Genomic DNA, 57,417 nt, shown 5'->3' on the forward strand with positions numbered 1-57,417 from the left:
TAGTCATAAACATACCCGTTTGCCTATCCCTTATCTTAAGGGGGGAACGGTGTCCTGTCTTTCATGGGGCTCGTTCACTCGTGATGAGCGGATTACCAACGCAAGGGGGCTGATCGAGAGAGGGTCAATGTCGAGGCGTTCTCCTGGGGTACCACGTAGCGACAAAGTCAGTTCCGTCCAATGGCGATCATCTAAAGCGGTGCAGTCACCATCAGAATCAACATCACAGCCTGTTCCCCAGAGATGTTCGGCGATGCTGTAGAAGGCGGGCAATGGTCCCGCTGGTGTGATTTGAATGGAGTAGTGGGAGCGCATGAGTTGTTGGCTACGACCTACCAGGGAGGATGAAGGTGTCTTGGGGCTTGATGCGAAGGCAATCAGAGCCACTGTGACGCCACAAGGTTTCCGCCCGCGCAGGGTAATTACATCAGCTTTTCGAGCAAAAACGTAGTGGCTTTAATCGCCATATCTCCAAAATCACCCTCAAGGAATAGAACGTTTTCAACAATGTTTATCCCTTCAAGCTCTCCGAGCCCGCTGGAGTTTTGGACGTGAAGCGCGCCAAGTCTGATAGTCAGCTCAGCGCCGTCGTCGTTCCATGCCATCAGCTTGTATTTAGTCTCGTCATCTAGACTGACAACCATCTCGAAATAGCGATGGGCCTGGTCCACAGTGATCGATAAGACGTTGCTTTGTTCGAGCGTTTGAACATCCATGGTGAAATTTATTTTGTTTAAAGCAGCATTCTACTACAAGCGAACACCTGCCTTTGAAAGTGAAGGTCCGGGTTTGGCCGATTTCTGCCTGTCACCAAGGGCAGAAATCGACCGATTGTGTTGAAAAAGTCGGCTTCGGTTTCCACGGCAGAAAAGTGCGCGTCTGAGATTGAAATCCGGGTATTGCGCAGAAGGTTCAGGGCTCAGATTTGACGTAGCGGCGTGCAAAAAAAGTGCTTTCACCGCTCAAAAGCACGGGTAGCCAGGCCGAATCGACTTTTTCAACACAATCGGCCAGAAGCGGACATTCGGGTAGGACGAGGTCCCGACTGAAAACGGCCATTCAATCTGATACCAGCGCCGTCAGGGCGAAATTCCTTTACTTGATTCCCATCCTCGCTCTACTGCTCAAGGGTATCGGACGGCCACTAGCGGGCCACCCTATGAAATGCTGGCGTCAGTGGGTTTTATTGATAACCGGAGGTTTCCAGCTGCCGTCGATGATGCCTTGCTTACCCCAATAGGCACGGATGTCCGCCAGGAGTCATCAGAAGCATTGATTACAACAGGGCGAAGGGCCATCATAGGGCTAGTCGAGGAAGCACTTGAAATCTGCAGGAAGCTCACATGCAAAGTAGTACACCATTTTTTTCGGGTTCCGTCCGGAAGTCCTTTCTGTATCAGATAGGCAGGTCAAAAGCCGTCTCGAATTCTATTCCAGAGGTTATAGACCGACGTTTGCGAAGATTGGACTTTAGCTTTCATGGTGGGGCTTCAACCTTTATTAGTTATCTTATTCGGGCTATCGCCTTACCTTTACTTAGGCTTAACAGATAACTCAAGGCAATGGCAAAAGGTATTCATATGCAGATCTGTTTTGTAGTGGGACGTAACGGCATAGGAAAAAGTCAGTATTTGATTGAACAAGCTCGGAAAAATGAAACCTCTGGTGCAATTTTGGTTTGCAACACAATCCATGACAAATCGCAAAGACTAAAACTTACCAAACGATTTTCTGCCAAAAACCCCGCATCTCGCCCCAATACCATAATTAAGTCTATACTCAAAAAAATGTTATCGGAAGGTTCACATCGACTGAACCAAATGGCAAGAGTTCTCAACTATTGTGGCTACGCGCCCTACCTCCGCGTGCGAGTCACAGCGACTAGCAGCTACTTGACCGCTTTATCTTCCCCTTACAAGCAAGACCACCGCTTGGATATTTTAAAGGTCGCATCAGGAATATTTCGCCAAGATCATTCAGTAGAGTTTCATATACAATTTGACGAGGACTTTAAAGTTTCCGACCTCTCCATGTTAGAAGTTTTGCTAAATGAGGAATCCGAACTCAGAAAGAACAGAATTATTAACCCGATAGAGATAAGCCTGATCAACCAAGATAGGATGTACATCCCGCTTCAGCATGCTAGTTCCGGTCAGTTGAGCCTAATAACCTCATTCATGTTCATTCTCAGTGAAGTTAAAGATGCAAAGCACGTCTTTATTGACGAGCCGGAGAACAGCCTGCACCCTCTATGGCAACGAGAATATGTGTCAATGTTATTGGGGTTGCTGGGGTATCATGAAGTCGAGGTCACGATCGCCACTCACTCGCCCTTGATCGTCACCGGTGCGCAACTTAACACCGATATCGGATGCGTGTTTTACCATCCCGAAAATGATAGCTTTAGTAACTCTGATGCCATCAACATTGAGGAAACGCTCTGGGAGCAATTTGAAACCGTTCCTCCGGAAAGCCGATACTTGAGCGAGAAACTTTCGTCGGTACTTGGGAAACTAGCATCACGCAAAGCGACGTTGGAAGATACGTTATCTTTCCTGAAAAATGCGGAAAGCTCTTCATTTGATCCCCGTCAACACGACGTGTTTGAAGCCGCACGAAAGTTAGCCTTTCAAATCCAGGAAAATAATAATTGATATACGATGCGCACACTCCCGCACTCTCCACATTTCTTCTCTCAAAAGAAGAGCAAGATGCGATTGAGTACGTACTCACTCTCAAGGACTCTTGGACGCTAGAGCAGGATGAAATGAAACCAGTTTTAGCGGTAATAAAATCTCTTCGGGGAAGAATAAAATCTTTCCACTTGGATCGACAGCATAATCTCTGCTGCTACTGTCGTACAAACTTATGGGGTGGCAGTAACTTTATGGTAGATCGAGAACATATCGTACCGAAAAGTCACTGCAAAGCACTTACCTATGTCATTTCGAATTTATCCGTTGCTTGCAAAAGATGCAATATGGAAATAAAGAAGGATAAGGTCGCCATATTAAAAGATGCTAAAACCATCCATGCCCACCACGCAGACAAAGATGCATATCGTATTATCCATCCAAATTATGAGCGTTACGAAGATTTTATATTAAGACTTCAAGAGCAGGAAGGCACAGCCATGCTTGTCCAGTTTTCTCTTTTGAATGATGATCCTAAGGCATTATATACTTACGAATTTTTCAAACTAAATAATCTTGAAGTCGACACTATTGATCAGGCTCAAGGCATAGCTCCGCCAGCACCTCCAGATAAATTGATGCTGGATGCATTGATGGCGAAGTTGAACAACCAGCCTGAGGTAGTTAAGGCTTTACTTGCAATGCTACCCGATTCACAAATCGATAAGCCTGGGGGAACGCTAGCCACGCTTAAGAACACCTCAGGCACTATGCTAACCGCCCCGTCCGAAGAGCCGAAACAGGATTATGACCCGCTGAGTCTGATTGATCCTTTTCTACACGAGCTTATAACGTCGATGCGACTACCTGCTCCAGACCCCAAGCCCATGTTGGCCTTACCGCCACCCAGCAGTCCGGACAGCAACACAGATGCTCAAGGCTGAGCATCCACGTGTTGATGAGGTGCGCGATGCGCCCAACAAGCCTGGCCAGAGAGAACCCGTGTACGGGCATCTTAAATCGCCCCGGGTTTCTTAGAGATCTACCAACCTCTTTGCGAACCCACTCATGCTGGGCCGCACCAATCTGCTTTTGGCGGGCGTCGCATCTGAGGCAATGGTAGCTTCTGGTCGATTTTTGCCTGTCGCCACCGTCAGCTTTGGGTTGTGGATTCAACCGGTGGACGCAACACATTGGCTAAATCTCTGAGCTGGCGTCTCATAGTTTAGTGTCTTTCGTGGACGTTGATTCAGCATCCGGGCTACATCGTTGAGCTGCTCCTGCGAGTAGATTGAGATGTCGATACCTTCCGGAAAATACTGTCTCAGGAGGCCATTGGTATTCTCATTGGTCCCTCGTTGCCAAGGGTTTTGAGGGTCGCAGAAGTACACCTGGATATCTGGCCAGCGTAAACTGAGCATGTGCCGCCATCTCTTTCCCTCTGTCCCAAGTCAATGTTTTATAGAGTTCGTGAGGGAGCAGACGCGCATTTTCGATCAGCGCGCCTACGACTGAGACCGTGTCTTTGCTGGCGACTTTAACCAGCATAACGTAGCGCGTTTGCCGTTCAACTAGCGTTGCGATCTGGCTGTTCTTGCTACCAAACAGCAGATCACCTTCCCAATGCCCAGGGACTGCCCGGTCTGCGATCGACGCGGGACGCTCACTGATCGAAACGGTGTCGATTATCTTGCCGTGATTATCCGTTTTTTGCGTGTGATGCCTCGATCTACGCATAGCTCGGGAGCGCCTCAGGTGCGCCAAAAGCTCCTTCTTGAGAGCCTCGCGGGCCTGAATATAGAGAGTTCGATAGATTGTTTCGTGTGACACGTGATTGCTCATGTCGTCCGGATATTCGCGCTTCAGCCAACCCGCTATTTGTTCAGGAGACCACTGCAATCTCAGCTTGCTGGCGACGATTTGCGCAATAAACGGGTTCATCGCGAGCTTGTACAGCTTCGGGCGACAAGCACGATCCCACGCAGCCTGATTCGCAATATTGGCCCTGTAGGACTTTAAATCGCCATTTCGCTTGATCTCACGGCTAATGGTAGATGGTGCCCGTCCAAGCGTGCCCGCTATACTTCGAATGGAACGACCAGCAACCAACGACCGCGATATTTCTTCACGCTCCGAGTTGCTGAGTGCCAAGCGGGAACGACGTCGCTGAGCAGGTCGAATGCCGCCAGTTTCCGCCAAAATCTGCTGGATCGAAGAGTGATTGCGATCGAACAGCCGGGCAATGGTTTGGAGGGAGTCTCCCGCACGCCAACAGTCCCACATCAGGGCCTTCTGCGTGTTGGTGTAGTAGATCCGAGGCCGTTGCTTCATAAGAAACACTCCTCTTACTGGGTTACCTTTAGACCGTTGCGTCCACCGGTTGAATCCACAACCCTGAGCCGCCATTCAGCTAGAAGCCCCAAAGCCGTCATTCAGCCAGGCCGCAAGTGCAAGGCTGAGTGCGGAAGGTCGCTGGACTTTCGTTTTGCCCAACCGCAACCCATTGATTCGGTGGCGACGCCCGTCCTGTGCGTCATTGCAGTTTCGTCGGGAGCGTCACTGATCTTTCGTTTTTTCCGATATTGCGTCAATGAACTTTCGTTCGTGACGCAATTCTGCATTGCAGTGCCAGTGATGCACACCAGCTTGGCCAGGCCCGAGATGCCCACCGCCCTGGGCCGCCAGCTCGGCACCGGCATGGCCGTAGGCCTGTCCACCCGGGGTAGTACCTGGTGCTGCCACCAGCCTCCACAGGCCAGGCATGGCGCCGGCCCGTCTGCAGGCTCTGGATCCGCAAGGGACTCCCCGGCCCCTCCATCCTCCAGAAAAACCGCGCAGCGGCGCTCCTGCGGGCCGCCATGGGAGGTCCCGGCCGGCAGGCCCATCCAGAAAGAACGAAAGGCCAGTGACGCACGAACGAAAGCGACGCGGAATGACATCGAGTACGCTAGCAAGCAACATTGCCATCCTATTGGTGGGAGGGCAGAACCTAGCCACATCAGAAAGGGTCGCACAAATGGCCGACTACACCACGGACCTGGAAGCGGTGATCGCTTCGTACTCTCCAGAAAGGCAGATGATTACCTTCGGCCCGTCGATGCTGATCTTGCCCCGCGACGGTGAACGCGGGAACTTCCAGACCGCAGTGCAGATGAGCTACTTCTTCCACGAGTGGATTCACTACCTCCACAACGTGTCGACAGTTCACGGCTTGTCCGCGTATTCGAGCTTCATCGGCCTGTGGAACGCTTTCCGGCACACGACGGATGAGTTAGGGCTGGGTCAAGGCAGCTTCGGCACCTCGTCGGCCGAGGAGTTGAAGACACGCACCTACATGGGTGTCATCATGAGCACGCGCCGCGGGGCGGACAAGCCGCTGCACGAGAAGCTGACGGTGGACATGTGCCGCATCGTCTCGTGCAAGCCGGCAGGGAATTTCAACGGCGAGCCGGATCATCTAGATGTGTCCTTAGAGGAAACCAACAAGCAGGGCGATGTCGTGAAACACCAAAAAGTGATCGGCCCCACTGAGATTATTGAGTCTGTCGCCTACCTCCTCGAAAGTCATTTTCTGGTTCGCGGATTTAATCATCCACCGTCACCTGCACTAGTCTTCCCTTACCACACGCTCACCTTGCTGGCACGACACATTGCGCCGGATCTTGACGACAAGACTGTCTTGTTGTGCGGGTTGGCCAGCCTTCAGAGTACGTTCCCGACCGACGCTGTGATCCAACTCCTCACGGCGTGCAACGAGCTCAGGAAGAAAAATAGGGACGCCATCGCATGGCTGACTACCGAGACCATCCAACAGCTGAGGAACAACGAATCGGCATTGAGGGCTGGGCTGAAGGAGATGCGCGACATGTTCCCCCTTCCAGGGGGCGTTGAGAGGGCTGTGAAGGAGACCATCAGTTTCATGGAGAAAAACCTGGAAGTGCGGTTGACCAATCCGTTCTTCGAGGTCGACTTCGTCGAGCAGATCAGAGAGGCCGGGCACAGCAACTTCGATCAGATCATGAACCGCCTTATGGAGACCCACGGCATTTGCAGTTGCCGCCAAGAGCGGGGCGGGTTCGATGATGAGATCGGAAGGGATGATCTTTTCAACTTCGCCGTCGCTGCCAATGACGACAGATTGATCGACGCGCGGTTAGCCATGCTCGCTTCGTTAGACTTCCTAGGCCGTCACCTGAAGCTCGACGGCAGCTTTAAGGCGACGGCCGATATACCGAATCACAAGTGCCCGTTCTACAGCGCATGTCGAGAGTCAACCCGACGTGACCATGCTGAGGACTGTGCAACCCAGCCTTGGAAGTCCGTCCATACGAGGGCTGCAGGCATCTGCAATTACGCACAAGGCGTGCTGCACTTTCAGCCCGGTGAGCTCAAGTTGAGGCCTGGCGACTGATTTTCGGCCGCGTCCCATTTCGACCGGTTCGTTGAGCGATGCGTGCCTGATAGGTGCTCGCTAGACTGAGCACGCCCGGGATACCACCGGCCCTGGGCGGCCCCGGCCGGCAGGCCCATTCCGGAAAAAACGAAAGGTCAGTGACTCACAAACGAAAGTTCAGTGACGTTCAGCACCAAGGAGTCCAATGGGCCAGCGTTTCCTGCGGCAGCGACTTTGAAGACATGGGTATAGATCATCGTCGTACTCACGTCCGAGTGCCCCAGCAACTCCTGCACCGTGCGAATGTCGGTGCCCGACTGCAACAAGTGCGTGGCGAAGCTGTGGTGTAAGGTGTGCACCGAAACAGGTTTGCAAATGCCCGCCTGTGCCACGGCCTTCTTCAGGGCCAGCGTCGCCGCATTGATAGCCTCGGCCGTCATCGGGCCGTTGCCGAACTGTTCTAGCAGTTCAGATGGAATCACCGGCAATACCGGCGGTGGGGTCTTCGTCTTGCGGGGCATAGTAACTCCTTGAGTGCATGTTATGCCTTAAACACGAAATCTCTGACAGGCCCGTCCTCGGCTACGACGAATTGTTTGCAAAGGTGGAGACCTTGGTGGACCTCTTAAGATGAGCTTTCCACTCATCGGTATCAGACCTGGCTCGCATGGATTGCGGTGCTTCTAGCATGCGGTCTAACGTGCCGGTCACCTTGACGTTGAGCGTCCGCTTTTACTCGCAGCCACCGGCAGCTCCTGGCCGATTCTGTTGAAAAAGTATCTCTCCTGCTTGGCCTGAGGCAAAATCTGCTCATCGGCCAGCGGGAGAGTGCGCAGCATGATGGGACAGTTATCGAGTGGGCAGGATCGGCTGTTTTACTCGTTCAACCTTGAAGACCACATCCCAACAAATCACCTGCTGCGTAGCATTGATCGGTGTCTCGATCTGAGCGACTTGCGCCACTATCTCGCCGATTTCTATAGCCCAATTGGGCGTCCTTCGATTGATCCTGAGCTGATGATCCGCATGCTGGTCGTGGGCTATTGCTATGGCATTCGCTCCGAACGGCGGTTATGCGAAGAGGCTCATTTGAACTTGGCGTATCGCTGGTTCTGCCGGCTGAGCCTTGAGGATGAAGTCCCCAATCACTCGACTTTTTCCAAGAATCGACACGGCCGTTTCAGGGACAGTGATCTGTTTCGACGGCTGTTCAATGAGGTGCTGCGTCGTTGCATGGACGCGGGTCTGGTCAAGGGCGAGGGCTTTACCGTGGACGCCAGCATCATCAAGGCAGATGAGAGTCGGCAGCGCGGCGTACCTGGTGATGAGGAGGTCAACTGGAGCGATCCATCGCTCAGTACGCGTGCCGTACGTGAGTACCTCGAAGCACTCGATGAAGAGGCGCTGGCTGAAGCACTTCCCAAGCGCTTATCGCTGACTGATCCTTTATCCCGTTGGACGGCGGCACAGGGTGGCCCAGCGTTTTTCGCCTACTCCACGAACTACCTGATTGATGTCGAGCATGGCGTGATCATGGATGTAGAACCGACACCGGCTCATCGAACGGCCGAGGTCGAGAGCACCAAAATCATGATTGATCGAGTCGAAGAGTTGTTCGACATCAAACCGTATCGCTTGATCGGCGATACCGCTTACGGCACAGCACCGATGTTGGCATGGATGGTGGAAGAGAAAGATATCGAGCCGCATGTGCCAGTGTGGGATAAAGCAGAGCGCAAGGACGACAGTTTTTCGATCAGCGACTTCCACTGGAACAAAGACGCTGAGGAGTATCGCTGTCCTGCTGGTAAGGCATTACGTAGCGAATGGCGAGCTTTCAAAAACCTGCGCTCACACGTGACGAAAGCCAACACCATCAACTTCCGATCCAGCCAAACCGACTGTGCGACATGTCCGATGAAAGCCAAGTGCTGCCCGAACACTGCGGTTCGTAAGATCGCCCGCAGTGTTCATGAAGCGGCTCGGCGAATCGCGAAGACGCCGGAATATGTCCGCTCTCGTCACGAACGTAAGAAGGTAGAAATGTTGTTCGCCCACCTCAAGCGCATCTTGAAACTGGATCGCTTGCGACTACGAGGGATGAGTGGCGCTACCGACGAATTCACGTTAGCGGCTGCCGTACAGAATCTGCGCCGACTGGCCAAACTTACATCTCAAGGGCCGCCCGCCACAGGATAGGTACGCCTGTTTCAAGCAAAAACCCTCAAATTAACCCACTGACAAAGCAGCAACGGTCAACGAAGTACCGAAACACCACTTAACCGTGGTGAATAGGTTTTTTGATGATGCCAAGCTCAGCGTCACGCTTCATGAAAAATCGACTTTTTCAACAGAATCGGCCGGTTTCTGCCCGTTACGACTGATCGAAATCGGCCCACGGTTGCCTGTGATCACAGGTGAGTTCGAGTCAATGATCGTGTGTTGGGCGGTTCATTTTCGAGGCACGAAGCTATAACCTGCGAGCCTCTCATCACAGGCTCTCCAGGCTAGATATGAACATCAACCTATTCACCGAATCCATGCTGGGGCACTGGGAAACTCGCTCTGGCATATGGCAATGCGAGTATCAGTTCGGGCGATTGCTGATTTACGTTGAGCACCGCAAAGGTGAGCTGCCGCATGAGCGCCTTGTCGCTGCTCAACGGATCGTTCAGGCCGTTTGGGATGATCTACCTGAGGCGTTGGCTTTTGCCGAGCAGCGCTGCAAAACGCGGGTGCCTGATTTCTGGCGGCTCTATGAGCGCAATGCCCAACAGGGTTCGCCGCTGTGCGTATTCTCGATTCGTTTCTGCCTCGACAGCCCTCATCCGTCCTATGGCGTTTCAAAGAGTCCAGAGTTCGATTGGAATCGCCTGGTGACCGAAGCGGATGAGAGGGGGGAGGAGCACGCTATTAGTCTGGCGCAGTATGAGCCGGCGGATTCGTTCTGGCTCAATATCCAGCGTTTGGGGCCACGGGATTTCAGATGCGATGATTGACGCATAGCGGGGTCTGTACACTCCATTCTTTCTATTTGGCTGTCCTGATTCTGGCCCGCGCAGAGTGGACCACTCACGCTACTGGTGAATGGCTGCCAGTGGCGGGTGGTAGTTGCGGTGCCAATACATCATTTTTGTGGCGAAAGCAGCCACTTGAGCGAGGTCCAAGGCAGGCTTTGAATACCGTATCCGTGAGGCAATAAAGACACCCATGGCACCTTCCAAAGGCGATCTCATAAGACGTGATCCACGTTGATCCTACGATGGCCGTGTATTTTGATTGGATGAATGCTCGTGACGCTGCGCCTGGAGATATCGCAGTCGTCAAAAGTGAGAGAGGAACATGCAGCCAAGGCCGCTTGAAAAGCTGATTGCAGAGCGGTATCGGGTGTAAACCCCACCATGGAAAGGCACTGCTACGCTTCGGCTATCAAGGAGATGCGCACTCATGGTCCAGATCGAAATGCTGCAAAAAATGATGGTCGCCCAGGTGCAAGCTCAACTTGCACTTGGGGCGGCAGTTGAGGAATTGGCGCTTTGGGTTGAGGCTAATGGTGGACGCCAGGCAGCGCTGAACGCGCGCGATTCACTCCGGGTGCTGGATGAGTCGTCAGCGATGATCGGCGAGTGTCTGGCGGGCGTTGTCAAAACTACGTGAGTCATGCGTGGTTCGAATTTTCGCGCAGCCACGTCCTCATGTCGCTTTCGACCCGAAGCAGCCTTTCATCAACGGCTGGAAGCGGCGACCAGGCTCCTGAGATAGGCAGTCAAATCACGAAACGGCTTTCGCCATCTCAGAGGTAGCCGCCCAGCCCAGTCCTTCATACACCGGTTTGCCGGCCTTGGTCGCGTGTAATACAGCAAAACTTATTCCGCGTTGGGCAAACTCGGCTTCAGCCAACTTCATCAGGGTTGTAGCCAAGCCCCGGCGCCGGTATGCGGGTTCGACGAAAACGTTTAGCACATAGCCGCGCTGGTCTAAGGTCGGATGGGACGGATGAGGTGGCCAGTCGATATTCATCATACCTATCGCCGCCACAGGCTTCCCTGTGTCCATCAGCGCAAAACCGTAGTAGCGGCCATCGAATAGACGCTGGTGCAACCAGGGCCGGAAGTGTTCAGTCATCACACGCAACTTAGAGGGGTCTCCTCCCGCCTCAAGGAACATCGTTTCACGGTGCACACAAATGATCTCACGGTCATTTGGCCCTAGCCGTCGGGCCGTCAAGCCTGAAAAATCGATGTTGCCGGGAATCTCTTTCATCGTATGCACCTGGACGGAGCAGCCGATGCTAGGGCGATCAAGAGCAGAATGTTAGACACAGATTGAATAAAAGCGCGCCATACAGCGACCGCGGCGCACGCATTCGCTTTTCAACGGATACGCTACGACTTCAACGCTGGTCATGGCATATACACCCTAGAGTGCAGCTAAGCACTCCGAAGCTGATGACCGGGACGACATTGTTGGACGATTGTTTTTGACCACTTCTGGCCGATTGCTGTCTGTGGTGATCGGTGCGCCATCTCAGATATCAATAAATGGCCTAGAGGCTTGTCTGCCAGACGGTGAAACCCGAGAATGCAGATTGAGCTGATTTGGAGCAACAACCAGCATGCTTTACCCAAAGAGATTGAGTCCGCAGTTTTCCGGCGCGCTGAGAACATTCAGCTTCTGGATCGCGAACGGCACAGTAGGGCTTCCGCTACTTGAGGGTGTTGACTACCGGGTATGCATGACGGAGGAGCCGAGCATGCTTGAGACCGCTTACGCAATTTTTGTCAATGTGCTCGAACTTGACGAACGCGGGGCTCCGACAAACGCTAAGTACGCAGAATTTCGAGCCGCGCAATACATTCGCGAATACTGTGATCCCTCCTACCAAGCCTCGCCTGCGTTCGAAGCATGGGAACAGGAACTCTATGGTCCGCCTGACAGGTTCGATCCAAAGCCATGGCCGCCTGGCGCTGCCTAGGTCATTCGGGCTGCAGAAACCTCTTACGCATCTTGGGGATTGCATTGACTCGTCCACCATTCGACTTGAACAGTCTCAGAAAATAATTTCGCATTTTGCGTCATGGTCCTGACCCTCTTTTTTCGGTGAGAGGCGGCCCTATGTAAAATCAAGGGGTTACGAAGTGGCATTGAAAAAGGGTTAGGATGAAGTCGGAGCTGATTTGTCTTTTCAGACAGAGAGTTATCAACGAAATGCTCTAGTTCACTGCCGTGTAGGCAGCTCAGAAAAATGGCGGTGACAGCAGCACGCTGGTCGCCACGTTCACTGCCGTGTAGGCAGCTCAGAAAATGACCGTGCGATATAACGACACGGCATCATAGTTCACTGCCGTGTAGGCAGCTCAGAAATCTACGGAATCTTTCTGGTTCTGGCGGGGATTGTTCACTGCCGTGTAGGCAGCTCAGAAACGGCTGCGCGGTCAGGCGCTTGTGTTGCGGCAGTTCACTGCCGTGTAGGCAGCTCAGAAAGGCGACAAGAACCAAGCAGTCGTGTGGCACGCGTTCACTGCCGTGTAGGCAGCTCAGAAATTCCACAGTGCGCTCAAGCGCTCATGCTCGATGTTCACTGCCGTGTAGGCAGCTCAGAAATGGAACGACTCGGCGCCTGATGGTTTCGAGCTGTTCACTGCCGTGTAGGCAGCTCAGAAATGATGGAAATGCATGAGCGCATGCAGGCCCAGGTTCACTGCCGTGTAGGCAGCTCAGAAATGGAGCTCGACCAGCTTGTCGGTCAGTGCGTAGTTCACTGCCGTGTAGGCAGCTCAGAAAGCGGTAACAATGCCTCGATGTACAACACTTTCGTTCACTGCCGTGTAGGCAGCTCAGAAAGCCTGAACCCTGGGCTGTGGGATAGAGCCCACGTTCACTGCCGTGTAGGCAGCTCAGAAATGCACAAGGCCTGGAAGTTTCGCAATCCACGGGTTCACTGCCGTGTAGGCAGCTCAGAAAATCTTGTTGCCGCCGAAATTGCAACCCCGGATGTTCACTGCCGTGTAGGCAGCTCAGAAACAACTGGAAGTGCTGATCGCCGAACGCCTCGGGTTCACTGCCGTGTAGGCAGCTCAGAAAAGGAGCGCGCGGCAGAATTGCTCACTGCGTACGTTCACTGCCGTGTAGGCAGCTCAGAAAACCGCACAGAACGCCGCGACCGAACTAGCCGAGTTCACTGCCGTGTAGGCAGCTCAGAAAGCCGAGCTGAGCTTTGTCTGCCTGTCGCTGGAGTTCACTGCCGTGTAGGCAGCTCAGAAAGATCTGCGGGGCGCCGATCTGCGGGGCGCCAAGTTCACTGCCGTGTAGGCAGCTCAGAAATTCCGGGACATTCCTGGCGAATGCCGCGGCAGGTTCACTGCCGTGTAGGCAGCTCAGAAAGCCGACAGCGCCGCGTACTGCGGTTGTGCCAGGTTCACTGCCGTGTAGGCAGCTCAGAAAACTACCGCCACCAGCAGTCTGAAGGACGCCAAGTTCACTGCCGTGTAGGCAGCTCAGAAAACTCACTACGTGCAAGAGGCACAAGCAGAAAAGTTCACTGCCGTGTAGGCAGCTCAGAAATGGGATTACTGGGAGCCGGTCGGCGGCCTGATGTTCACTGCCGTGTAGGCAGCTCAGAAACCTCGAATCGGCAATCCAATGCAAGATGGGCTGTTCACTGCCGTGTAGGCAGCTCAGAAAAGGAGTTGCAAGAGCGCGCCGGTTTTGCCGTCGTTCACTGCCGTGTAGGCAGCTCAGAAAATGAAGGTTTTGCGCTGCTGGAGCGACATACCGTTCACTGCCGTGTAGGCAGCTCAGAAAAGAAGGGTTGAAACAAATACAGATAGATTGCAGTTCACTGCCGTGTAGGCAGCTCAGAAAAATATGAAGCCACTGAGAAAGTGGTCAAGCCGGTTCACTGCCGTGTAGGCAGCTCAGAAAATCACATCGCCTTGCTTGAAGCATTGGGCCAGGTTCACTGCCGTGTAGGCAGCTCAGAAATGCCAGCAATCGGCGAACTGAATCACGCATGGGTTCACTGCCGTGTAGGCAGCTCAGAAAATATGACCATGAATCGCACGAACATCCGACACGTTCACTGCCGTACAGGCAGCTCAGAAAAATGGTAACCCGGTCGGTGCTGGTGTGCCTGTGTTCACTGCCGTATAGGCAGCAGTTCTGTGGTACTCAAATCCCTCATTGCTCGTAAGCGAGGGTCTGAAGTAAGACCAGGAAGTATTTGGTTACCACGGCATCGGTTGGCACATTGCCACCCTTTCAGTTATAACCGTTCTCAACGATTAAACTGACGTAATCGGTCGCAGGCCCATGGAAGAAATCCGCTCCTCTGATCTCAAGACGATCCTTCATTCCAAACGCGCCAATATCTACTACCTGCAGCATTGCCGGGTGCTGGTTAATGGAGGTCGGGTCGAGTATGTGACCGACGCGGGCAAGCAGTCGCTTTACTGGAATATCCCGATTGCTAACACCACGACCGTGTTGCTGGGTACCGGAACGTCGGTGACTCAGGCTGCGATGCGTGAGTTGGCCAGGGCCGGTGTTCTGGTTGGTTTTTGCGGGGGTGGGGGCACACCATTGTTCAGTGCGAACGAGATCGATATCGAGGTGGCCTGGTTCTCGCCGCAAAGTGAATACCGTCCCACCGAGTACCTGCAACGCTGGGTCTCATTCTGGTTCGATGAGGTGCGTCGTCTTGAGGCGGCCAAGGCGTTTCAACGGCTGCGTTTGCAATTCATTCAGCGGCACTGGAGCAATCACCCAGCCTTCAGCAAAGCCGGTTTTCAGGTCGAACCGGCGGCACTGACCAGCGCGTTGACGCAATCCTTGGCGACCTTGAACGCTGCACCTGATCATACCTATCTGCTGACCGAAGAGGCGCGATTGACCAAACGCCTGTTCAAGCTGGCTTCCGACGCCATTAACTATGGCGACTTCACGCGGGCCAAGCGCGGCAGCGGTGGAGATCCGGCGAATCGCTTTCTCGATCATGGTAACTACCTCGCCTATGGCCTGGCCGCCACGGCGACCTGGGTGTTAGGTCTACCGCATGGTCTGGCGGTTTTGCACGGTAAGACGCGACGCGGTGGCCTGGTCTTCGATGTGGCTGACCTGGTGAAGGATGGCCTGATCTTGCCGCAGGCCTTTATCAGTGCCATGAACGGGGATGATGAACAGGCCTTCCGCCAAGCCTGTATCGAAAACCTGACCCGCAGCGAAGCGCTGGATTTCATGATCGACAGCCTTAAGGATGTTGCTGAGCAACTGGGGACACCCCTCGCTTGAATATCCTGTTGATTTGCCAGTGCGATAAACGAGCTTTGGTCGAAACCCGACGCATCCTGGATCAGTTCGCCGAACGCCGCGGCGAACGCACTTGGCAAACCCCCATAACTCAAGCGGGCCTGGACACCTTGCGGCAGTTGCTTAAAAAGACGGCCCGGCGCAATACCGCCGTGGCGTGCCACTGGATCCGAGGGCTCGATCACAGCGAGTTGCTTTGGGTTGTGGGTGACGCCAGCCGCTTCAATGAGCAAGGCGCGGTACCCACCAACACCACCCGACGCAACGTGCTGCGCAAGGACGATGAAAACGATTGGCACACAGCCGAAGACATCCGGCTGTTGGCCCAAATGGCTGCCTTGCTGCACGACTTGGGCAAGGCCAGCGTGGCGTTCCAGACCCGCTTGCGCCAACGTGTGGTAGAGAAGAATCTCTACCGCCATGAATGGGTTTCCCTGCGTTTGTTTCTCGCTTTTGTCGGTCAGGATGCCGACGAGGTTTGGCTCCAGCGCCTTGCCCAGCCGAGCGAGCAGGACGATGCCACCTGGTTGGCCAATGACCGTTATGTCCGCGACGGCCTTGATGCTCAGGTAACGCCGCCTTTTCGTCATTTACCTCCGCTGGCGGCTGCTATTGCCTGGTTGGTGGTTACCCATCATCGCTTGCCAGTCTTGCCCGTGCATGACCTTGACGATCGTCAGTTGCCGCTGGGGAGGCGCTCCGACAAGTTCAACCCAGAGAGGCTTGGCAACCTGCTCGAGGGCGTCACCCATGACTGGAATGAGATCAAGCGTCCAGCCACTGATGCCGAGATCGGTCCCTATTGGCAGGTCGCTGATGCCTTGCCGGTTACGCTGCCCAAATGGCGTGCCCAGGCCGCGAAAGTAGCGAAGCACTTACTCGCCTTATGCGGAAAAACGGGGAAGGGCGATTGGTTATCCAACCCCTATGTCATGCACCTGGCTCGTATGAGTCTGATGTTAGCTGATCACCATTACTCGGCCTTGCCGAAAAAGTCTGAACAGCGCGTCCTCGGAGACCCTGGTTACCGGATCTATGCCAATACCGACAAAGACGGAAGCCTCAAACAGACACTGGACGAACACCTGCTCGGTGTGGCGCGCTTCACTGCGACTATCGTTCACGGCTTGCCAGATTTTGAACGACACCTGCCACGCCTTGCGCGTCATCGTGGCCTACGCAAACGCAGCGACTCCGAGCGTTTTCGTTGGCAGGACAAGGCTGCCGACGCCGCCGTTGGCCTGCGCGAGGCTGCTCGGGAGCAGGGCGCCTTTATCGTCAATATGGCCTCGACCGGCTGCGGCAAGACCTTGGCCAATGCTCGTATCATGTATGCCTTGGCCAACCCGCAGCACGGCATGCGCTGCACATTTGCCCTGGGCCTGCGCACCCTGACTCAGCAAACCGGCAAGAGCTACCGCCAGGATCTGCATCTGAAGGAAGACGAACTGGCCATACGCGTCGGTGGCGCTGCCAGCCGGAAGCTTTTTGAGTTCTTTCAGTCCAAGGCTGAGGCCACAGGCTCTGCCTCGACACAAGCGTTGATCGACGAGGACAGTCATGTGCTCTATGAGGGCCAGATGGCCGATCATGGCCTGCTCGCCAAGGCCATGGATAACCCCGATATCCGCTCGCTGCTGGCCGCACCGATGTTGGTTTGCACCATTGATCACCTGGTGCCGGCGACCGAAGCACAACGTGCCGGACGGCAAATTGCACCCATGCTGCGCCTGCTCAGTAGTGACTTGGTGCTGGATGAGTTGGACGATTTCGACCTGGACGACCTGCCTGCGTTGACTCGCCTGGTGCATTGGGCCGGCTTGCTCGGCACACGGGTGTTGCTGTCGTCGGCAACGCTGCCCCCGGCGCTATTGGACGGTATGTTCCAGGCGTATCGGGCAGGGCGTGCCCACTTCCAACGTAATCGTGGTGTCCCGGGTGCGCAGGACGCGGCACCCGACATCGCTTGTCTGTGGGTGGATGAGTTCACAACCCAGGTGGCGACCTGTCAGGACGCCTCGCACTTCACCGAGCAACACGGCCAGTTCGTCCAGGCGCGGGTAAAGGCACTCGACCAGCAGCCGGCACGCCGCTGCGGTGAACTGCTGCCCCTGAACATCACAGGCAAGGACAACAAAGCCATTCGAGGTGAGTTTGCAGCTCAGGTGCAAGCGGCCATGCTGACTGCTCATGCAAGACACGGCGAGAGCTGCCCCAAGAGTGGCAAACGCATCAGTTTCGGGTTGGTGCGCATGGCCAATATCGAGCCCCTGTTTGAGGTGGCCCAGGCGTTGTTCCAGGCCGGCGTCGACGGCGACCATCGCATCCATCTGTGTGTCTATCACTCGCGTTTTCCGCTGCTGATTCGTTCCGCCATTGAGGCCCAACTGGATCAGGCCCTGAATCGCCGCACAGCCGAGGCCGTCTATGAACTGCCGGAGATTCGCCGAGCTATCGACGAACACCCTGAGGCCAACCACCTGTTCGTCGTGCTGGGTTCTCCAGTGACCGAAGTGGGTCGTGATCACGACTATGACTGGGCCATCGTCGAGCCCTCATCCATGCGTTCGCTGATCCAACTGGCGGGAAGGGTGCAACGGCATCGCAATAAGGTCTGCCAGTCGCCGAACATCTTTATCTTCGACACCAACCTGCGGCACTTTGAAAAGCCGTTTGATAAGCAGGGCCAGAGAGCCGCGGCGTTCATCAAGCCGGGCTTTGAAAAGGCCGCGGGTAACCTTAGCGATCCATTCCGGCTGAGCAGTCATCGTCTCGGTGTGTTGCTGAACGAGGACGAGTACCAGACCCTGACGGCCCGACCTCGCATCCAGCCCCGCCCGCAACAGGACTGGGTGGCTAAGAAGAGTCTGGTCGACTTGGAACATGCGCGACTTGCCGCCGAAATGCTGCCCAAAGTGCGAGACGGTCTTCAGCCCGAGTCTCGAATGGCCAAGCCGCTGGACCTGCGACTGGACGCGGCCTGTGCCTGGCAGTTTCCACAGGCGGCACTGACCTGGATCTTGCCCCAGCAGCAACCGTTTCGCGCCAACAGCGCCGAGGAAGTTGAACTGGTGTTCCTGCCTGATGACGATGAGGAGCAGTTGGTGCTGCACCGCATTCATGAAGAGGCCACGCGAGCTGCACCGGCTGTCTACACGCTGGCTCAGGGGGAGCTGACGCATATCGACCTCGACAGCCAACTCGGCCCGGGTATCAAGCCCTGGGGGCAGCACGATTTGATGACCTTGCTGAACGAACAGGCCGAAGCACAGAACTTGTCCCTGAAGACTTGCGCCGAGAAATTCACGGTCGTCAGCGTGTACGAGAACGTCCGCGGGTGGCGGTTTCACCCGGTGCTGGGGTTTTCGCAAAAAAAATAACGGGGCAGAAATCTGCCCCGTTATCAGGTGTGGTGCTACCTATTCGGTAGTTAAATCAAAGGCATGCAGTTGGTGCTACAGCCAGTGCTATTTTCTGAGCTACCGTATCGGCAGTAAGAATTTGCTACCGCCAGCGCTATGGGCTATCACTGCTCACATATATGTATTACCTTGATGCATATGGCCACATGGCATCGCTGCAACGATGCCATGTGAAGCAACCCGCTGGTTGGCCCAGCTCTGCATAGGAGGGAACATGGTGATTGGCATTCACTCGCTCTTATTAGAACGTTGAGGGCTAGGCCCTCACGATCCCAATCTCGTAGAGCATCCCCGCAGTGACAGCTTGTTGCTGTGGGGATTCTACATACTTTACGTCCACAACGTCGACTTCAAAAGGTTTGAGCGATAATGGAAGAGGGATCTATACAAGTTCCACGTATCACACGATTTCGCATTGTCATTGCCGCCTTTATCGACGAGCGCAAAGAAGCCAAGCTCAAAGACGCCGAGGGCGATGCGGCGCAAGCCGCCAAGTATGACTACGGCACCTGGTTAGCCGATGCTGCGCGGCGGGTGACGCAGATTCAGGCGGTCACCCATGTGCTCAAGGCTACTCACCCCGATGCTCGTGGTAGCAGCCTGCACGTTCCTCCTGATTCATTGCCGCAGCATGCCGAGATTGGAACTCATGTACTAGGCGATCAATACGCCGATGACATTGTCGGCAACGCCGCTGCGTTGGACGTTTACAAGTTCCTTAAGCGGGAGGTCGATGGCAAGCGTCTGCTCGACTGGTTCCTGGTCAATGATTCGGATCTGCTGGCGGCCTTAGACCACGACGAGGCGACTGCCTTGGAGTGGGCTACGGCGTTCAAGAGCCTGATCCGACCAGCGATTAACCTGGCGTCCCATGGCCTGGCCAAGCAGGTGTATTGGTGTGCGGGTGATGAGCCGACCGACGATGCCGGCTTCCATCTGTTGCAGCCCTTGTTCGCCAGCAGTTTGGCCCACGCTGTGCATCAAGACATCATTACGGCGCGCTTCGGCGAGACCAACAAGCTGGCCCGTCAGGCCAAGCGTAAGGAAGAACCTCACGACGGAGTCTATCGGGACTACCGTAGTCTGGTTCTACGCAAACTCGGCGGGACCAAACCGCAAAATATCAGCCAGCTCAATAGCGACCGGGGCGGTGTGAGTTATCTGCTGGCGTCGCTGCCCCCGATTTGGGATCAGGACAGGCCACGCAACTTTCTGCTGATCGACTCGGCTTTGAAGCGATTCCGCCATTTTGCCGGTGTGAGAGAGCAACTCCAGTCGCTCTGCACGTTGCTGGAGAGCGATCGGGACCGGATCAAGGAAACCCGCGACCAGCGCAAGAAGATTGAGCAAGAGATCGCCCGCTCTCTGGCGGCCTTCGGTCTGTTCAGTCGTGAGCTGTTCGAGCCAGGTTGGAGCCGCAACCCTGACTGCAAACTGCCGCTGTGTGAGCAGTTGTGGTTGGACCCTGACCGTATCGAACTACCCCCGCGCGAAGACCACCTCGAAGAGGACCAGGCTTTTATCGCCGCGTTCAACTGGAAGGATTGGCCAGATCAAGTTGCCCAGGGTTTCGGTCTCTGGCTCAACTCTATTTTGCGCCAACGGCAGTTGCCTGTCGGTGACGTTGAGCAAACGCATTGGGCCAAGCAAGCCATTATCGAGGCGGAATCACCCATGCCGTTCAAATCCTCGAAAACCTTGAAGGGCAATGAGCAGGAGGTCACCCATGGCTGATGCATGCCCGCACTTCGACTACCTGCTGGTCATTCCTCGCCTTCAAGTGCAGAACGCCAATGCGCTCTCCAGCCCGTTGACCCATGGCTTCCCGGCGATGTCGGCGTTCGTGGGCCTGATGTGGGCGTTGGAGCGTAAGGTGCGTGACGCCGGATTGGACCTGCAATTCAATGCTACCGCCGTGGTTGCTCATCGACACGAGGAGCAGATCACCAAAGGTGGATTTGTTCATTCCCTGCGCCTGACCCGCAATCCGATCAACCGAGATGGCAGCACCGCGGCGATCGTGGAGGAGGGCCGTATTCACCTCGATATCAGCCTGGTCTTTGGTGTACGAAGCGCAACGCTGCGCGCCGATGGCAGCTCCGCTGAGGCTGAAAAGATTGCCCATCAGGTCCGCGATATCCTCTCGCAGATGCGCATCGCCGGGGGCAGCGTGATTCCTTCTACGGCGCCGCCGCGCAAACAACGTCCTTACATCGTGTCCTTGATTGATGAGGATGCGCGGGCAGGGTTGTTCGACCAGATCAAGCTTCGCCTGTTGCCGGGTTTCGTCCTGGTAGATCGCACCGACCTGCTGGAGGAACGGCATCAAGCGCTGCAGTCCCTCGATCCTGAGTCCTCAAAACTGGAGGCCTGGCTGTCGCTTTCGCGAATCAACTGGACTTACACAACCGACGAAGCGGAACAGAAAGGCCAGTGGCAAAACGACCGCAAGGGCCTCGGCTGGATCGTGCCCATCCCTGTGGGCTATGGCGCACTGGGTGAACTGCAAGCGCCAGGTTCTGTGGCTCATGTCCGCGATGAGCGAACACATTTTCGATTCGTTGAAAGCCTGTACAGCATCGGCGAGTGGATCAGCCCACACCGGTTGCACAGCGCCGAACAACTGCTGTGGTACGCCGACTCGGCACCCGAAGAGGGGCGATACCGTTGCCGTAATGACTACCGCTCGACCCCAATTGACGACTTCAGCTGACGCTCAGCCCATTGTCCTAAAAGGTATTTGATCATGGCCAAAGACACTAAAGATGCTCTCAAGACCGCCTCGGTACTCGCTTTCGAACGCAAGCTTGATCCTTCTGATGCTCTGTTCCATGCCGGTGACTGGCAGTCACGCACGAACTGGGTACCGGTGGCGGTCCGTGAGAAGTCCGTGCGCGGGACCATTTCCAACCGTATGAAAACCAAGGATCTGGATCCGGCCAAGCTGGATGCACAGATGGAGAACCCGAACCTGCAAACGGTTGATGTCGCCACTTTGCCCCACGACTCCGACACATTGCGTGTCAGCTTCACCCTCCGAGTATTGGCCGGCACTGGCCAGCCTTCGGCGTGCAACGACGGTGACTATCGGCAGAAGCTGCTCGACACCGTGAAGAGCTACGTCGATGGCCATGGCTTTAATGAGCTAGCGCGCCGCTACGCGCACAACCTGGCTAACGGCCGTTTCCTGTGGCGCAACCGTATTGGTGCGGAACAGGTCCAAGTGGACGTTGCACATTTGGTCGATGGCAAGGCCGCGACGCAGTGGAGTTTCGATGGGTTGGCCCTGTCCCTGCGTAACTTCGACAGCTCCGCTGAAAACGCCGGAGCCCTGAAGGAACTGACGCAACTGATCGCCAACGGTCTGGCAGGCAACCAGCATGTGCTGCTGGGCGTAACGGCCTATGTGCGTATGGGTGCCGGTCAGGAAGTCTTCCCCTCCCAGGAGCTGATTCTGGATCGAGGTGACAAGAGCAAAACCCTCTACCACGTGAACGCCGTGGCAGGCCTACACTCGCAAAAAATCGGCAACGCCATTCGTAGCATCGACACCTGGTACCAGGAAGCCGACGTCAATGGCCCGATTGCTGTCGAACCCTACGGTTCAGTGACCACGCAGGGCAAAGCCTACCGCCAGCCGCGCAACACTAAGGACGACTTCTACACCTTGCTCGATGGTTGGGTGCTTAAGGACAACGTGCCGGCGCTGGACCAACAGCATTTTGTGATCGCGACGCTGATCCGCGGTGGTGTCTTCGGCGAGGCGGGCTGATCCATGGACCACTACATCGACCTGAAGCTGCTCCCTGACCCGGAGTTCGCGGCCACGCAGTTGATGAGCGCCCTGATGTCCAAACTGCACCGGGGCCTGCATGACCTGAGGCGCGACGACGTGGGGATCAGCTTTCCCGACATCGAAACCGCGCGTCATCACCTGGGCAGTCGCTTGCGCCTGCATGGCCCTCAGGAAGCTCTGAGTCAGCTGCTGGCCCTGAACTGGCTGACGGGCATGCGTGACCATGTGCAACTCAGCGCAGTGACGGCTGTGCCGGCCCAGGTGAGCTATCGCCATGTCAGCCGCGTGCAGGTGGACAGCAACCCGGAACGCGCCCGCCGACGTCTGATCAAGCGCCACGGGATCAGCGAAGCCGAAGCGCGTGACCGCATCCCCGACAGTGCTGGTAAGCGCTGCAACTTGCCCTTCGCCAATCTACGCAGCAATGGCACCGGAGAGGCGTTTCCACTGTTCATTCGTCATGGGCCGATACTGGATACGGCACAGTTGGGCACCTTCAACAGCTACGGCCTGAGCAGCACCGCCACCATCCCCTGGTTCTGACCCTCTTTTTTTGATGTGGGACGCCCCTTCGTAAAATCAATGACTTACGAAGGGGCGTAAAAAGAGGGGGTAGGGCGGTGTTATGGGCTATTTTCCTTTGCAGACAAGCTCTTACCTACAAAAACGTCTAGCTCACTGCCGTGTAGGCAGCTCAGAAAAGTCCGGCGCGACAGGTAGTTACTGATGAACGGCTCACTGCCGTGTAGGCAGCTCAGAAAACTGATGGACCATTTCATGGACCAGCGTCGATGCTCACTGCCGTGTAGGCAGCTCAGAAAATATCGTTCATTGCGTCGTACCTTTTGAGAGGTGCTCACTGCCGTGTAGGCAGCTCAGAAAAGCAGGCTCAGGCGCTGAATGGCTATATTGCTGCTCACTGCCGTGTAGGCAGCTCAGAAATCAGAACTCGAGGCTCACAAATCATGGATTCGGCTCACTGCCGTGTAGGCAGCTCAGAAAATACACGATTACCCAGGGCATTACACCTGGGAGCTCACTGCCGTGTAGGCAGCTCAGAAAAATCACGCAGGCGGCCGCCTCGCGAGTCTTCAGGCTCACTGCCGTGTAGGCAGCTCAGAAAAGCAGGGCGCGAAGTTTCCTTTGGGCTTGTAGGCTCACTGCCGTGTAGGCAGCTCAGAAAAAGTTGAGCCAAGCACGATACGGGCACCAGTCGCTCACTGCCGTGTAGGCAGCTCAGAAAAGTTTGTTCGTTCATCCAGCCCCGGTCGAACCGCTCACTGCCGTGTAGGCAGCTCAGAAAATGGGCAAAGAGAAGGTGATCGTCGACAACGAGCTCACTGCCGTGTAGGCAGCTCAGAAAGACCAGCCGCTTGACGGCAAGATCCTTACCGGGCTCACTGCCGTGTAGGCAGCTCAGAAAGGCATAGGGGAGGCATTGGCATCAGCCATCTCGCTCACTGCCGTGTAGGCAGCTCAGAAAAATGCCTACAGCGCCTACATGACGGGCGGCATGCTCACTGCCGTGTAGGCAGCTCAGAAATTTGCTCAAACGCGAAATCGCGCTTTTCCTACGCTCACTGCCGTGTAGGCAGCTCAGAAATGGACGAAAAGGGCCTCGACCATGCGCCGGCAGCTCACTGCCGTGTAGGCAGCTCAGAAAAGGCTGCCCAACAGTCTCAGGACAACTACAATGCTCACTGCCGTGTAGGCAGCTCAGAAAACCGGCGTGACCATCGAAGCCTTCCAGTATTACGCTCACTGCCGTGTAGGCAGCTCAGAAAAACACGGCAGCCCAGTTGCAAGCCAATGCCCAGCTCACTGCCGTGTAGGCAGCTCAGAAAATCAAACAATAAGGTGATCTATGTTTAATCTCGCTCACTGCCGTGTAGGCAGCTCAGAAACAATCGAGCGGGGACGCCACCGGATTCAATAAGCTCACTGCCGTGTAGGCAGCTCAGAAAAATACGCTTCAATGCCTTCGAACTTCTTGTTCGCTCACTGCCGTGTAGGCAGCTCAGAAAATGATTTATAGTCCTTAGATGAAGCGCGATTTGCTCACTGCCGTGTAGGCAGCTCAGAAAAACCGGGGAGTGAGTTCCCGGAAGTTGGTGTTGCTCACTGCCGTGTAGGCAGCTCAGAAATGCAACCGAGGGTTAATCCATGGAACTTGAAGGCTCACTGCCGTGTAGGCAGCTCAGAAAATGCGCGAAGCGCCGCCCAGGTACTGCGTGATGCTCACTGCCGTGTAGGCAGCTCAGAAACCTTGAATGGGGCTAAGTCCGTAGAGGCACCGGCTCACTGCCGTGTAGGCAGCTCAGAAATGGGACTACACCGAGTTTTCCCGGTATGGCGCGCTCACTGCCGTGTAGGCAGCTCAGAAAAATCACGCAGGCGACCACCTCGCGAGTCTTCAGCTCACTGCCGTGTAGGCAGCTCAGAAACAGGACCAGCGGCCAGTCGAGTCGTTGAGCAAGCTCACTGCCGTGTAGGCAGCTCAGAAAAATGCAAGGGCGGATAAGATGAGCGATGTGATGCTCACTGCCGTGTAGGCAGCTCAGAAATCGTATCCGCCATAGGCTGCCTTGTGGTTCAGGCTCACTGCCGTGTAGGCAGCTCAGAAAAGTCGTCGGCGTACGAGAACTATAAGAAAGGGGCTCACTGCCGTGCAGGCAGCTTAGAAAACCTCCAGCGGGTCGCTGTCGGCTGCATCGAGGCTCACTGCCGTGTAGGCAGCTCAGAAAGCCAGCGCCAGGCGCTTCGAGATGGACACGGAGCTCACTACCGTGTGGGCAGCTCAGAAAACCGCTACCGGTGCGGCTGCTCGGTTTAGAGGCTCACTGCCGAGGCAGCTCAGAAATATAAGGGCAGCGGGCAAGGGCGGCATCGCAAGCTCACTGCCGTATAGGCAGTTTAGAAAATCACCGAAGTACATGCAGAATGGGAGGTAGTGTTTACTGCCGTATAGGCAGATCAGGAAATCATCTGACACAACCACTAGAGCCAGACCTTCTGCAGGCCCAGGCCGACATTGCCTGGGCGCAACACCTGGTGTTCATCTACCCGATTTGGTGGGGCGGCATCCCGGCACTCTTGAAGGGCTTTCTGGATCGGGTACTACTGCCTGGCTTTGCCTTCAAGTACCGACAGAACTCTCCGTTTCCGGAGCAACTGCTCAAGGGCCGTAGCGCCGAACTGTTGGTGACCCTCGATACGCCACCTTGGTATTACCGCTGGGTCTATCGCATGCCTGGCGTGCATCAAATGCGCAAGACCACCCTGGAGTTCTGTGGCATCAAACCCGTGAAAACCATCACCTTCGGCCCGCTGATCAAGTCCCGGCCTGAGCAGCGGGAACGCTGGTTGGCGCAAGCGCGGGCCATTGCCCGTCGCTAGGGGGCGGAATTTCAGGTAATTTCGGTGCTCTGCACATCATCAATGGACTGTTCATGTACATCGGTAAAGCGGCTCAACTGTCAGGTACGACGGTAAAAACCATCCGTCACTACGAGGCCATTGGCCTGCTACCCGCCGCGCGACGCCAAGGTCGTTATCGCCTCTACGATGAGCAAAGTGTCGAGTTGCTGATGTTCATCAAGTGCGCCCAACAGTTGGGTTTCAAACTCAAGGAATTGCAAGCCTTGATGCCGGCGCAGTGGACCGCGAGCTTTCCCTGGGGCACCGCTCAACAAGCACTGGCGACCAAAAAACAGGCGTTGAAGGTGCAGATTCAGGCCCTTGAAACACAGTGCGTGCAGCTTGAATGGTTCGAGGGCGAGCTGACCCGAAACCGCCAGTTGTGCCCTGTGTGACATGTCCGTTTTCTATCCCGCGAGAGCGGCCTGCTTCCCTACACTCCGAGGCTTCATGAATAACCACCTTGCCCATTTGATTTCTGACTACCAGGCCAGTGTCCAAATGGCTGTGGAGCTCATGCAGCAGTCCGGTATCCCGCTGCCTTCAACCTGCGGGGACTGGGTCAAAACTGACATTCCTGAGCATGGGGAACTTAAGGGTGGCATCCGCTACTTCAAGCATGGCTTCGGTTGCGCAGTCCGCTTCCCCACGGGCGCGGTAGATTTTGATTTTGGGGATGAGGGTGAAATCGACGGGTTCAACGTAGGACGGCTCGCTGGTTTTGCCGACTCGAAATTGACTGAATACGGCTTTGCCACCGAGGACGCACTCAGGGCGTGCTTCAAAGAGGAGGTGGCGGCCGGCACGCTGGTGTACTCGGGGTACATCCTTTACTACCTCGCAGACGCGACTCATGCACCCTCGGTTCAAGCAGGTAGGTGCAGTACACCACCGCTGGAAATCGAGAGCGCCAGATACGACGAGTTTCTCGACCTATGGGAACAAGGGGCGTTTGATCAGCAGCGACTGGGCCAAGCTTTCTACAACCATTTTCGTCTGCATCAACTCGCTGACCAGGCCGTTCTCCAGGGGCTGTATGAGACCGATGCCGAAAAGGCCTGCACCGTGATTTCCCGTATTTTTCGGATCAGGTAACTTTCGATACCCACCACCGACTGAACACATGAGTGATCATCAGGGGAGGGCGGTCGTACAGGAAAAGGCCTGGCGCTGCTGCATGCCTTCTCACCAACAGGCTCCTGCAGTGCAATGACGACACATTTCCAAAGGATTGAGACCATGACTCGCCAACTTGGCCATCGCCTCTGTGACCGGTGCGCAGACACGATCACCAATTACTGCCCCACCATCGAAACGCTGTCAGTCATCGGTGCATTTCACGAGCAGGGTGAGCAGGCTGTGGTCGACGAGATAGTCAGGCGAGAGGGCATCAACCCCACCATCGTTTGGGAGTATTTCCGGCACCGGATGATTCCGATCTGCAAACAAAAAGTCGTCCATTGCTCATTCTGTGGCGGCCAACTGAGAACCTGGAAAGCTCGACAATGCATGCACTGCCTTAAGGATTGGCACTGATGCTCAAGGTTGCCCTGCAACCGAGGACCCGAACCACGAGCGACAACACGGGAAGCCGGGCTTCCCGCTTCTGCGCAGAGCGTTGTCAGCCGCTGACGCTGACCGCTTGCTCGTCCAGCACCGAGTCCATCTTCAGCTGTGCCAGCTCAATCAGATGCACCACACCCATCGCCACCTTGCGGTTCGAACCGGTCTGGTTGTCGGCGTGCTCATAGGCTGTGGCCGCAGCAGATTGCAGAATCGAGTAGACATTGACCAGGGCGTCTTCCTGGCTCCTGGGGTCGTGCCGATGATCATGCAGCACGGTGACAGGGGCTGGTTTCGAACCTGCGTCCGGACCGATGTTGTAGTGAGACAAAGCTCGGTCGGCGATACGAGGATCGATGGTTTCAGCGTTGGGTATTACAGGTGGGTTGGGGGGGACCTTGAACATGGCGAAATCCCGATATGTAGGTGGAGCTGTCACCATTCGCTCGCACACGAATTAGGGGGGCAGCCATACGCAGGTGTGCAAGACCGGGCATATCGGACCCCGGCAGACTCGAAAGTCTCCTGCGCACGGCCACCATTAAGCAGGAATCGCAGGCATAGAACTACCTGCCGACACAGCTTGTTTGAGGGCGCGTGAACACCGATATGACCGGACTTGCACGTCCGTATCATCAACTGCGTGATGACGGGGCAAGACTATCCGCGACATTCGGCTCAAACAAGCGGTCAGGATTTTCTAGGAAATTTCACTCAAGGGAAAGAGAGAACTCTTGCCGGTCGCTGAAATTGCCGGCTCCAGTGAGAGACCGTGAGCGCCACTGACCCTGCGTTTGACCCTGCTGGTTGCGTTGAGGAGGGGGGCTGCATTCAACCCAAAGCAGCCCCTGGCCTGCAGGCTAGATATTGTAATTACCGGGGTGAAGGGTTAAGCAGACTGGCGACTTCACCCTGTCATGCAGGTGGAAAGTCTTCATATGATTTTGGGAGGTATCCCCAAATTCTCAGAACGTCTGCGCGCACCTCAAACTCGAATCCAATCTGTGCGACGACCTTTGATATTTCGTCTGTATGGTCAATGGTTGTAGGTGCAAGCAGCCTTCCTTTTGAGGGGGCTGCTTCCGACAAGCCAATGTCGAACCATTCGACGGACGCAAAGGGGAACGGCAGATGGTAAAACCACTCGACATCCCACTCTGAGATGTGTCCTGTGACGTCCTTGGAACGGTAGGACGGACGCCAACCCTGAAGCTGGCGGAAATGGTCGATCAGCTCATCCCACTTGGTATTGTTCGATGCACTTGCCAAGTTTCTCGCCGTTACGGCTGCAAGGATTTTCTTCCGTATTGCATCATGATGGCCCGCGCCGGACCTCGGTAGTTCACTCACATTCAGTCCTATTGATTTTTTGGTGTTCAAGAATGAATGACCGCTTCTGGCCGGTCGTGGCCTAATACGCGGTCTGTGCGCAGAGGCTTCGGGAGTCAAGGTCGAGCGTCCGCTCTTGGGTCATGCACTACCCATTTCTTCATACGAAGCGTCAATGACCGTGGTGCACTCATCCCAAGCCATTTCAGCGACATGTCGGATGATTTCGGCTAGCGTCTCAACGTCCACGCCAAGGGTGCTGATGCAGGCCAGTCGGCCAGGTGACCAATCGATAACGGTGCACTGTGGGTACTTCCTTAGCAGCGTGGACAGGATTTCCTGAGGCGCCTCTTTGCGGGTGTACATGAAGTCAAAGTACGGGGCCCTGGCGTCCTGAAGCGAGTACACCAGAACCCAAGCACTTGATGGCCCAGGAAACCACAGGGTGACGTGACGATACATCCATTCCGGACCACCGCGCTTGATGAGGCGAAGTACGTCGATGATCGATTGGCAATCGGGTATTCGGATCATGCGATCAGGGTCAAACTTCCAGACAGGCTCAGGCTGAGCGGCTGTTTTGCTGGCCACACGTGCAATCATTTTTGCTTTTCTCTTCATCGCGTTACTTTAGGTTCGTGCGTCTGCTGTGGGCCGGGTACCACAGGTGTCGGTCGGCCAAGGCCGGTCGTTGTGACAAGTTGAAAACGCCCCAGTAGTAGCCGTTCGACGCTTCAACGGCTTGTAGGTGAGCTTCCTGCTTCCTCGTGGCTAGGCCGTTGATTATAGAAAAGCTGCTACCCAGATTGGGACGGATGGTGCAGCAAAGCCTCCCCGGATTGTTGCCTTGTCTACGTTTTCAGCGAAGGTTCTACACTCGTCCTACAGCCAATCCTCATATGGAGAAAGCTGACACCGAAATATCAGCCTTCATTTCCACGCGTGTTAAGCGAAGGAATTTTTGCCGACCTCGAAGAGCTAGCCGAACGTAGAGGCGTTGGTGATCATCACCTGCAGGGTGGCATAACTGGTCTGAGTGTTAATCAGTTGGCTGGTGGCAGACAAGCCGCTAACGGCGGCGGTGTTCACACTGCCAGAGACGGGGCTGCCGGCAGGCCAGGCCCAGCTCAGGTTGATTGTGCCGCCGCTAGCCGGTGTCAGCACAATTTGACCGCCAAGAGCGCTGAACGTGTCAGGAACACCGTTCACATAGCTCTGCTGGCCTGTCGGTGTGATATCGGAGCCGGGGACCGGTGCTGTTGACCAGCTGCCACCCGTCAGAACGCTATAGTTCACTATGGTATCGGTACCGCTGGCATTGATGATCGTGATGGTGAGTGAGCGCTGAAAATCATCCATTTTTTTTTGCCTCTCCTACATTGCATTGCCGCTTCAAGTGAGCAGGTTCGCAGAGCGTAACCCGGTTCCATGCAGACGCAAGATTTTGCTCCGCTATAAATGCTCGGTAATGAAAACCTGTTCGTAGGCTTGGTCGCGATTGGAGTGGCGTTTGTACGAATAGCAATGGGCGCGCGCCGAGCCGATGGGCGACGAGATCATGCTCACTGTTCTCTGCCGGATGTTTAGACTGGTACCTGTAACCACGGGTGGTGGACGCCCCACAGTGGTCGGAGGGTCGTCTCGTGTGTGGATGTCTGTAGCTCACACGTTGGAGAAGAGGAGAAGCGGGGGAAGAGGCGTGGCCGCGATGGTTCGTCATTGCCACGGGAGTTCGTCGCAGACGTAAAAAAGCCCGACAGCGTCGGGCTTGAGTGAGGTGTTGCTGTAGGCCGATTCCAGGTTATGAATCAACCCGTTCGTCCTTGAGTGACAGGAGCAGATACGGCGTCTCTGGGTCTGTTTCCACCAGATTGAGTGTCAGCTCCAGCGAGGACTGTTTCGTACGACGTCCTGTATGCAGCCGCTGGTAGAGCCCGAAATGAATCTGCCGAGCATCCGGTTGTCGGTGATGCGCTTTGCTCACGGCGTGCAACAGATCCAACAGCCGACTCTCGTAGCTTGAACCACACCGGTGCTGATTGCTCTGCACCGCTTTGTCCCAGGCCCGTGGCGTGACGGACAGTGAGTACTTCATCTTGCTGACGCAATCTTGGTTCGGTTGTGGGGACATGAGATTTCTCCAGTTCAGAGAAACCACCGCCCCGGCCGGGAGGTGATTTCCCGGTGACGGTTATTGAGGCTTTATCCAGCCTTGATTATCAGTAGGTGCAGCAGGTGACGCCTGTATCGTGGAGCGCCTTCAACACAGGCTCTCGCCATCTGGGTGAAACCAAAAAGCTTTTCAGCTCCGTGGCTTGTCGACGGGCAAGATTCGCCGATTCGTAGGCCTCTGCGCGCATGTCCTCGTTGGCTTGTGCGAGCAGTGCCTGTATCCGTGCCTCCAGTGCATGCACTTCTTCATCCGTACGACAGGGACGTCGCCAAACGATCTCAGAGGGGCCTACAACACCCGAGAGCACCCGTTGAATATCAGCGCTGCCATAGATCGCAGAGCATGGTCTGGTGTGCTCTGAGAGGGTGTAGTAGACCTCAACCGAACGTGGGTCAAACGAAGCCGCCGCACTCAGTTTCGGATACGCATGCAGTTCCTCGAACCGTGAGGTACAGAGCACAATGGCGTCTTCAATCAGACCCGCATGCCCCACCTCGTACGCGCCGGTGACCTGGTAGTAACCCACACGCGGCGCATCTTCCGGCAAGCGCATGACACCGCTGCAGATGATCGTGAACTGCTGCTGGAACTCGTCCAGGCGCAGAAACGAATCGGGGGCGTAAGGGTTCCGAATGAACGGAAAAGGTAGGCACAACACATTCAATAGCTTTCCCATAAAGCACTCCTGGGGGCGGGACTGAACTCGCCCCATAGGGCGAGAATCCCTATGGATGGATGTAAGGTTTAAGTCGTGGTCAGGCGCCGCGCAGGGCACCCAAAATCAATTGAACCGCGAGACGACGGTCATCCGCGTCGCGTGGCTTGCTCGCGGCAAGCGCCGCAAAAAGTGAGCTATCCGTCTTGCTGGCCTGACGACAGATCAGTGGCCTGAGAGAAGATGTTGAGTGGGCATGGTCGACAAGGACCACGCCCATGAAGTGACGGCCGATTAGCAGCGGACATCGCAGGGAGCCGGTGTTCGATCAGCGTGTCAGCTTCTGCGCTGACGAGGTAAAAGGTGAGCCGTTGAGGCTCTTTGCAGTAGCTATTGGGCATGGTGATTCTCCAGGTTCATGAAGGGGAACGCGGAGAACACTTCGCCCGGCGGGGAAGGGTTCCCCGCGTGGGTGGGTACAGCGAATGTTGTTACGCCAGGTACTTGAGTCCAGAAGTGACCAAGCCGGAAGATGCACCGGCTGCGGCACCTATGATCAACAAGAGGCGTATCGTCAGATTTTTGCCCAAGGTATCCACCTTGGCGTCAAGCTTCACCAGGCTTTTCTGAAGCTCGGAGATGTCGATCTTCAATTCGGCACGAAGCATCGCGAGATCAGTTTTACTCGCAAGGGTTGAGGTCATCTCTTTCTCCATTGCCTCAATGACGGCAGTAGCGTGTTCATCTGGAACGTTGGATGCGACCAACGCTTTGTATAAAACCGTTTCCATTTTCATGGAACCTCCAAAATTAAGGGAGGACCTGGCCCATACGGGCGAGGCCCGTATGGGGGGAAACAGTGATCAACTGCAGTGCTTCCATCGACAGAGGTCGATCGGTCGCGCTACTGGAAGCGTTGCGACCTGGGGTGTGGATCATGCGCAATGGCGCATCGTAGCTTCCCGGATCCAAGCTACATGGACATGGTGCTGACAACGTCAGCGGTATGCCCCGACACAATGACCAGCACCGCAGAGGGCTGTCAAAACCCGAACTGCTACAAGCTTTTTCAGATCGTTGGCGCAGCTACTAGGGCAGGGACCAGGACTACAAATTCGGTTCCACTGCGAGCGTAGGAGTCTTCCTGATCCACTGGTCGATCATTACCGAACGATGCATGCGCAAGTGCGCGGTTGCTGCGTTTTCCTTTTCGCTATGGGCATGCTTTGTGTGGGGGGCGGAACCGGTCAGCTCTTGCACCAGGTTGATACCGTCGAAGACATAACCGGTGATCTGCCCGGCAATCGTCTTCTGGCTGCGTCTGTTGGCGGCGCCATAACTGAAGCTGCCGGACGTGGTGCCCGTGAGCGTGGTCTGGCCATAAGGGTCATAGGTGTACTGCGTGGTGAACGCGCCGGTGCTGTTGGTGAGCGCTTGGGTTGAACCCAACTCATCAACCTGGTAGCTGAAGGTGCTGCCACTGGCCAGGATGCGGTTGAATACTTCATCGAAGCTCTTCCCGGTATGGCTGGATAAATTATAAAAATCTTTATGGGGTACCATCCTGGTCATCCTATGCTCCGCGGATGTTTAGAATGATGAATAGCGAAAATAAAAATACAAGGGTGCTTGTTGCTATTGCATAGAAAAAGCCAAAGCTGATCTTGATGAACGCTGCATCATCTGTCGAGGATTGATAGCCAATATATCCTCCGGCTAATGCAGATATTGCGACTCCTGCTGCGAGAATATAATACGTCTTGTAGTTGGGGGTGAGCATCGGGATGATAGCTACGTAAAATATGCTTATTATAAAGGTGAGTGAAATAATAACTATTACTGCTGAAGTAATGCTTCTTTTGATGGTGTTCATGTTTGTTTTTCTCCTGATAGTAGTCCCTAGGCAAGGTTGTTTAACCTGGCTGTTTCGGTTTTGCAGTTGTTGTATATTATCCCGTTGCGGTGGTTGTTTGCAGAGTTGTTGAGTTGGTCAAAAGCTAAGCGGTAGTAGGGGGCCATAAAGGAGGGGGCAACTTTTTTAGCCTCTCCGTTCTCTAGAGCTTGTTTGGCCGCGTTTATGTCCTCTGGTTGATTAAAATTCCACCCTTCTAAGTTGGCTGCGTTCCCCCAGCTGTATGTGAATTCAACGGATCCATCGGGATTGGTAGAGAATGTAAAGGTATGGGTAAGCGGGTTGGACCAAGATAGAGCAGAGTCGCCAAATACTGAGAGACCGCGGTTTGTCACGTAGGTATCTAAACCACTTGGATCAACAAATGAAATTGGATTTCCTAAAGCATAAGCGAACGTATTAATTCCTCCCGCAAGGCCAATCGGATCTCCTGAGATAAACCGTCCAACGCCTGGTGAGTAATTAAGGTTGGAATTATGATTCATCCAGTAGGGGATGAGGTCTCGCCACGTAAGCGTATTTGGCGTGACCGTCGTATTAGTTGCCTGCACGCTTACACCGCCGCCGACACCAGCACCAATGGTCAATCCACCACCAAAATTCGTTGACGTATAAGGATCATAGAATCCGTCAACCGAAACATGTGGCCCAAGTCCTGCACCTACACGAACGTCCGCGATCCCGAGCATCCAGCACGAAGTGACAGTAGTACAGTGTTAAAAAACTTGCCAACGGAGGCCTGGAAACCCATCGGGCAGGATGGCGTTTCTGTCCTCGATTTCGACCCTGCGAGGTGTGTTCGAAGGGAGCCTGCTGACTCGCGGGTAGGCAGTAGCCTCCTCGTTTCACATGCTCTGAATGTCCTGTCCTTTGCGCTGGCCACAACCCGATCTGGCTGTTTTTGTTTACTTTTAAGTGGCGTCTTCGGCCGCTACCCGTGTGGTCAGCCGTTCTGGACGTCCCCCCAAAATGGTGCGCCCTTCGGGGCCAAAGCTCGAGGTTAAGAGGGTTTGATATGGTGGGAGGGGCGGGAAAAGTATTTTTGAACGGTCGAATGGCGGTTCACCGCAGTAGCGTTTCTTCTGAGGCATTGGTCGCAACCAACCATCGAGTCTGCCCTGCAAAGCCAAGACCCGGATCAATCAGAGTGCGCTCAGCCTGGCGCTTCGATAGTCTGCGGGTACCACGGAGTCAACCGTGCCGTACAAGGACGAAGTCGATGATCAAGCGTATTGGTGAGACAGAGATAAAACCGGTTCACAACGCTTCCTGCCACTGTGGAGAGGTGGTGCTTGAGCTGGAGTTACCGAACGGCGTGGTTGATCCGAAACGATGCAACTGCTCACTCTGCAAGAGGAGAGGCGCCGTCATGGGCACCGTTCCCCTTACGGGCCTGAGGATCCTGAAAGGGGCGGACGTGCTGAAGAGTTATCGCTTCAATACCCAGCAGGCTTGCCACTATTTCTGCTCCGTCTGTGGGGTGTACACCCATCACATCAGGCGAATCGATCCGTCACAGTGCGCCTACAACGTTGGCTGCTTGGACGGTGTTGGCCCTGCCGCCTTGGGCATGGTGCCGGTGAGTGACGGACGTAACCACCCGTTAGACAAGAAGTAAGCAGACCAGAACGGATGAGCAGGATCCTCGAGCGAAAAACAGACTTGTTCGGAGGGGGGGGCTCGTTCACCGACGTTTGATGCACCGTTTCGCGACATGAGAGGCATACCTGGCCGGCATGCGCTGCAACAGTTTGACCACACCCACATACCTACTCGTTACCGTTCAATGAGTACGCGCGCCCTCGGCTTACCATCTGTGGTCGTTAAATAAGTCTTTCCTGATCGCGAGTGGCCAGAAAGAGCGTATTGGCGCGCTCCGTACGCGCAGCGTGGCCGGGAGCAGTCTCCCCCCGGTAATCACTTCGAGGCACGACCCTGCTTGCTTTGTTGACTCTTGGAGTAGACAGCGTGGTGGCAAAATAGTAGCTTTCCAAGGATAAGTGCCCCGCCGCCAACTAACCGTCGAGTGGAGCAAATGGAGTCCGGGTGCGAAGAGGGGATTTCTTGATTGAACAACATCATTGCGTAAGCTCCGAACGCTGGCGAAGAATGTCGTCGGGTGACGCTCTTTCACCTCTGGCTTTGAGCGTCGCTAGCGAGCAATCGCGTAACATAATCAGTTGACGAAGTCATCAAACCATTACATGCATGCTAATCAATGTTTGAGCTGGCTTAATTAAAATGAGGTTAGATACTTGCAAAACGATTCAATGGAAAATTCTACGTCGACTTCTTCAGGCGAACCCGACCAGGCTCGTGCGGCTCTAAGAGGTTGGGCTGCCCCAGTTTTTTGCGCCTTAATAACAACGTTGGGAGTCGTTTTTACAGCCTATTCTACCCACGTTACTCAATCTGAAATTGAGGCTCTTAAAGCAAAGAGCGAAGAGCAAGTCGTCAAGATAAAATCTGATACTGAATATCAAATCAAGCAGGCTGAATTGCGATCACAGGAAAATATACTTCGTTTGACAAATCAGCTTGATACTGAAAAAGATCAACGTGCCAAAATCACCGCTGCTGAATCAGCGACGCTAATTTTACGATCAAAGAGATGCACTGAGATCAAAGAGCTTAGAGATGAGATGAGCAGTAAAATCACACACGTTCGCTATAATGACCCTCTTACTGAGGATGCGCTGTTTAGTCTTCAGGCCGCGGCCAACAAAAGTTCTTCATACCTAACAGAATATGGGTATAAAGCATTGAATTCAGAAATGCCGAAAGATAGATCTCCGGATGCCCTTCAAAGACAGTACGGATATTTTCGAGCAGTCTTAGAGGGATACAATGCGGAGCTTCGTATTGGCTGTATCAAATGACTTAATCTTACATAAATATTTAAGCTCGCGCTAACTTAATCGATTCTCCCTTAGGGGGAACCACCACTGCTCCCTTTGCTCAACCAGTCAATCGCGGAAAGACGCACGTGTCAGCTTAGATGAATTAGACTCGCTGGGATACGGTGTCCGTCGGGGGCTAAAAACGGCCACTGGCGATTGGCTGCTTCTGGCCGATTCTGTTGAAAAAGTCGGATTTTCAGCTCACCTGAACTCAGGCGCGACCACCACCGGAGAACCTACTCACCACATTGAGTGGTTTCTCGGCCCTTCGTTGACCTTTGCTGCTCTGTTAGTGGATTAGTTTGAGGTTTTTTGCTTCGTGCAGGCGCACCTATCCCGTAGCAGGTGGCCCTTGAGATGTAAGTTTGGCCAGACGCCGGAGGTTCTGTACCGCGGCCGCCAGCGTGAACTCATCGGACGCGCCACTCAGGCCACGTAGTCGCAAGCGATCCAATTTCAGGATGCGCTTGAGGTGAGCAAACAACATTTCGACCTTCTTGCGTTCGTGTCGAGAACGCACGTACTGCGCCGTCGTTGCGATGCACCGAGCCACATCACGAGCGGCTTCATGGACGCTGCGGACGATCTTGCGAATCGCAGCGTTCGGGCAGCACTTGGCTTTCATCGGACATGTCGCGCAGTCGGTCTGTCTGGATCGGAAGATGATGGTGTTGGCTTTGGTGACGTGCGAGCGCTCGTTCTTGAAGGCTCGCCATTCGCTGCGTAATACGTTGCCGGCTGGGCAGCGGTATTCCTCAGCCTCTTCATTCCAGTGGAAATCGTTACTCGAAAAGCTGTCGTTCTTGCGCTCGGTTTTGTCCCACACCGGCACATGCGGTTCGATGTCTTTTTCCTCCACCATCCAGGCCAGCATCGGCGCTGTGCCGTAAGCGGTGTCGCCAATGAGGCGCTCCGGTCTGATGTCGAACTGCGCTTCGACCCGATCGATCATCGTCTTGGTGCTCTCGACTTCTGCAGTTCGATGAGCCGGTGTGGGTTCCACATCCATGATCACGCCGTGCTCGGTATCGATCAGATAATTCGTGGAGTAAGCGTAGAAAGCTGGGCCGCCTGGAGCAGCGGTCCAGCGGGCTTGAGGATCTGTCAGCGACAGGCGCTTCGTAAGCGTCCGGCAAACACGCCTACCGAACTCAAAAATTAAGGGCGATGGTGTCCGCCTATTTTTAAGCGGACGCGATAGCCCTTAATGCGCCAACGAAGCTCTTATCCCAAGCCGTTCAAAGCCCAGGTTGTTCAGGAATGCCTGCAGCCCGGGGCGACCATCTCCAGCGTTGCCATCAGCCACGGCATAAACGCCAACGTCATTCGTAAGTGGCTACCGCTTTACCGGGATCAACCACCTGCAACGCTGCCGGCGTTCGTTCCGGTAAAAGTCGCACCGAAAAGACCGGCTGAAGCGTCAGCAATCATTGAGCTAATGCTTGGCGAGCGAACCATCACCGTAAAGTGGCCGTCTTCAGATCCCGAGGGCTGCGCTCGCTTTGTCCGTGGCCTTGCCCCGTGATCCGCATCGACGCGATCTGGCTAGCCACCGAGCCGATGGATATGCGCTCCGGCACCGAGAAAGCGCTCGCCCGTGTTGTGGCTGTTTTCGGTGCGGCGCAGCCGCACTGCGCTTATCTCTTTGCCAACCGCCGAGGCAACCGCATGAAAGTGCTGGTGCACGATGGCCTGGGCGTTTGGCTGGCGGCACGCCGCCTGCACCAAGGAAAGTTTTCCTGGCCGAGCAATCGGCATGGCGACCAGATGGAACTCAACCCCGAGCAGCTACAGGCGCTGGTGGTCGGTCTTCCCTGGCAACGTCTTGGGTCTAACGGAGCCATCCGTACTCATTAAGAGACATGGATGACATATCTCGATCAGCAGATCGGGCAGAGTCATCACCATGATACCTACTCCTCCTCTCGATCAACTCGACACCGAACAACTGCGCAGCTTGGCTGCGCAATTGCTCCAGCATGTCGCACGTCTTGATAAAGAAGTGCTGCACCAAAAGACCCGCAATCAGCAGCTCATCCACGAAATCGCTCAACTCAAACGTCATCGTTTCGCCAAGCGCTCCGAATCATTTAGCCCCGGCCAAGCTAGCTTGCTCGACGATTTGATCGAGACTGACTTAGCTGCAATCGAAGCCGAGTTGGAAGTTCTGACACCAAAGCCAACGCAATCGCCAGCCCTTCAGCAGCCCAAACGCACCGCCCTGCCTGCCGAATTTCCGCGCACGCTGATCCATCACGAACCAGAAAACACCCAATGCCAATGCGGCTGTGCGCTCAAGCGTATCGGCGAAGACATCAGTGAAAAACTCGACTACACGCCGGGCGTATTCAGCGTTGAACGGCATATTCGTGGAAAGTGGGTCTGCGACGACTGCGAAACCTTGATCCAGGCGCCAGTGCCGGCGCAGGTTATCGACAAAGGCATCCCGACTGCCGGGCTGCTGGCCCAGGTGATGATCGCGAAATACGCCGATCATTTACCGCTGTACCGACAGGAGAAAATCTTCGGTCGTGCAGGCCTCGCGATTCCTCTCTCAACCCTGGCCAGTTGGGTCGGTACTTGCGGCGTCCAGTTGCAGCCACTGGTCGATGCCTTGCGCGAAGTGGTGCTTGAGCACAACGTGGTGCACGTTGATGAAACACCGGTGCAGATGCTCGCACCAGGTGAGAAGAAAACCCATCGGGCTTACGTCTGGGGCTATGCCACAACGGCATCCGCCGCGATCAGCGCGGTGGTGTATGACTTCAGCCCAGGCCGTTCGGGCGAGTACGCCCGCAACTTTCTGAAAGGCTGGAAAGGCCAGCTGGTCTGCGACGACTATGGCGGTTACAAAGCCAGCTTTGCACTTGGCGTGACCGAAATTGGCTGTATGGCCCACGCCCGTCGCAAGTTTTACGAATTGCACATCACCAACAAAAGCGTGCTCGCCGAGCAAGCGTTGCAGTACATCGCGGCCTTATATGAGATTGAACGCGAAGTTCACGACCTGGAACCTGATGCCCGATGGCGAATACGTCAGGAAAAGGCCGCACCCGTGATGGACGCTTTTCATGCCTGGATGGTCGTCCAGCGCGAGCGTGTACATGAGGGGTTGGGCATTACCAAAGCCTTGGATTACAGCCTCAAACGCTGGACGGCATTGAGCCGCTATCTGAACGACGGCACGGTGCCAATAGACAACAATCACATCGAAAATCAGATACGACCCTGGGCTCTCGGACGCAAGAACTGGTTGTTTGCCGGCTCGTTGCGCAGTGGAAAACGTGCGGCGGCGCTGATGAGCTTGATCCAATCGGCCAAGCTCAATGGACATGATGCATATGACTATTTGAAAGATGTCCTCACTCGCCTGCCAACGCAGCGGGCGAGTGAAATAGGGGAGTTGTTGCCGCATCGTTGGAAACCGGCTTAGTTACGCAAGACGGGATGCCCGGACGCTTACGGCGCTTCGGTAGCGTTTCGGCCAAGCCTCTTCATTGAGGCCTGCAAGACAGGGGAGCTACTTTTTCAACAGAATCGGCCGAATGTGGCCCGTCAGGGAAAGATGGAGCGGCTCCGTTGCACTAGTATCGCGTCGACTTCAGCGGCCTCGTCAAAGGTCATCAGAGCCAGATGAAGCGGTAGTAAAAAAGCATCAGGATCTATTGCTTGTCGAAGTGCGTCGGCTTGGTGATCGTCCTTGCAGAGGATCATCAAGTCGATGTCAGCAGCGGCCGGTTCGTCCCGGTCGACTGATCCGAAAAGATGCCACTGAGTTCCTTCGGCCTTCGCTCCGAGATCGACCGCAAGCTGGCGTAGGCTAGTGATTACACGCTGGCGAATCATTTCTTAGCCAGGCGCGACATCAACTCTCCGAACATCAAGGCCTCTGCGCCCATCGACTTGGCAGCTGCGTCTGCTTGGCTGGTGATTGATCCGTAGCTCGTTGACTTGAGGGCAATATCAAAGTGACCGTAGTACGTTTTGGCATTGCGTACGTCCTCGGCACTCATATTGTACGCATCGATAATCGCAACGATGAGGCTGGGGTCGAACTTGCGATCGACCTTAAAAGCCGTCTCGTAGACGTAGGTGACGCGGGACACATGTGAGTGCTGATTCATCGCGGTGAAGTAAAAGTCCATATTTTTTTCCCGATAGCAGCCAGGGTCATGGTAATAGGACGCTTGGGCGACTTCGCGCAGCGTTCCGAACGCAGCAGACGCCCCATGAACGTAATTGATAGCCGCGCCGCTCCACCTTGCTTTAGACGGAATATTCACTACGAACTGAGGTTTGTTGGTATCGGCGAAGAGAGGTTCAACGTCCGAAAGCTCTATTATATTTTGCACACCGAGGACTGCGACTATGAATGAATCGCCATCCTTGCTCTTGACGACCAAAAAGTCCTCAGGAGTGCGCTCGACAATCTCGAGCCCTTCCTTGGTAACAAGCTTATCGGCGACCCAATTGGTTGCGCTGTTGCTCATTCGCCAGCCTCCAAAATCATGGATAACTCGGTTGGGAAGCGAGAAGCATCTTCCCGATTGCCTTCGATATGGAAGGCTTCCAAGTCGTTAATGTGTTGCCGAAATTGTTCCAGCGTCGCTTTTTCGTCGCCTACAAGCAGGTGGCGATTGGCATCAAGGATCGCGAGCATTCGTCTATTGTTGGGTAGGATGCACGCCAGCATCTTTCGCTTCCACTGCTCGGCCGCTCCGCTCTCCGGATTGCGGGCGGCGCCAATGTGAGGACCGTAGTGTTTGAAGATCGCGTGATTTTCCGCGAGAAGTGGTTCCACCACTCCGCGAGCACCGGCGCGATCACCGAGTTTCACTGCGCCGAAAAGCCCTTGAAGCTTATTCGCGTGCTCACGCTTCCAGCTCAGCATAGTTTTGTCTGGAAAGGCGCTGGGTGCCTTGTCCACCATCGTATGGCAGTTGGCGCAGAGCATCACCAAATTTTCGAAGGCTCCGCGCTCCTCAAGACTAAGGTCCGGTTTAGCGCGAGGCCCGGCATCGTTGGCCGCAAATACATGAGCCATCTCAGCGATGTGGACAGACTTGCCCGCCGCATCGATGAACAGCTCATTAGCGCATCCGGGGTTCTGGCAGTAGCCCGCCGATGCAGCGAAGAGTCGCCGCTGTGTTTGCGCATCAGGCGATGCTGCGCCTCTAGAGCACGACATTTTTGTACCCCTGGTTTGAAAGTGTTATCAATCACTCTCTTATCGGCTGAAAGCGGGCTGGCCAGAAGTGTGCTTTCGTACACGACAGAAGGCTTTTATGCCAGTCTGGGCATTCGAAAAATATGTGATGAATGAACTCAACGATGCTGAGTGCGCAAGCATCATGCAGAAGCTGTTGACGGAGTAGCACATCCAGCCCTTGGGTACGTCCATGATGTACCTTTGTCACCAGCGCGTTCTTCATCTCGCAGTTCCTGTTGCTTGATAGCTAACTCCGTCAAGCCGATCATCCGTTGATAACGCACTACGTAGACGTTAGCCATGGTGCCCAGTAAGAAGAGACCGATGTTTGCCCCAGCGACAGCTGTCACCCACGTTGATTGTTCGCCTAACTTTTGCAGGCTGACCAAGACAGCTAAACACCCGGGAACGATGCCAATCTTATCGATTGAGCCGACGACCCAACTAATGCGCTTTTCCAAGAATTGAGCTTCCATTTTCAACGCAAGGAGCCCTAGTTCCAATTCGATCCGGGGAAGCTCAATGAGCAATGGTAGGTGGCGGCTATCTACGTCCATCGGCTGTGTCACGTTGGCACGAAGGAAGGCTGCGAAAGGTCCGGAGATTACTTCGCGTAGTGTTTGTCGGTGGAACCAAACGAGCAGTATTGGTTGCAACAGAATGGTTAGATAGCCCAGTCCAAGAGCCCCCACGGCGGCGAGCTTTGCCCAGGCTGGCCCCCCGAGGTTGACCCACGCCACGAATCCAGCGGCCATCAAACAAGAGCTGACCAACCCGATCCAGAAAACGTAACGGGGGATGCGACTACGAGATCTATTCCGCTCTTCAGCACGTCTGGATCGCAGTAATCGTTTTTCGTCTTGTTCGATGTTCGCGAGGATGGATAGGAATTGGGACGTTTCCTGTGTCATCAGATACCTGTCTGGCGGTTAATAGTTGATGTGGAAAAGGAAGCACCCCGAGGTAGCTTCCTAAAATCGACACATACTCAGTGAGTTCTGTCTAGCCAGTTACACCCTTCCTCAATCGTGATGACCGCTGCTACGTAAGCATTATTGCCGATTTCAATAGGTTGAAGCACCTTTCTCAGCGACCGCTTTTGGCCGATTCTGTTGAAAAAATCGACTCAGGCTGGCTGTCCGTGCATTGAACGTTGAAAGTCCCATTTTGGCACGCAGCCACGTAAAATCTGAGTCCTGAATCCTCTGCTCAAAACGCAGATTTCAATCTCAGAAGCGTACTCTTCTGTCGTGAAAACCGAAGTCGACTTTTTCAACAGAGTCGGCCGATATCTGCCTGTGATGATCGATCTGACTGATCGATCACACGATTCATTGTCGCTTAGGCGGCTTGGTGAGTTTAGGGGCAACGCATCGATCTCGGTGCGAACTTGCCGACACCGGACTGTCGCAATAGCAGCACCTAGCATCCAGCGCGGGTCTCGTCCAACCCTGAATGCAAAAAACCGCCTACTCGCCTGAAAAGGCGGGTAGACGGTCAGTTAGCCTCAGTCGAACTGGGGCAGGGTGGGTTCAATGGGCAGGAGGAGGGAGGTGAATCGCCTGTCCGCCGAGGTGATGATCCAGAGCTTTTTCGCCGCTCCAACGTCAACGTCGTATTGCGAGAACAAACTGGCGCCGGTCAGCACCGCCAGTTCGTTTTTCTGTCTGTCCGTCCCGGGTAGATTTCCCCAATCTCCACAGAGGTGACGGTCCAGATAGGGCGCTATGTCCAACAGACCTTGTTGAGCGAGCGCCTCGACACCAAGGGTCATGACGATTTCACCGAGGGCAAAGAGCTCTCCAGGAATCCGCTTTTCAAGCGCCTCGGCTTCATGCCTGAGCATGAGCGTCAGCACCTGCCGCTCTTCTTCCTTTCGGTCTACGACCAGGCGCAGATCCAACAGGATTCGATCTGATCGCTCACCTGTGGAGGGAAAGCATTCGTGGCTGAAGTCAAAGAACAAAGGCTCATCATCCCATGCTTCCTGGATGACGGCTTTGCGAAGGGCCTGAAGTACTGCAGTCAGGCGATAGCCCTGTTCGGCGATGTGCAGTGGCTTTGCTATGTAAACACTCTCATTCCAGGCCCTTATCGTAAAAACGACAGGCAAGTCGAGCAGTGCTTCTTGTTGCGGTGTGAGTACATCGAGTTTCATAGGTCTCTCCAGAAAAACCCAAAACGGAGAGACACTGCGCCCGGACGGGGAGTGTTCCCCGCATGGGCAGAAATTGTGGTGTATCAGAACAACGCGGACAGTGCCCACGTCTTGAAGCGTTTAAAGCACAGGCCGAAACCTGTCGGTAGAGTGGTGAAACGATGAATCAGAACGGCCATTCTTTAACAACATAATCGAAAGTAAATTTTCCGATTGGAACGATTATGAAAGTGAAAATTATGCCAAGCTTCCAACATGTGACGGTCATTTTCTTATCAACGTCAGTCGCTAAGTCCGAAATGGATTTTTTCAGCTCGCTGCCTTGCTTTTCTATTGCAAGCCGAAGCTCGCCTCCTTGTTTTTCCATTGCAAGCCGGAGCTCGCTTCCTTGTTTCTCCATAGCAAGTCGAAGCTCGTTGCTTTGTTTTTCCATGGCAAGAGAGAAGCCGTTGCCCTGTTTTTCCATCGCAAGCCGGAAGTCACTACCCTGCTTTTCTATTGATGCACGAAGCTCGTTACCTTGATCTTTGATCTTTGATCTTTGATCTCAGCACGAAGCTCGCTGCCTTGCTCCTTCATTTCAGCGCGAAGCTCGATCCCCTGGGTAACAATCGCTTGGCTGAGCGTGTTTATCTGCTCGGTATGTGTTTTGACAGTGTCGCTGATCTCTTTGATCGAGCCACGCAGCTCTCGACCTAGATCGGCGTTTTTTTGAATCAGCAGTTTCTCCGCTCGTACCAGATCGGATTTCGTTGCTACGTTTCGCACTTCGGCCTCCCAAGCCTTTACGACGGCTTTGGCTTTTTCCGGTGGTACGCTGATGGCTGACAGCGCGTCATACACAGCCATAGATCTACTCATGGTGTCTCCTACTCAATAAAAACGTGACGAGGAGGCACCACCTGACGGTAGGTCTCCGTCACGGTGGGTTGCTGCATTCGATCGGCGAGGGTGTCGACGACTGTTCGCACTTCCGAATGCTGGGCGAACTAGGGATGATCAATGTGCTATCTGCACACCGTGGCCTCGAAGATCACGACCACTTGGGAAGGTGCTGCCAACGACAGCTAACCAGGTCAAATCATCGATCCAAACTCACAGGGTGAGATAGCCAGCCACTTCTGGTGAAAATGTAGGAAGCGGCCTAGCTCGTTGCGCGCAACTACACGTATGCCGCGCACAGCCATACAGAGAGCAGGGGACTCTGTTCTCAGTACTGGATGTGGTGTTCTTGTATCGCATGAGCTGTCACGGGATGTGTCTCAGGAGACGCCACGTCATTACGACTGCTTCGGTAGCGACACCGCTGTCCATAGCGGCGTCCTGGCACAACCCCAGCTGTTCAATACTGCATAGGGTGTGCGCATGGATTTAGAGCTGCGCGTCTGTTGACTCACATTGCGTCGTAGTAACCGAAATATCAGTTGATGCTGGTGTCGGCGTCGACGACTCGGTCTTTGAGACCGGTTTAGTAACAGGTGTTGGGAAAGCTGAAAGTAGTATCAGTGCCGCACTTATAGCGGTCAGACACATCATGATTATGAAAATCCTTCGTTCTTTGACTCTTTCGCGTTCTTCACGAATCTTAACCACGACGTCATCGGCAAATTTATTGCGAAGCTCACGATGTTGGTCGACGACGGTATTGCTGAGAGTGGCTATGCGCTCGCTCTGTTCTTTAATAGACGTACAGAGCGTACTAATTGAAAGATTTAACTTGTCACCTTGATATGAGATGTTTCGATTCAACAGATTTTCAGTAGATGTCAGATCATATTTTGATGCTGGATCTAGCACTTCGGCCTCCTAAGCCGTTGACAGCGGCTTTGGTCTTTTGGGTGGTTCATTGAAGACGGCTCATACTCGCAACGGCTGAGGAAACCTCAGCCGATCAATGAGCCGTCAGTACACGGTGTCCTTGAAGACAACACCACCTGGAAAAGGTTGTTGTTGACCGTCATCCCGATCTAATAATCGAGCTAAACCCTTTAGCTGAGATAGCCAGCCATTTCCCGGGTGGTTGTAAGGAGATACTTCGCTTGTCGCGTGCAGGTGATGTGTTCTGAGCTGGAGAACCGAGTGAATTTTGGCGCATTCCTCGAGAAAACAGCTGCCTCACAACTGACACATGCTTTTCCCTTTTGATGAAGCGCTTTTTCTGACAGATGCGTCCTCATGGATGCACTACATAATTAGGGGCACCACAAAATCGAGCAGTTGCGCAGCAGACCCGTTCGATGAACCCGCGGAATGTTTTCGCAGGTTCGCACGGGAAAATTGACGCCGGCCGCTCAGCCATCACCGCCTATCGCACCTGGAGCGATAGCGACTACAGGGAGAACAAACAAATGGATTTGAGTCCTGATACCACTGGCGATACCACCTATACGGTCCTGCTCAAGCTCAGCACAGAGCAAATGAAGAACCATGGCTTTCTGTATGAGCTGGCCCGCCGTATGGAGGACTGGGCCGGTGTCGAGATACTGAGCGTCCAGCGTAATGGGCATCGCGAAAACACATAGAGCCCGATGGACTATCGGGCTTGAGAACGAACGGCTTGTAAGTGAGGCCGATAAAAAACCATGGGATGGTGGAGGTACACGTGCACCCTTTGAATCTGGCAATCGCCTTTCAAGTTTTGGACAACATCAAAAATGGCCAGCTGCGTAGCTGCCTGGCCATGGGGTTTGAAGAGAAAGATCTGCAAACCCTGATTGATCCTCGCAGCATGGGGACGTTGGTGAACTCACCCGTTCCCTGGTTCAAGGTCGTCGTGGATGGCAGCATCGTCCACCGTCTGTTGGCCCATGCCAGTAATACGGATGAAGAGGACACGATCCGCCGCGCAATCACCCTGGGCGCGAGCACCCCCATGATCACTGAGCTCTTTGGTTTGCAGGCCAAAGAGATTGCCGTGCGCCGCGATATCCTGGGGATTCCCTGTCGCAAGGGACGTTGGCCTCTGGTCGGCCCTGAGGAAGAGCCCCGCCTGTGGGAGCATTGGGTCCGCCTGACGAAAGAGCAGGGCACCAACTTGCAGAACCCACGATCCGTCCTGGAGGTGACCATGTCGATGACCGAGTGCGAACCCACCTTGAACCTGACCATGGTCTGGAACCTCGTCCAGCGTTGGATCGCCGAAGGGCTGGTGTGAGATTCAGTCACGGTCACGGAAGTCACCGCTCTGGTGAGAGGAGAATGGCTCCCCTCACCAGACCTTCAGCAAGAGCTGCGCAGTCTCACCGCCACCACTACGGTCGGGAAGGCTACGGGGGAACGGTGTCCTGTCTTTCATGGGGCTCGTTCAGAGCGCACCTTGAAAGCCTAAAGCGCTTTTACTTACCTGGGCTGACCTCTTAGAGGATGCCCTTTGTCGCTTTTTCTGGCTTGACGACCACCTCATCAAGCCAGCTCCCAGACCACTCGAATGTTCTTCCTTTCCTTACCATTCGGAATCTCCCAAATAGGATTTGCCCAACATGTCGATTGAGGCATATTCCGTCGCGGTCAAACGGTCGCTGATCAACCATGTCAGCTCAGGTCTGCTGATTATCAGTAAGCACCTCGGCGCCACTGGCATGGACGTGGATAAGCTGAATGTCAAGATTGCATCAATCGGCAAACAGGCAGCTATCGGTGGCGCAATGTTTGGCGGCGGCCTGGCTATATCTGCCATGTTCAAGGCGCCTATTGATGCTGCAAGATAGTACGAGCTCGCCTTCACCAAGTTCAAGACCATGAACCTGGACGCATCCATCAATCAGCAGAGCCCGGCCTTCTCCAGCATGTCGGTCTGAACTGTGCGACACCGGCGGCGCTGGTTTGGTCCACGAGGTAGTTGGCGCAGGCCAGGCCGACCGTACCGGCGAGCACCAGGGCTAGGCTCAGTTGGGCGGCTTCAGCTTGATCATAGTACGTGTTCCCAAGGGTGGGAATGCGCTATGAGAATAGCTTTGGGCGGGCTAAACAGCTGGATGTTTGTCTAGGCTTCAGTCAGCGATGCGCCAGATATGCGTCAAAGTGCGTCGCTTTTCGCGGCCCTGCGAAATTGAGTGCCAGGTACCTGAAGCGAATACTCGAGCCCAACGGCAAGCCAGTCGACCATGAGCCTTTCATCATCGGCTGCAGCCTTCGTCTGATTGGAGTTCACTGTGAAGCTCACCGGCGGCCAAATCGTAGCGAAAGCGCTCAAGGCACATGGCGTGCAGTACGTCGCGGGCATCCCCGGATACGGTTCGTGGGCGATGGTCGATGCGTTGCTAGCACCGGGGACGGAAATTCCGTTTATTCAGGTGATGCAGGAGCAAAGCGCGGTCCATATGGCCGATGGTTACTTTCGAGCCTGCGGCCGGCCAATGGCGGCATTATTGCCGACGGCGATCGGTGTTTCCAAGGCGCTCGGGAGCATGGCCACGGCCTTTGCAGATTCGACGGCCGTACTGGTCATAAGCGGTGGGCAGCTGTCTCATCTGCCACAGTCCCTCTCGGCAGACACTTCCGTTCGGGCCCCCCATAGCGGCCATTCGCTGGGTGCAATCAAGGCTCAGCTACAAGCATCGACCATCGGAAACCTGCCGGCGCTCATGCATCAAGCGTTCAATACCATGCTCAGTGGGCGTCCTGGCCCGGTGAGTGTCGAGGTGCCGATCGCGATTCAGGTGGCGAGTGCACAGGTCCGTTTCGATCCCCCAAACACCCGCATGCCTACCGGTCGAATCGCCGCGCAAAAAGACCAGATCGAGCGCGCCTTGCAATTGTTGGTCAAGGCCCGGCGCCCGGTGATTCTTGCCGGCGGTGGGGTGATCGCGGCCGAGGCCTCTCTGGAACTGACGGCACTGGCTGAACGCCTCTTTGCGCCAGTGGTCACCACCACCAACGGCAAGGGCGCCATCGCTGAGGATCACCAGCTCAGCGCCGGCCCGATCGGCCAATCGGGCAGCCCGTGTGCCAATCAGTTGCTGGCTACGGCAGATGTGGTATTGGCGGTGGGCAGTCGATTGGCCAATACCCTCCAAGAAGGTTGGGAGGGCGGGGCGGTGTCGGCATTGGCCCATGTTCAGTTGATTCAGGTTGACGTGGATGCTCATGAAATCGGTCGCAACCATCGGGTGGAAGTGGGTATCACTGCCGATGCGTGCAATGTGCTGGCGGACCTGGTGGCGGAGCTTTCCCCGCAGCAGTGCCAAGGTTTCTCCCAGGCCCGTACAGCGTACCTGGAAGAATTAGGCGCCCTGCGTGAGGCCTGGGAGGCCCGCTTAGGGCTGGACCGCAACAACGATGCGTCACCTTTTATCGTGCAGCGCCCGCTGGCCGAGTTGCGCCGAGTGCTTGAGCGCGACGCGATCGTGGTGGTCGGCGCCGGCAGTGTCCAGGTCGCCGTGAGGCAAATGTTTGCGGTGTATCTGCCGCGTAGCCACCTGTGCTCCGGCAGCTTCGGCTCCTTGGGCTGGGCGGTGCCTGCGGCCATCGGTGCGAAGCTGGCCATGCCGGCACGTCAGGTGGTTTGCGTAGTGGGGGACGGTGACTTCTTGCAGTCCATGCAGGAGATGGCCGTGTGTGTGATGCACACCATTCCTGTGGTGTTTGTGGTGTTCAACAATAGTGGCTACGTGTCGCTCAGAGACGGCCAGGCCGAGGTCTTCGGCCGTCACCTGGGCAGTGAGTTCAACCTGCCGGATGGTAAACCCTATTCTCCGGATTTCGCCGAAGTGGCCAAGCATTTCGGTCTTGAGGCTTGGCGAGTCGAGCATGCCTCCCAGTTGCAATCGGCCTTGCAAAAAGCTGTGAATAGCAAGGGCCCGGCACTGGTGGAAATCATGACAACAAGAGGCAGCGCAGTGGCGGTCCATCAGGGCGGCCTGCATTTTCCTGCGCCTGTGTACGACGGTGAGTCGGCCGGTGCCGGTAGCACCGCGGGCCGATAAAACTGACTGGTTTTGTATGAGGATAATCATCGTGAGCACAAAAACAATAACGCCGCCCGACCCTGCAGCTTCTCCACCCAAACCGAAGCGTTTTCGCTTGAGTCCAGCAGCGCTGACAATCACCCCTACCTTCATCCTGGTCGCGATCAGCGTCTACGGCTTCATCGGTTGGTCGGCGGTGATTTCGTTCACCGATTCCAAGTTCTTCCCCAAGTATGACTTTGTGGGGCTGGCCCAGTATTACCGGTTGTGGGAGTCTGACCGCTGGAACACCGCGGTGATCAATCTGGTGCTGTTCTCCGTGGGGTTTTCAGTGATTTCGCTGCTGCTGGGCTTGATCATCGCGATCTTCCTGGACCAGAAAGTGCGTGCCGAAGGCGCGTTGCGAATGATCTATCTCTACCCCATGGCCATCTCTCTGATCGTGACCGGTATCGCCTGGAAATGGATTCTCAACCCAGGCACCGGCATCGAGCATCTGCTCAAGGGTTGGGGCTTCGAGAATGCCAGCTTCAACTGGCTGGTCGATCCGAACATGGCAGTTTATACACTGGTCATTGCGGCGGTGTGGCAAACGGCGGGCTTCGTCATGGCGATCTTCCTGGCCGGGTTGCGAGGGGTGGATGCGGAGATCGTCAAGGCGGCTCAGTTGGAAGGAGCGGGGGCCTTCCGGATCTACACCCAGATCATTATTCCGATGCTGCGCAATTCGATGTTTTCCGCGATCGTGATCCTGGTCTATCAGGCCGTGCGCTCGTTCGACCTGGTCGTGGCCTTGACCAATGGCGGGCCTGGCTACTCCAGCGATCTGCCGACCACCTTCATGTACAACTCCACCTTTCTGCGCGGGCAGATGGCACAGGGCTCGGCGAGCGCCGTGATGATCCTGCTGGTTGTTGTCGCCATCGTCGTGCCTTACCTGTATGGGGAGTTCAAGCGTGAACACAATGACAACCATCACTGAAAGTGCCACTGGCATTGATACTCGAGCCTTGCGCCGCAACATGATCACCCTGGTACGGCGCCTGGCCTTGTATGCCACGCTCATCGGCTTCGCGGCGCTCTTCCTGATGCCGTTGGTGGTCATGGTATTCGCCTCGTTCAAGGACATGGGCGCGATTGCGCACACCTCGATCCTGTCGTTCCCCACTCACCCCACGGTCCAACCCTGGGTCGATGCCTGGTCCAGTGCCTGCGTGGGCACCAGTTGCGTCGGTTTGCGCGGGTTCTACTGGAACACCATTCTGATGGTTGTTCCGGCCGTGGTGATCTCCTCTCTGATTGGCGCGGTAAATGGCTATGCCTTGTCGAAATTCCATTTTCGCGGGGCCAATCTGGTGTACGGGCTGATTCTGTTCGGCACCTTCGCCCCTTATCAGGTGATGCTGATCCCGATCGCCAAGATGCTCGCACTGTTCGGTCTGTCCAACGGTATCGGCGGCCTGATTCTGCTGCACACCCTCTATGGCTTGCCGATGACCACGATGTTCTTCCGCAACTATTTCATGACGGTTCCGCAGGATTTGATCAAGGCCGCGCAGGTCGATGGCGCGGGATTCTGGACGACGTTCCTGCTGATCATCCTACCCATGTCCACGCCGATGATCGTGGTCACGGTGATCTGGCAGTTCACCGGGATCTGGAACGACTTTCTGTTCGGGGTCTCCTTCACCAGTGGTTCCAGCACGCCGATCATGGTCGCGCTCAACAATCTGGTCAGTACCAGTGCCGGCGAGCGGCCCTACAACATCCATATGGCGGGTGCGCTGCTGTCGGCGCTGCCGACCTTGGTCGTATACGTCCTGGCGGGCAAATATTTCGTGCGCGGTCTGATGGCCGGCGCGGTCAAGGGGTAAGCACAAATGGCATCTTTGAACATTCGCAATGTAGAAAAATACTACGGTGAGTTGAGGACGCTCAAAGGCGTCAACATCGATGTGGACGATGGCGAGTTCCTGGTGTTGCTGGGGCCTTCGGGCTGCGGCAAATCAACCTTGCTCAGCGCGATTGCCGGGCTTGCGCCGGTGAGCAGCGGGCAGATCGTGATCGATGGCGTGGTGGTCAATGACATCGAATCGGCTGAGCGTGACATCGCCATGGTGTTCCAGTCCTATGCTCTGTATCCGACGATGACCGTGCGCCGCAATCTCACCTTTGGCATGCGTGTACGGGGTGCCTCGCGCCAGCAGCAGGACGAGGCGGTCAAGCGGGTCGCCGGCATTCTGCAACTCGATCAGTTGCTCGATCGCAAACCGTCGCAACTATCCGGCGGTCAGCGCCAGCGGGTGGCGATGGGCCGGGCCATGGTCCGTCAGCCGAAGATTTTCCTGTTCGACGAACCCTTGTCGAACCTGGATGCCAAGCTGCGCACCGACATGCGCGCCGAGATCAAGAAACTTCACCAACGGGAAAAGACCACCACGGTCTACGTCACCCATGACCAGATCGAAGCCATGACCCTGGCGACCAAAATTGTGGTGATGCAGGGCGGCGAAGTTCAACAGATCGGTTCGCCGCAGACCATTTACGAGCACCCGGAGAACCTCTTTGTGGCGCGCTTCATCGGCTCCCCGGCGATGAACTGCATCAGCGGCACGCTCAAGCTCGAAGGCGCTGATGCGGTGTTCGTGGGCGGTGCCCAAGCCTCCGCTGGCATGCGTGTCAACCTGGGTGAGATCAGCGCAGGTTACCGGCCGTATGTAGGGAAGAACGTCGTGCTGGGCGTGAGGCCTGAATGGCTGGCTCACTCAGCAGACATCACCTCGCCTGAGTTGATTCAGGCCGTTGTCGATGTAGTAGAGCCCACCGGCTCCGACAACTTCGTGATTCTGCTGGCCTGCGGTGAAACCCTGATGGCACGGTTCGCCCCGGGGGTCGGAGAGACCGGCCAGCGGGTTGGCCTGGCGGTCGATTTGAGCAAGGCGCTGCTGTTCGACGCCGCTACCGAGCAGCGCATCGCCCGGTAGCGTTGAACACCATAACTGACTGAAGAACACCCCTCACGCCGTTCTACCTGGACCGGTTGCGAGAGCCTGTACCCGCTGTTTACAAGACGGGCGCGACAGTACCTTTGCAAAACTGCCTCGAAAAGGCGGTATCTCCCACCCCGCAATAGAAGAGAAACGTGATGAAAAGCAATAAAAACGTTCGGAGCACAGGGCAATTGGGTTTCAAATGTGGCGCGCTCAGTGCCGTCGCATTGGCTGTGCTGTTGGGTTCAGGCATGGCATCGGCAGAGCAGAAGGAAGTCGAGGTGGTTCACCCCTGGTCCTCTGCGGGGGAGGCGTACGCCCTGGATGCCCTCAAGGATGCTGTGAAAAAGGCCAGCATTAGCTGGAAGGACTCGGCCATCGCCGGCAACGATGGCAATAATCAGCAGCAGGCCCTGCAAGCACGCCTGTCCGCAGGGACGGCCCCAGACGTGACGCAAACGGTGCCGAACCTGATGCATGCCTATGTCGACCAAGGCGTACTGACCAACCTCGATGAGTACGCCAAGGAGCAGAGCTGGGATGCCAAGCTCTCGCCGGAAATGCGCAAATGGGCAATGTATAAGGGGTCCTACTACGCCATCCCGTTGGATGAGCATCGTGAAAACATGATGTGGGCCAACAAGGCGTTGCTGGCCAAGTACGGCGGCAAGTTGCCCGAGAACTGGGACCAGTTCAATGCCATCGCCGAACGGATGCAAAAGGACGGGGTCATCCCGGTGGCGTTGGGCGGGGAAGACTGGCAGGAAGGCCAGATGTTCAGCTCGGTGATCCTTGGCATCGCTGGCAAGGACTTTTACACCAAGGCGATTCTTGAGCACGATCCGGTGGCCATCAAGAGCGACACGATGATCAAGGTCTTCGATCAGTTCCGCAAGGTCATCAACTTCACGGACAAGAACCGTATCGGCCGCGACTGGAATGCCGCCACGCAAATGGTCATTGACGGAAAGGCCGGTTTTCAGTTTATCGGTGACTTTGCCAAAGGCGAGTTTTTGCGGGCCAACATGAAGCCGGGTGAAGACTTCTTGTGTGCCGCGTCTCCAGGCAATGGCCGTGCGTTTGTATTTATTACCGACCAGTTGGCTTTCTTCAAGCAAAGCAGTGCCGAGCACCAGCAGATCCAGAAAACCTTTGCCAGCCTGGTACTCGATCCTACAGTGCAGGTCGAGTTCAACGCCCGCAAGGGCTCCATTCCAACCGTCGTCGATGTGCCGGCCGACAAGTTCGACAGCTGTGCCCAGATCAACCTGGCCGACCGCAAGGCCAATCAGACCGATGGCGGGATGTTGCCCTCGTTTGTCGAGAACATTGGCCAGGACCGCGATGTGCGCGGAGTGTTTCTGGACGTGATCACGCACTTTGCCAATACCCCTGCCATGACCTCGCGGCAGGCGGCTGACCGCCTCGTCGCCGATTTGAAAAACATCTAGGTAACTGCTGGCTGGACGGACTTGAGTCGTCCAGCCAGCGGTCTGCCCCGACGGCATCCATCAGGCACCACGCTGGCGCGTGGCGGCATCACGAAGGGAATGGCACGATGTTTAGCGCAACCTGCGTCATTGTCGGTGGGGGAACCACCGGCTGTATCCTGGCTGCAAAACTGTCGAAAAACCCAGAGGTCTCGGTGGTGCTGCTCGAAGAAGGGCCAAGCGATTCCAACCCCTACATTCGTTTTCCCGGCACCTACTACAAGACCTGCCAGGGTCCGCTACTCAAGCGTTACCCATGGGATTCGCCAGCCGAGTTCGGCCGTGCCCCGGGGGATACGATGATTCAGGCCTGTGTGCTGGGGGGCGGTAGCTCCGTCAACGGCATGGTCTACGCCCGTGGCAACCCCAAGGACTATGACGAATGGGCGCAGTCTGGCGCGACGGGCTGGGCATACGACGATGTGTTGCCCTATTACGTCCGCTCCGAAGACAACTCAGATTTCTGCAATGAGGCCCACGGTGTCGGCGGGCCCCTTGGTGTGTCGTTCAACGGTAACGTCCACCCCCTGACACGCAAATGGCTGCAGGCATGCCAGCAGGCTGGTTTTCCCTTCAACCCTGACTTCAACTCGGGTACACCGGACGGTTGCGGGTACTACCAGATTGCAAGCAGCAATGGGCGACGCTCAAGCTCTGCTAGTGCCTACCTGCACCCGGTTATGCAGCGCAAGAATCTAAAAGTTATTACCGGCGCCAGGGTCACCCGCATTGTCATCGAGCATGGCCGTGCGACGGGCGTGGAGTATCTGCAGGGTGGCGTGGGCTTCACGGTCGCGGCAGACAGTGAGGTCATTGTGTCTGCGGGTACAATCAACTCGCCGAAACTGTTGATGTTGTCGGGTGTCGGTGCGGCGGATGAACTGACCTCGCTGGGTTTGCCGGTACACGCCAACCTGCCCGGGGTAGGGCGCAATCTGCAGGACCACCTGGAGATGTCGCTGGTTTACCAGTTGAAGGGCGTCGACAGCTACGACAAGTTCAAGAAACCCCAATGGAAAGCCTGGGCAGCGCTGCAATACCTGGTCGCGCGCAGTGGGCCGATCGCGTCGAACCTCATCGAAGGCGGTCTGTTTACACGAGGTTCGAACACGAATCGGCCAGCAGACCTGCAGTACTTTTTTATTGTCGGTGCCGGCATCGAGGAGGGCACTGACAGTGTCCCGGGCGGGACCGGCTGCACCCTCAATTTCGAACATGTACGGCCTCGCTCTCGGGGGCACGTTTCGCTGCGCAGTGCAGACCCCGGCGAGTTCCCGCGAATCATGCCCAACTACATGGCCGAACAGTACGACGTCGACCGGTTGTCCGAGGGCTACCTGATTGGGCAGGACATCATGTCCCAGCCTGCCTTCAGCCAGTACGTGGCTCGCCAGCACTACCCCGGCGTGACCTTCAGCGACCGGGCGGCGCTGGCCGCCTACTTGCGTCGCAACGCACGCGCTGCGTTGCACCCGGTGGGCACCTGCAAGATGGGCACCGACGCGATGAGCGTGGTAGACCCGCAGCTGCGCGTCGTGGGGATCGAAAACCTGCGGGTGGCGGATGCCTCAATCATGCCCAACATCGTGTCAGGCAACACCAACGCGGCCTGCACCATGATCGGTGAGCGGGCGGCAGACATCATTCTCGGCCTTGCGGCGCTGGCACCGCGACGCCCATCGCAACAACTGCGTGGTCTTGGCGCCCAACCTGCGTCGAAGTGCGTCACATAGGCCCGGCTTGCGAAATTGAGTACTGAAGACCCCATACCGATACTCGCTACATCAGACGCTTCGCCCAGTTCTTGCGCAGTGACGCTGTGAATATGGTGGGCCGGTTGGCCCATGTGATCGCCTGAAGCGAAGTCATTTTCCGAGAACGAAGGAACCCCCATGGCGTACTACCTGAAATCTTCCACCACGCAACCGTCCGGCGAAGCCGATACCCACCAGGTGCGTCGTATTGTCGAGCAAATGATTTCCGACATCAGCGCTCGTGGCGACGCTGCGGTACACGAGTATTCGGACAAGTTCGACAAATGGAGCCCCGCCAGTTTTCGTCTGAGTCAGGAACAGATCGATGCCTGTCTGGCCGAACTGACGCCGCGGCAGATCGACGACATCAAGTTCGCTCAGCAACAAGTGCGCAACTTCGCCCAGCACCAGCGCAACTCGATGCGTGATGTCGAAGTGGAAACCTTGCCCGGTATTATCCTGGGCCATAAACACATCCCGGTGGAAACCGTCGGCTGCTACATTCCTAGCGGCAAATACCCGCTGCTGGCGTCGGCGCACATGGGCATCATCACGGCCAAGGTGGCCGGCGTGAAAAAAGTCATCGCCACTTCGCCACCCTTCGAGGGGCGCCCAAGCGCACCGGTGATTGCCGCGATCTACCTGGCTGGCGCCGATGAAATCTATTGCCTTGGCGGTGTACAGGCGGTGGCTTCAATGGCTCTGGGCATCGGCGAGTTCCCCGCTGTGGACATGATCGTCGGGCCTGGCAACGCCTATGTGGCGGAAGCCAAGCGCCAACTGTTCGGCAAGATTGGTATCGATTTGATCGCTGGCCCCACCGAAACCATGGTGATTGCTGACGACAGTATCGACGGCGAACTGGTGGCCACCGATCTGTTGGGTCAAGCCGAGCACGGGCCCACTTCGCCAGCGGTGCTGATCACCACGTCTCGTCAGTTGGGCGAGGACACCCTGTCTGAAATCGAGCGCCTGCTGGGGTTGCTCGACACGGCCGAGATCGCCCGCAAGGCCTGGGACAACCATGGTGAGATCATCATTTGCGAAAGCGATGAGGAAATGGTCATCGAAGCGGATAAGGTGGCTTCCGAGCACGTTCAGGTCATGACCCGCGATCCGGATTACTTCCTCAAGCACCTACAGAACTACGGCGCGTTGTTTCTCGGCGCGCGAACCAACGTCGCCTACGGTGACAAGGTGATCGGCACCAACCACACCTTGCCGACCTCCGGGGCTGCGCGTTATACCGGTGGCCTGTGGGTGGGCAAGTTCCTCAAGACCTGCACCTATCAGCGCATCCTCACCGATGAAGCATCGGCGATGATCGGTGAGTACTGCTCACGCCTGTGTGTACTTGAGAAGTTCACCGGTCACGCCGAGCAAGCCAACATCCGTGTGCGCCGTTACGGG

The 57,417-nt window shown here is 55.6% G+C and carries 51 protein-coding genes, 3 pseudogenes and 2 CRISPR repeat arrays (1 of these 56 only partly in view); of the genes and pseudogenes, 32 read left to right on the plus strand and 22 right to left on the minus strand.

Annotation, left to right across the window (positions count from 1 at the left end; genetic code table 11):
• Positions 1 to 422: 422 nt before the first annotated feature.
• Positions 423 to 716, minus strand: coding sequence for a hypothetical protein (locus AC07VG_RS11660; protein ID WP_495021126.1), 294 nt, complete (start codon positions 714 to 716; stop codon positions 423 to 425).
• A gap of 846 nt (positions 717 to 1,562) precedes the next feature.
• Between AC07VG_RS11660 and AC07VG_RS11665 the strand changes: the two genes are divergently transcribed.
• Together AC07VG_RS11665 and AC07VG_RS11670 are read left to right on the plus strand one after the other, a co-directional pair.
• The gene (locus AC07VG_RS11665) at positions 1,563 to 2,654 is read left to right on the plus strand and encodes an AAA family ATPase (protein WP_495021127.1); all 1,092 of its coding nucleotides are present in this window, start codon (positions 1,563 to 1,565) and stop codon (positions 2,652 to 2,654) included.
• Positions 2,651 to 3,577, plus strand: coding sequence for a hypothetical protein (locus AC07VG_RS11670; protein WP_495021128.1), 927 nt, complete (start codon positions 2,651 to 2,653; stop codon positions 3,575 to 3,577). The genes AC07VG_RS11665 and AC07VG_RS11670 overlap by 4 nt, the downstream gene beginning before the upstream one ends.
• 228 nt (positions 3,578 to 3,805) lie before the next feature.
• On the opposite strand, the pseudogene AC07VG_RS11675 reads toward AC07VG_RS11670, so the two are convergent.
• A pseudogene (locus AC07VG_RS11675) lies at positions 3,806 to 4,964 on the minus strand (IS30 family transposase).
• Between the two features lie 685 nt (positions 4,965 to 5,649).
• On the opposite strand from AC07VG_RS11675, the gene AC07VG_RS11680 reads away from it, so the two are divergent.
• Positions 5,650 to 7,044, plus strand: a complete 1,395-nt coding sequence (locus tag AC07VG_RS11680) for a hypothetical protein (RefSeq protein WP_495021129.1) — start codon at positions 5,650 to 5,652, stop codon at positions 7,042 to 7,044.
• A 137-nt stretch (positions 7,045 to 7,181) separates the two neighbouring features.
• Here AC07VG_RS11680 and AC07VG_RS11685 read toward each other — a convergent pair whose 3' ends face one another.
• Positions 7,182 to 7,547, minus strand: a complete 366-nt coding sequence (locus AC07VG_RS11685) for a tyrosine-type recombinase/integrase (protein ID WP_495021130.1) — start codon at positions 7,545 to 7,547, stop codon at positions 7,182 to 7,184.
• Positions 7,548 to 7,863: 316 nt separating this feature from the next.
• Between AC07VG_RS11685 and AC07VG_RS11690 the strand changes: the two genes are divergently transcribed.
• From AC07VG_RS11690 to AC07VG_RS11700, 3 genes are all read left to right on the plus strand, one after another.
• Positions 7,864 to 9,225, plus strand: coding sequence for a transposase (locus tag AC07VG_RS11690; protein ID WP_495021131.1), 1,362 nt, complete (start codon positions 7,864 to 7,866; stop codon positions 9,223 to 9,225).
• 314 nt (positions 9,226 to 9,539) lie between these two features.
• The gene (locus AC07VG_RS11695; protein WP_495021132.1) at positions 9,540 to 10,025 is read left to right on the plus strand and encodes a hypothetical protein; all 486 of its coding nucleotides are present in this window, start codon (positions 9,540 to 9,542) and stop codon (positions 10,023 to 10,025) included.
• Positions 10,026 to 10,473: 448 nt separating this feature from the next.
• A complete protein-coding gene (locus AC07VG_RS11700; RefSeq protein ID WP_495004548.1) occupies positions 10,474 to 10,683 on the plus strand; it encodes a hypothetical protein in 210 nt (69 codons plus the stop codon).
• A gap of 114 nt (positions 10,684 to 10,797) precedes the next feature.
• Here the strand turns inward: AC07VG_RS11700 and AC07VG_RS11705 are convergent, their stop codons facing one another.
• Positions 10,798 to 11,289, minus strand: coding sequence for a GNAT family N-acetyltransferase (locus AC07VG_RS11705; protein WP_495021133.1), 492 nt, complete (start codon positions 11,287 to 11,289; stop codon positions 10,798 to 10,800).
• A gap of 352 nt (positions 11,290 to 11,641) precedes the next feature.
• On the opposite strand from AC07VG_RS11705, the gene AC07VG_RS11710 reads away from it, so the two are divergent.
• The 11 genes and pseudogenes from AC07VG_RS11710 (at position 11,642) to AC07VG_RS11760 (ending at position 27,504) form a co-directional block, all read left to right on the plus strand.
• Positions 11,642 to 12,001 carry a DUF7677 family protein gene (locus tag AC07VG_RS11710; protein ID WP_495021134.1) on the plus strand — a complete coding sequence of 120 codons (360 nt, stop codon included), beginning with the start codon at positions 11,642 to 11,644 and terminating at the stop codon, positions 11,999 to 12,001.
• Between the two features lie 241 nt (positions 12,002 to 12,242).
• Positions 12,243 to 14,130: direct repeats of the CRISPR family, unit length 28 nt; unit sequence GTTCACTGCCGTGTAGGCAGCTCAGAAA.
• A 207-nt stretch (positions 14,131 to 14,337) separates the two neighbouring features.
• Positions 14,338 to 15,315 (plus strand): type I-F CRISPR-associated endonuclease Cas1f, encoded by a 978-nt coding sequence (cas1f, locus tag AC07VG_RS11715; RefSeq protein ID WP_495021135.1) that lies wholly within the window; start codon positions 14,338 to 14,340, stop codon positions 15,313 to 15,315.
• A complete protein-coding gene (gene cas3f / locus AC07VG_RS11720; RefSeq protein WP_495021136.1) occupies positions 15,312 to 18,713 on the plus strand; it encodes a type I-F CRISPR-associated helicase Cas3f in 3,402 nt (1,133 codons plus the stop codon). The genes cas1f and cas3f overlap by 4 nt, the downstream gene beginning before the upstream one ends.
• 411 nt (positions 18,714 to 19,124) lie before the next feature.
• The gene (gene csy1 / locus AC07VG_RS11725; RefSeq protein WP_495021137.1) at positions 19,125 to 20,489 is read left to right on the plus strand and encodes a type I-F CRISPR-associated protein Csy1; all 1,365 of its coding nucleotides are present in this window, start codon (positions 19,125 to 19,127) and stop codon (positions 20,487 to 20,489) included.
• Positions 20,482 to 21,468, plus strand: coding sequence for a type I-F CRISPR-associated protein Csy2 (csy2, locus tag AC07VG_RS11730; protein ID WP_495021138.1), 987 nt, complete (start codon positions 20,482 to 20,484; stop codon positions 21,466 to 21,468). Before csy1 ends, csy2 begins: the two co-directional genes overlap by 8 nt.
• A gap of 33 nt (positions 21,469 to 21,501) precedes the next feature.
• Positions 21,502 to 22,527, plus strand: a complete 1,026-nt coding sequence (csy3, locus tag AC07VG_RS11735; RefSeq protein ID WP_495021139.1) for a type I-F CRISPR-associated protein Csy3 — start codon at positions 21,502 to 21,504, stop codon at positions 22,525 to 22,527.
• A 3-nt stretch (positions 22,528 to 22,530) separates the two neighbouring features.
• The gene (gene cas6f / locus AC07VG_RS11740) at positions 22,531 to 23,094 is read left to right on the plus strand and encodes a type I-F CRISPR-associated endoribonuclease Cas6/Csy4 (RefSeq protein WP_495021140.1); all 564 of its coding nucleotides are present in this window, start codon (positions 22,531 to 22,533) and stop codon (positions 23,092 to 23,094) included.
• Between the two features lie 130 nt (positions 23,095 to 23,224).
• Positions 23,225 to 25,356: a CRISPR direct-repeat array (repeat unit 28 nt; unit sequence GCTCACTGCCGTGTAGGCAGCTCAGAAA).
• Between the two features lie 186 nt (positions 25,357 to 25,542).
• Positions 25,543 to 25,947: pseudogene (locus tag AC07VG_RS11745) on the plus strand (NAD(P)H-dependent oxidoreductase); the annotation flags it as partial.
• A gap of 53 nt (positions 25,948 to 26,000) precedes the next feature.
• Entirely contained in the window at positions 26,001 to 26,363 is a 363-nt protein-coding gene (locus AC07VG_RS11750; protein WP_495021141.1) for a MerR family transcriptional regulator, read from the plus strand.
• A gap of 55 nt (positions 26,364 to 26,418) precedes the next feature.
• Positions 26,419 to 27,063 carry a DUF6896 domain-containing protein gene (locus AC07VG_RS11755; RefSeq protein WP_495021142.1) on the plus strand — a complete coding sequence of 215 codons (645 nt, stop codon included), beginning with the start codon at positions 26,419 to 26,421 and terminating at the stop codon, positions 27,061 to 27,063.
• 144 nt (positions 27,064 to 27,207) lie between these two features.
• Positions 27,208 to 27,504: a hypothetical protein gene (locus tag AC07VG_RS11760; protein ID WP_495021143.1), complete on the plus strand. Its 297-nt coding sequence runs from the start codon at positions 27,208 to 27,210 to the stop codon at positions 27,502 to 27,504.
• Positions 27,505 to 27,589: 85 nt separating this feature from the next.
• On the opposite strand, the gene AC07VG_RS11765 is transcribed toward AC07VG_RS11760, so the two are convergent.
• The 10 genes from AC07VG_RS11765 to AC07VG_RS11810 form a co-directional block, all read right to left on the minus strand.
• Positions 27,590 to 27,937, minus strand: coding sequence for a DUF6124 family protein (locus AC07VG_RS11765; RefSeq protein WP_495021144.1), 348 nt, complete (start codon positions 27,935 to 27,937; stop codon positions 27,590 to 27,592).
• Positions 27,938 to 28,446: 509 nt separating this feature from the next.
• Entirely contained in the window at positions 28,447 to 28,881 is a 435-nt protein-coding gene (locus AC07VG_RS11770) for a DUF6678 family protein (protein WP_495021145.1), read from the minus strand.
• A gap of 120 nt (positions 28,882 to 29,001) precedes the next feature.
• Entirely contained in the window at positions 29,002 to 29,481 is a 480-nt protein-coding gene (locus AC07VG_RS11775) for a hypothetical protein (RefSeq protein ID WP_495021146.1), read from the minus strand.
• Between the two features lie 357 nt (positions 29,482 to 29,838).
• Positions 29,839 to 30,219, minus strand: coding sequence for a hypothetical protein (locus AC07VG_RS11780; RefSeq protein WP_495021147.1), 381 nt, complete (start codon positions 30,217 to 30,219; stop codon positions 29,839 to 29,841).
• Between the two features lie 442 nt (positions 30,220 to 30,661).
• Entirely contained in the window at positions 30,662 to 30,991 is a 330-nt protein-coding gene (locus tag AC07VG_RS11785) for a hypothetical protein (protein ID WP_495021148.1), read from the minus strand.
• An 88-nt stretch (positions 30,992 to 31,079) separates the two neighbouring features.
• The gene (locus AC07VG_RS11790) at positions 31,080 to 31,709 is read right to left on the minus strand and encodes a hypothetical protein (RefSeq protein WP_495021149.1); all 630 of its coding nucleotides are present in this window, start codon (positions 31,707 to 31,709) and stop codon (positions 31,080 to 31,082) included.
• A 470-nt stretch (positions 31,710 to 32,179) separates the two neighbouring features.
• A complete protein-coding gene (locus AC07VG_RS11795; RefSeq protein ID WP_495021150.1) occupies positions 32,180 to 32,485 on the minus strand; it encodes a hypothetical protein in 306 nt (101 codons plus the stop codon).
• A 310-nt stretch (positions 32,486 to 32,795) separates the two neighbouring features.
• Positions 32,796 to 33,260 (minus strand): hypothetical protein, encoded by a 465-nt coding sequence (locus AC07VG_RS11800; RefSeq protein ID WP_495021151.1) that lies wholly within the window; start codon positions 33,258 to 33,260, stop codon positions 32,796 to 32,798.
• A 1-nt stretch (position 33,261) separates the two neighbouring features.
• Complete coding sequence (locus tag AC07VG_RS11805) at positions 33,262 to 33,561, minus strand: hypothetical protein (protein ID WP_495021152.1); 300 nt, start codon at positions 33,559 to 33,561, stop codon at positions 33,262 to 33,264.
• Positions 33,562 to 33,587: 26 nt separating this feature from the next.
• Positions 33,588 to 34,289 carry an RHS repeat-associated core domain-containing protein gene (locus AC07VG_RS11810; protein ID WP_495021153.1) on the minus strand — a complete coding sequence of 234 codons (702 nt, stop codon included), beginning with the start codon at positions 34,287 to 34,289 and terminating at the stop codon, positions 33,588 to 33,590.
• 530 nt (positions 34,290 to 34,819) lie between these two features.
• Here AC07VG_RS11810 and AC07VG_RS11815 point away from each other — a divergent pair.
• Both AC07VG_RS11815 and AC07VG_RS11820 read left to right on the plus strand, forming a co-directional pair.
• Positions 34,820 to 35,218 (plus strand): GFA family protein, encoded by a 399-nt coding sequence (locus AC07VG_RS11815; RefSeq protein ID WP_495021154.1) that lies wholly within the window; start codon positions 34,820 to 34,822, stop codon positions 35,216 to 35,218.
• Between the two features lie 637 nt (positions 35,219 to 35,855).
• Positions 35,856 to 36,479, plus strand: a complete 624-nt coding sequence (locus AC07VG_RS11820) for a hypothetical protein (RefSeq protein WP_495021155.1) — start codon at positions 35,856 to 35,858, stop codon at positions 36,477 to 36,479.
• 352 nt (positions 36,480 to 36,831) lie between these two features.
• Here AC07VG_RS11820 and AC07VG_RS11825 read toward each other — a convergent pair.
• Positions 36,832 to 37,620: pseudogene (locus AC07VG_RS11825) on the minus strand (transposase); the annotation flags it as partial.
• An 87-nt stretch (positions 37,621 to 37,707) separates the two neighbouring features.
• Between AC07VG_RS11825 and tnpA the strand changes: the two are divergent.
• Genes tnpA through tnpC form a run of 3 tightly spaced genes read left to right on the plus strand, consistent with a single transcriptional unit; the run spans position 37,708 to position 39,933 of the window.
• Positions 37,708 to 38,025: an IS66-like element accessory protein TnpA gene (gene tnpA, locus AC07VG_RS11830; protein ID WP_495021156.1), complete on the plus strand. Its 318-nt coding sequence runs from the start codon at positions 37,708 to 37,710 to the stop codon at positions 38,023 to 38,025.
• Positions 38,022 to 38,357 (plus strand): IS66 family insertion sequence element accessory protein TnpB, encoded by a 336-nt coding sequence (gene tnpB, locus AC07VG_RS11835; protein ID WP_495021157.1) that lies wholly within the window; start codon positions 38,022 to 38,024, stop codon positions 38,355 to 38,357. Before tnpA ends, tnpB begins: the two co-directional genes overlap by 4 nt.
• A gap of 49 nt (positions 38,358 to 38,406) precedes the next feature.
• Complete coding sequence (tnpC, locus tag AC07VG_RS11840; RefSeq protein WP_495021158.1) at positions 38,407 to 39,933, plus strand: IS66 family transposase; 1,527 nt, start codon at positions 38,407 to 38,409, stop codon at positions 39,931 to 39,933.
• Between the two features lie 122 nt (positions 39,934 to 40,055).
• Here the strand turns inward: tnpC and AC07VG_RS11845 are convergent, their stop codons facing one another.
• From AC07VG_RS11845 to AC07VG_RS11875, 7 genes are all read right to left on the minus strand, one after another.
• Positions 40,056 to 40,346, minus strand: a complete 291-nt coding sequence (locus AC07VG_RS11845; protein ID WP_495021159.1) for a hypothetical protein — start codon at positions 40,344 to 40,346, stop codon at positions 40,056 to 40,058.
• Complete coding sequence (locus AC07VG_RS11850) at positions 40,343 to 40,990, minus strand: hypothetical protein (protein WP_495021160.1); 648 nt, start codon at positions 40,988 to 40,990, stop codon at positions 40,343 to 40,345. The genes AC07VG_RS11845 and AC07VG_RS11850 overlap by 4 nt, the downstream gene beginning before the upstream one ends.
• Entirely contained in the window at positions 40,987 to 41,688 is a 702-nt protein-coding gene (locus AC07VG_RS11855; protein WP_495021161.1) for a hypothetical protein, read from the minus strand. Before AC07VG_RS11855 ends, AC07VG_RS11850 begins: the two co-directional genes overlap by 4 nt.
• Positions 41,689 to 41,849: 161 nt before the next feature.
• Positions 41,850 to 42,620 carry a hypothetical protein gene (locus tag AC07VG_RS11860; RefSeq protein WP_495021162.1) on the minus strand — a complete coding sequence of 257 codons (771 nt, stop codon included), beginning with the start codon at positions 42,618 to 42,620 and terminating at the stop codon, positions 41,850 to 41,852.
• Between the two features lie 596 nt (positions 42,621 to 43,216).
• Complete coding sequence (locus tag AC07VG_RS11865) at positions 43,217 to 43,867, minus strand: hypothetical protein (RefSeq protein ID WP_495021163.1); 651 nt, start codon at positions 43,865 to 43,867, stop codon at positions 43,217 to 43,219.
• 166 nt (positions 43,868 to 44,033) lie between these two features.
• The gene (locus AC07VG_RS11870) at positions 44,034 to 44,333 is read right to left on the minus strand and encodes a hypothetical protein (protein ID WP_495021164.1); all 300 of its coding nucleotides are present in this window, start codon (positions 44,331 to 44,333) and stop codon (positions 44,034 to 44,036) included.
• A 29-nt stretch (positions 44,334 to 44,362) separates the two neighbouring features.
• The gene (locus tag AC07VG_RS11875) at positions 44,363 to 44,728 is read right to left on the minus strand and encodes a DUF1640 domain-containing protein (RefSeq protein WP_495021165.1); all 366 of its coding nucleotides are present in this window, start codon (positions 44,726 to 44,728) and stop codon (positions 44,363 to 44,365) included.
• Between the two features lie 1,487 nt (positions 44,729 to 46,215).
• Here AC07VG_RS11875 and AC07VG_RS11880 point away from each other — a divergent pair.
• From AC07VG_RS11880 to hisD, 10 genes are all read left to right on the plus strand, one after another.
• Entirely contained in the window at positions 46,216 to 46,389 is a 174-nt protein-coding gene (locus AC07VG_RS11880) for a hypothetical protein (protein WP_495004332.1), read from the plus strand.
• Positions 46,390 to 46,469: 80 nt separating this feature from the next.
• Entirely contained in the window at positions 46,470 to 47,021 is a 552-nt protein-coding gene (locus AC07VG_RS11885; protein WP_495021166.1) for a DUF2857 domain-containing protein, read from the plus strand.
• A gap of 325 nt (positions 47,022 to 47,346) precedes the next feature.
• Complete coding sequence (locus AC07VG_RS11890) at positions 47,347 to 47,574, plus strand: hypothetical protein (protein ID WP_495021167.1); 228 nt, start codon at positions 47,347 to 47,349, stop codon at positions 47,572 to 47,574.
• A 444-nt stretch (positions 47,575 to 48,018) separates the two neighbouring features.
• Entirely contained in the window at positions 48,019 to 49,791 is a 1,773-nt protein-coding gene (locus AC07VG_RS11895) for a thiamine pyrophosphate-binding protein (protein ID WP_495021168.1), read from the plus strand.
• Positions 49,792 to 49,807: 16 nt separating this feature from the next.
• The gene (locus AC07VG_RS11900) at positions 49,808 to 50,755 is read left to right on the plus strand and encodes a carbohydrate ABC transporter permease (RefSeq protein WP_495021341.1); all 948 of its coding nucleotides are present in this window, start codon (positions 49,808 to 49,810) and stop codon (positions 50,753 to 50,755) included.
• 40 nt (positions 50,756 to 50,795) lie between these two features.
• A complete protein-coding gene (locus AC07VG_RS11905) occupies positions 50,796 to 51,647 on the plus strand; it encodes a carbohydrate ABC transporter permease (protein ID WP_495021342.1) in 852 nt (283 codons plus the stop codon).
• Between the two features lie 6 nt (positions 51,648 to 51,653).
• On the plus strand, positions 51,654 to 52,757 hold the full coding sequence (locus AC07VG_RS11910) for an ABC transporter ATP-binding protein (protein WP_495021169.1): 1,104 nt from the start codon (positions 51,654 to 51,656) through the stop codon (positions 52,755 to 52,757).
• 161 nt (positions 52,758 to 52,918) lie between these two features.
• On the plus strand, positions 52,919 to 54,214 hold the full coding sequence (locus AC07VG_RS11915; protein WP_495021170.1) for an ABC transporter substrate-binding protein: 1,296 nt from the start codon (positions 52,919 to 52,921) through the stop codon (positions 54,212 to 54,214).
• A 107-nt stretch (positions 54,215 to 54,321) separates the two neighbouring features.
• Positions 54,322 to 55,986, plus strand: a complete 1,665-nt coding sequence (locus AC07VG_RS11920) for a GMC family oxidoreductase (protein WP_495021171.1) — start codon at positions 54,322 to 54,324, stop codon at positions 55,984 to 55,986.
• Positions 55,987 to 56,145: 159 nt separating this feature from the next.
• On the plus strand, positions 56,146 to 57,417 hold the 5' portion of the coding sequence (hisD, locus tag AC07VG_RS11925) for a histidinol dehydrogenase (protein ID WP_495021172.1). 36 nt of this gene lie beyond the right edge of the window; the window shows 1,272 of its 1,308 coding nt (coding positions 1–1,272); it begins with the start codon at positions 56,146 to 56,148; its stop codon lies beyond the right edge, outside the window.

The sequence above is a fragment of the Pseudomonas sp. GW821-FHT03C07 genome (genome assembly GCF_059420925.1).

Excerpts from the sequence above, each read along its gene's own strand:
- AC07VG_RS11660 (WP_495021126.1), bottom strand. The coding sequence starts at position 716 with ATGGATGTTCAAACGCTCGAACAAAGCAACGTCTTATCGATCACTGTG.
- AC07VG_RS11665 (WP_495021127.1), top strand. The coding sequence starts at position 1,563 with ATGGCAAAAGGTATTCATATGCAGATCTGTTTTGTAGTGGGACGTAAC.
- AC07VG_RS11680 (WP_495021129.1), top strand. The coding sequence starts at position 5,650 with ATGGCCGACTACACCACGGACCTGGAAGCGGTGATCGCTTCGTACTCT.
- AC07VG_RS11685 (WP_495021130.1), bottom strand. The coding sequence starts at position 7,547 with ATGCCCCGCAAGACGAAGACCCCACCGCCGGTATTGCCGGTGATTCCA.
- AC07VG_RS11690 (WP_495021131.1), top strand. The coding sequence starts at position 7,864 with ATGATGGGACAGTTATCGAGTGGGCAGGATCGGCTGTTTTACTCGTTC.
- AC07VG_RS11695 (WP_495021132.1), top strand. The coding sequence starts at position 9,540 with ATGAACATCAACCTATTCACCGAATCCATGCTGGGGCACTGGGAAACT.
- AC07VG_RS11700 (WP_495004548.1), top strand. The coding sequence starts at position 10,474 with ATGGTCCAGATCGAAATGCTGCAAAAAATGATGGTCGCCCAGGTGCAA.
- AC07VG_RS11705 (WP_495021133.1), bottom strand. The coding sequence starts at position 11,289 with ATGAAAGAGATTCCCGGCAACATCGATTTTTCAGGCTTGACGGCCCGA.
- AC07VG_RS11710 (WP_495021134.1), top strand. The coding sequence starts at position 11,642 with ATGCTTTACCCAAAGAGATTGAGTCCGCAGTTTTCCGGCGCGCTGAGA.
- cas1f (WP_495021135.1), top strand. The coding sequence starts at position 14,338 with ATGGAAGAAATCCGCTCCTCTGATCTCAAGACGATCCTTCATTCCAAA.
- csy1 (WP_495021137.1), top strand. The coding sequence starts at position 19,125 with ATGGAAGAGGGATCTATACAAGTTCCACGTATCACACGATTTCGCATT.
- csy2 (WP_495021138.1), top strand. The coding sequence starts at position 20,482 with ATGGCTGATGCATGCCCGCACTTCGACTACCTGCTGGTCATTCCTCGC.
- csy3 (WP_495021139.1), top strand. The coding sequence starts at position 21,502 with ATGGCCAAAGACACTAAAGATGCTCTCAAGACCGCCTCGGTACTCGCT.
- cas6f (WP_495021140.1), top strand. The coding sequence starts at position 22,531 with ATGGACCACTACATCGACCTGAAGCTGCTCCCTGACCCGGAGTTCGCG.
- AC07VG_RS11750 (WP_495021141.1), top strand. The coding sequence starts at position 26,001 with ATGTACATCGGTAAAGCGGCTCAACTGTCAGGTACGACGGTAAAAACC.
- AC07VG_RS11755 (WP_495021142.1), top strand. The coding sequence starts at position 26,419 with ATGAATAACCACCTTGCCCATTTGATTTCTGACTACCAGGCCAGTGTC.
- AC07VG_RS11760 (WP_495021143.1), top strand. The coding sequence starts at position 27,208 with ATGACTCGCCAACTTGGCCATCGCCTCTGTGACCGGTGCGCAGACACG.
- AC07VG_RS11765 (WP_495021144.1), bottom strand. The coding sequence starts at position 27,937 with ATGTTCAAGGTCCCCCCCAACCCACCTGTAATACCCAACGCTGAAACC.
- AC07VG_RS11775 (WP_495021146.1), bottom strand. The coding sequence starts at position 29,481 with ATGAAGAGAAAAGCAAAAATGATTGCACGTGTGGCCAGCAAAACAGCC.
- AC07VG_RS11780 (WP_495021147.1), bottom strand. The coding sequence starts at position 30,219 with ATGGATGATTTTCAGCGCTCACTCACCATCACGATCATCAATGCCAGC.
- AC07VG_RS11785 (WP_495021148.1), bottom strand. The coding sequence starts at position 30,991 with ATGTCCCCACAACCGAACCAAGATTGCGTCAGCAAGATGAAGTACTCA.
- AC07VG_RS11790 (WP_495021149.1), bottom strand. The coding sequence starts at position 31,709 with ATGGGAAAGCTATTGAATGTGTTGTGCCTACCTTTTCCGTTCATTCGG.
- AC07VG_RS11795 (WP_495021150.1), bottom strand. The coding sequence starts at position 32,485 with ATGAAAATGGAAACGGTTTTATACAAAGCGTTGGTCGCATCCAACGTT.
- AC07VG_RS11800 (WP_495021151.1), bottom strand. The coding sequence starts at position 33,260 with ATGACCAGGATGGTACCCCATAAAGATTTTTATAATTTATCCAGCCAT.
- AC07VG_RS11805 (WP_495021152.1), bottom strand. The coding sequence starts at position 33,561 with ATGAACACCATCAAAAGAAGCATTACTTCAGCAGTAATAGTTATTATT.
- AC07VG_RS11810 (WP_495021153.1), bottom strand. The coding sequence starts at position 34,289 with ATGCTCGGGATCGCGGACGTTCGTGTAGGTGCAGGACTTGGGCCACAT.
- AC07VG_RS11815 (WP_495021154.1), top strand. The coding sequence starts at position 34,820 with ATGATCAAGCGTATTGGTGAGACAGAGATAAAACCGGTTCACAACGCT.
- tnpA (WP_495021156.1), top strand. The coding sequence starts at position 37,708 with ATGCGCCAACGAAGCTCTTATCCCAAGCCGTTCAAAGCCCAGGTTGTT.
- tnpC (WP_495021158.1), top strand. The coding sequence starts at position 38,407 with ATGATACCTACTCCTCCTCTCGATCAACTCGACACCGAACAACTGCGC.
- AC07VG_RS11845 (WP_495021159.1), bottom strand. The coding sequence starts at position 40,346 with ATGATTCGCCAGCGTGTAATCACTAGCCTACGCCAGCTTGCGGTCGAT.
- AC07VG_RS11850 (WP_495021160.1), bottom strand. The coding sequence starts at position 40,990 with ATGAGCAACAGCGCAACCAATTGGGTCGCCGATAAGCTTGTTACCAAG.
- AC07VG_RS11855 (WP_495021161.1), bottom strand. The coding sequence starts at position 41,688 with ATGTCGTGCTCTAGAGGCGCAGCATCGCCTGATGCGCAAACACAGCGG.
- AC07VG_RS11860 (WP_495021162.1), bottom strand. The coding sequence starts at position 42,620 with ATGACACAGGAAACGTCCCAATTCCTATCCATCCTCGCGAACATCGAA.
- AC07VG_RS11865 (WP_495021163.1), bottom strand. The coding sequence starts at position 43,867 with ATGAAACTCGATGTACTCACACCGCAACAAGAAGCACTGCTCGACTTG.
- AC07VG_RS11870 (WP_495021164.1), bottom strand. The coding sequence starts at position 44,333 with ATGGAAAAACAGGGCAACGGCTTCTCTCTTGCCATGGAAAAACAAAGC.
- AC07VG_RS11875 (WP_495021165.1), bottom strand. The coding sequence starts at position 44,728 with ATGAGTAGATCTATGGCTGTGTATGACGCGCTGTCAGCCATCAGCGTA.
- AC07VG_RS11880 (WP_495004332.1), top strand. The coding sequence starts at position 46,216 with ATGGATTTGAGTCCTGATACCACTGGCGATACCACCTATACGGTCCTG.
- AC07VG_RS11890 (WP_495021167.1), top strand. The coding sequence starts at position 47,347 with ATGTCGATTGAGGCATATTCCGTCGCGGTCAAACGGTCGCTGATCAAC.
- AC07VG_RS11900 (WP_495021341.1), top strand. The coding sequence starts at position 49,808 with ATGAGGATAATCATCGTGAGCACAAAAACAATAACGCCGCCCGACCCT.
- AC07VG_RS11905 (WP_495021342.1), top strand. The coding sequence starts at position 50,796 with ATGATCACCCTGGTACGGCGCCTGGCCTTGTATGCCACGCTCATCGGC.
- AC07VG_RS11910 (WP_495021169.1), top strand. The coding sequence starts at position 51,654 with ATGGCATCTTTGAACATTCGCAATGTAGAAAAATACTACGGTGAGTTG.
- AC07VG_RS11915 (WP_495021170.1), top strand. The coding sequence starts at position 52,919 with ATGAAAAGCAATAAAAACGTTCGGAGCACAGGGCAATTGGGTTTCAAA.
- AC07VG_RS11920 (WP_495021171.1), top strand. The coding sequence starts at position 54,322 with ATGTTTAGCGCAACCTGCGTCATTGTCGGTGGGGGAACCACCGGCTGT.